Source organism: Microbacterium sp., from assembly GCF_011620665.1.
Taxonomy (GTDB): Bacteria; Actinomycetota; Actinomycetes; order Actinomycetales; family Microbacteriaceae; genus Microbacterium.
The window spans coordinates 57,672-113,626 of sequence record NZ_WOYQ01000069.1; the positions used below are offsets into that span (position 1 = coordinate 57,672).

Sequence of the window (55,955 nt, forward strand, 5' to 3'; positions counted from 1 at the left end):
GATCTCGTGATCATGGACGTGAAAATGCCTGTGCTCGACGGCATCAGCGCCGCCGAGAAGCTCTCGAAGAACCACGTCGCCCCGGTGGTCCTGCTGACCGCATTCAGCCAGAAGGAGCTCGTCGAGCGGGCGAGCGATGCCGGTGCCCTGGCCTACGTCGTCAAGCCCTTCACGCCGAATGACCTCCTGCCGGCCATCGAGATCGCGCTGGCCCGCTACGAGCAGATCATCACGCTCGAGGCCGAGGTGGCCGACATGGTCGAGCGCTTCGAGACGCGCAAGCTCGTTGACCGGGCCAAGGGACTGCTCAACGAGAAGATGGGTCTCACTGAACCCGAAGCGTTTCGGTGGATCCAGAAGGCGTCGATGGACCGCCGCCTGACGATGCAGGATGTCGCGAAGGCGATCATCGAGCAGCTCTCCGCGAAGAAAGCCTGACTCGACTCAAGTCAGGCCGTGGACGGATCCTTGATCATGTTCGTGATGCGGATCGTAGAGCAGCGGCGGCCCTGATCGTCCGAGACGACGATCTCGTGGACCGTGATGCTGCGCCCCAGGTGCACCGGAATGCAGACACCGGTGACGACGCCGCTCTTGGCCGATCGCGTGTGCGTGGCGTTGATGTCCACGCCGACGGCGAGGCGTCCGGGACCCGCGTGCAGGTTCGCCGCCATGGATCCGAGTGTTTCACCGAGCACGACGTATGCACCCCCGTGCATGAGCCCGACGTACTGTGTGTTGCCCTCCACGGGCATGGTGGCCACGGACCGCTCTACGGTGAACTCGGTGAACTCGATCCCCATCTTGTCGGCGAGGGCGCTCTTCCCGCGTTGCGCTACCCTCGGCGCACCGTTGTTCGCGGTCTCGGAGGAAGTGGACTCAGCGGTCATCGGTCGTCCTCGGGCTTTCTGTGGAGGCAGTTTCGGTGTCGGCACCCGCGTCTAGAGTTGCAGGGTGACGGACCCCGGAAAGCCTACCCTCCTCGTCGTCGACGGACACTCGCTGGCGTACCGCGCCTTCTTCGCGCTTCCAGTCGACAACTTCACGACCAAAGAAGGCCAGCACACCAACGGGATCTACGGGTTCCTTTCGATGTTCGTCAACCTCCTCAAGGCCGAGAAGCCGACCCACCTCGCGGTCGCCTTCGATACCTCGCGGCATTCCTTCCGCACCGACGTCTACACCGAGTACAAGGCGAACCGGGTCACGTCTCCGCCCGAGTTCACGGGCCAGATCCCGCTCCTCCAGGAGTGCCTGCAGGCGATGAACGTCACGGTTCTCACCAAAGAGGGTGTTGAAGCCGACGACATCCTCGCGACCCTCGCGGCCCAGGGCGCCGAGCAGGGCTTCGACGTATTGGTGTGCTCGGGCGACCGTGACACGATCCAGCTCGTCACAGATGACGTCACCCTTCTCTATCCGAGCGTACAGGGGGTTTCTCAGCTCAAGCGTTACACGCCCGACACAGTCATCGAGAAGTACGGTCTGCCACCGGCCAACTATCCCGACATCGCCGCGCTGGTCGGCGAGACGAGCGACAATCTGCCCGGAGTTCCCAAAGTGGGGGAGAAGACCGCCGTCAAGTGGCTGACGCAGTGGGGCACGCTCGACGCGCTGATCGCGAATGCCGACAAGGTCCCCGGCGTCGTAGGGAACAATCTCCGCGACCATCTCGAGGACGTCCGTCGCAACCGATCGCTGAACGCGCTGCTGCGCGATGTCGAGTTGCCCGCCGGGCCGGCTGACCTCGCGATGCAGCCCATCGACACCCAGGCCGTGCGCGATGTGTTCGCTCGGCTCGAGTTCAAGACACTGCTTCCGCGAGTTCTCGACGCGATCGGGACCGGACCAGACGCAGCTGCTCCCTCAGGGCCGCCCACCGTCGATGCGCCGAGCCCGGTCGAGCTCGAGGGGCCCGCGCTGGGTGTATGGGTCGCCGGCCATCCGGGCGAGATCGCGCTCACCGTGACCATCATCGGCGGACTGCCGGCGCGCATCGGCCTTGCCAGTGCAGACGCCGCCGCCGAAGTGGCCTGGTCGGAACCCATCGCGTCCGATTTGGCGGAGTGGCTCGCCGGCCCGGCGCCGAAAGTGCTGGCCGATGCGAAACCGCAGGTCAAGGCGCTCCGGCGCGGCGGGGTACGCCTCGGTGGATTGGTGTTCGATCCGGTGCTCGCCGGCTGGCTCCTGCGCCCGAGCTTCCCCGACAAGGGTCTGGCCGACCTCGTCGACCGATATCTGGACGAGAAGCTCCCCGAAGCCGATCCCACTCAGCTGGTCCCCGAGACCGAGGGAGCGACAGCGGGGCAGCTGTCCTGGTACACCCTGCGCGTTGCCGCCGCGATGCGGGCCGAGCTGCCGGCGACCCTCGCGACCGTGCTCACCGACATCGAACTGCCCACCCTCGACACCCTCGCCGACATGGAGCTGGCCGGAGTCGCCGTCTCGCACGTGAAGCTGTCGACGTTCTCCGTCGAACTCGGTGCACGATCGGAGCTGATCGCCCAGCAGGCCTTCGCCGAGATCGGGCGGGAGGTCAACCTCGGCTCGCCCAAGCAGCTCCAGGAGGTGCTCTTCGAGCAACTCGAACTGCCCAAGACACGCAAGACGAAGACCGGCTATTCCACGGATGCCGCGGTCCTCGCCGACCTGCAGGAATCGCACCCGCATCCGTTCCTGAACCTGCTGCTCGAGCATCGCGAGGCGACCAAGCTTCGACAGATCATCGAGTCGCTCGACGCGGCAATAGGCAGCGACGCGCGAGTGCACACCACCTACGTGCAGACCGGCAGCCAGACCGGTCGACTGTCGAGCACCGATCCGAATCTGCAGAACATCCCCATCCGCAATGAGGAGTCTCACCGCATCCGTGCCGCCTTCGAGGTCGGCGCCGGCTTCGAAACCCTGCTGACGGCGGACTACTCGCAGATCGAGATGCGCATCATGGCACACCTGTCGGCCGACCCCGGGCTCGTCGAAGCATTCCGGTCGGGTGAGGACCTTCACCGCTTCGTCGGTGCTCGTGTCTTCGGTGTCGATCCGGCCGATGTGACGCCGGCGATGCGCACGAAGGTCAAGGCCATGTCCTACGGGCTGGTCTACGGCCTGAGCGCATTCGGCCTGTCGAAGCAACTCCGCATCGACCAATCCGAGGCCAAGCTGCTCATGACGGAGTACTTCGCCCGTTTCGGCGCGGTGCGTGACTATCTGCGTTCGTCTGTCGAGCAAGCCCGCATCGACGGCTACACCGAGACGATCTTCGGTCGCCGCCGTCCGTTCCCCGATCTCGCCAGTCCCAACCGGGTTCTCCGCGAGAACGCCGAACGCGCGGCACTGAACGCGCCGATCCAGGGCAGCGCGGCCGACATCATGAAGATCGCGCTCTTCCGCATCCACGACGAGATGCGAGCGGAAGGCCTGGCCTCCCGCGTGCTCCTGCAGATCCATGATGAGCTCCTGGTGGAGGTGGCACCGGGGGAGTGGGACGAGGTCGAGCGCATCGTCCGCGATCGCATGGGCGACGCCGCCGAGCTGTCGGTTCCGCTGGATGTCCAGATCGGTCGGGGCCCGAACTGGGACGTCGCGGGGCACTGACCCCGCGGCGGCGCAGCCGCGTCGGCATCCGCCTGCATCGCACCCGACCGCGACCAGGTGTCACTCCCGCGCGCTCCCATTGCGCGCCGTGTCCCACCTTCGGCGCACCGTGTCCCACTTTCGGTCGCTTCCGTCCCGTGGAACCGGCCGAAAGTGGGACACGGCCGGCGCAAGACCAGACGGTGACACCGCGCTTGCCCCGTGGCCGCGTCCGCACCGTCGTAGGCTCGTGGGCATGACACACGCACAGCGAACGCCGACACCGATCGATGCCATAGCCGAGGCCTGGGTCGACACCGTGGCCGAGTTCTCACCGGGGTTGGCGACCTACATCGGGCGCTTCGAGCACAACGACCGGCTCGACGATCTGTCGCCGGCCGGCGTCGAGCGGCGGCTCGACGCCGCGCGGGGGACGCTTGCGGACTTGCGGACCGCCGATCCGGTCGACCACGTCGACGTGGTGACGAAAGCGGATCTGTCGTCCGAGCTCGAGTTGGACATTGCGCTGCACGACGCGGGTTCGCACTTGCGAGACGTGAACGTGATCGCTTCACCCCCGCAGGATCTGCGCAGTGTCTTCGATCTCATGCCGACGGAGACGCTGGATGACTGGTCGATCATCGCGACCCGCTTGAAAGCCGTTCCGGGCGCGCTGCACGGGTACATCGCGACACTCCGTGAAGGCATTGCGTCGGGGGTCGTGCCGGCGCGCCGACAGGTGACCGAGGTCGCCATCCAGATCGCGCGCTACACCGCCGACAACGGCTTCTTCGCGTCGTTCGTCAGAGAAGCGTCGCCCGCGGACGGCCACCTGCCGGCCTCCCTCGCGCGTGAACTGTCCGACAATGCCAACGCCGCGCGTGTCGCCTATGACCAGCTCGCCACGTTCTTCAGCTCGGAACTCGCTCCGATGGCGTCGGAGAAGGATGCCGTCGGCCGCGACCTGTATGCGCTGCACTCCCGACGCTTCCTGGGCGCAACCATCGATCTGGACGAGACCTATGAGTGGGGCATCGAGGAGCTGGGACGCATGGTCGCCGAGCAGGAATCCGTCGCCCACGAGATCCGGGCCGGCGCGAGCGTCGAAGAGGCCGTGGCCTTCCTCGAAGCAGATGACGGCCGCAAGCTTCACGGGACCCACGCTCTCCGGGAGTGGATGCAGGCCACGAGTGATCGCGCAGTCGAAGAACTCGGCAAGACGCACTTCGACATCCCCGAGCCGATTCGCACTCTCGAGTGCATGATCGCGCCGACCAACGAGGGTGGCATCTACTACACCGGTCCGACCGACGACTTCTCGCGACCCGGACGCATGTGGTGGTCCGTTCCCGAGGGAGTCGACTCCTTCGACACGTGGCGCGAACTCACGACCGTCTATCATGAGGGCGTTCCCGGCCACCACCTGCAGATCGCGCAGGCCGTCTACAACCGTGCGGAGCTCAACTCGTGGCGGCGGCTGCTCGCCGGATCGAGCGGCCACGCGGAAGGGTGGGCGCTGTACGCCGAGCGCCTCATGGAACAGCTGGGATATCTCGATGACCCCGCTGACCGCCTTGGGATGCTCGATGGCCAGCGCATGCGCGCCGCCCGTGTCGTGCTCGACATCGGCGTGCATCTTCAGAAACCGCGCCTCGACGGCAGGGGCACGTGGGACGCGGACTATGCCCTGGCATTCATGCGTCGGAACGTCAATATGTCGGACGAGTTCATCCAATTCGAGGTCAATCGCTACCTCGGTTGGCCGGGCCAGGCGCCGTCCTACAAGGTCGGTCAGCGCATCTGGGAGCACATCCGCGACGAGGCCGCGGAGCGAGCGGGCGCCGACTTCGACATCAAGGATTTCCACAGGGCGGCGCTCGCAGTCGGGGGAGTCGGACTCGACACGCTGCGCATGGCTCTCGGACAATCCTGACCCGAACGGAATACCATCACGACACCCCAGTTAGATTCATTTGAATAGAAAGAGCGATCGATGACTTCTTCATTGCAGCTGGGACTGGACACGTTCGGCGACATCACGATCGACGAGGACGGTCACCGGGTCAGCGATGCCCGCGCCATCCGCGATACGGTCGAGCAAGCGGTTCTCGCCGACCACGTCGGGCTGCACTTCTTCGGTGTGGGGGAGCACCATCGTCCCGAGTTCGCGATTTCGAGCCCCGAGATCGTGCTCGCTGCCGCCGCGGCGCGCACGGAGCAGATTCGCCTCGGCACCGCAGTGACCGTACTCTCCAGCGACGATCCCGTTCGCGTCTACGAGCGTTTCGCCACTCTGGACGCTGTGTCTGCGGGGCGCGCGGAGGTCATCCTCGGGCGCGGGTCTTTCACCGAGTCATTCCCCCTTTTCGGCTACGACCTCTCCGACTACGAGGTGCTGTTCGAGGAGAAGCTCGATCTCTTCTCACAGCTGCTGCTCGAAAAGCCCGTGACGTGGCAGGGCACCACCCGACCCGGGCTGCGAAGCGCCGACGTGTACCCGAAGACCGAGAACGGCATCACCGCGTGGGTCGGGGTCGGCGGATCCCCGGAGTCGGTCGTCCGCACCGCTCGCTACGGCTACGGCATGCTGCTCGCCATCATCGGCGGCGCTCCGGCGCGTTTTCGTGCGTATGTCGATCTGTTCCACCGGTCGGTTGAGGAGTTCGGCCGTGCGCGGCTGCCGGTGGGCACACATTCTCCCGGTCACATCGCCGAGACCGACGAACAGGCCTGGGAAGAGTTGTACCCCGCGCTGGAGGCGAACCGCAACACAATCGGCGCCGAACGCGGATGGCCGCCGTACAGCAGGCTGCAGTTTCAGAACGACGTGGGCCCGCAAGGGGCCGTTTATGCGGGCTCGCCCGAGACCGTGGCCCGAAAGATCGCCGCGACCGTGTCGGCGTTGGGCGCCGACCGCTTCGACCTCAAGTACTCCAACGGAACACTCTCGCATTCCAGGATGATGCGCTCGATCGAGCTCTACGGCACACGCGTCGCGCCGCTGGTGGCTGACATGCTCGGAGGGAGCTGACCGACGCGTCGGGTCGTGCCTTACGCTGAAGCAGTGGATGCTGTGCGGTTCGTGGCCATCGGCGATTCCTTCACCGAGGGTGTCGGCGATGAGCGGGAGGACGGCACCGTGCGCGGGTGGGCAGACCTCGTCGCTCAAGGGTGGGCGGCGTCCCGCGGGAACCCCATTCAGTATGCGAACCTGGCGATCCGCGGCAAGCTCCTCCGGCCGATCATCGAGCAGCAGCTCGAGCCGGCGCTCGCGCTCAAGCCGACACACCTGTCGTTCAACGGTGGCGGAAACGACATGCTTCGGCTGCGCGCCTCGATCGAGGACCTTGCCGACGGCTTCACGCACGTGCTGCGCCGGTGCGACGAGGAGGGCGTTCGCCTGGTCCAGCTGTCTGGTGCCAATCCGTCGGGTCAGCTGCCGATGGGTCGCCTCATTCAACGGCGCGGCGACCTGATGTCAGCCGCGGTGAGTGAACGGATCGGGGACCGCACCGACGTCATACGCGCCCTGAACTGGCCGGATGACGTTCTGAGCGGCGCATCGTTCTGGTCAGAGGATCGGCTGCACATGAACAGCCGCGGACACCACCGCGTTGCCGCACGCGTACTCGACGCGCTGGGTGAACAAGCTCCGGACCCGTGGTGGTCACTGCCCGAGCTTCCGCACGCGCGTGAGCTCAGTCGCGGGGAGTACTTCCGAGAGCACCTCGGTCCATGGTTCCGTCGTCGCCTGACGGCTACCTCCACGGGGGACCTCCGCGAGCCGAAATCCGGCGGCCAGTGGGTGGACGTGCCCGCTTCCTGACGCTCCGCATGTTGACATAATGTGCATTATCGGCGGGAACGGGATTCGTCAAAGAAGCGCCACCAGCACGCCGCCCACTGCGCCCACGAGGACGACCGCCCAGGGCGGCAGCCGCCACGCCGTGAGGAGCACGAAGCACGCCGCCGCAAGAGAGAACTCCGCCGCACCCGTGACGGCCGTCGTGAAAACCGGCGCGTACAGCGCCGCTGCCAGAATGCCGACGACGGCGGCGTTCGCGCCGCGCATCGCCGCCTGCGCCCACGCCCGGCGACGGAATCCATTCCAGAAGGGCAGGATGCCGATAAGGAGAAGAAATCCTGGCAGGAAGACGGCGACCAACGCGATCACGGCGCCCCAGACGCCGCCCGGCCCGACGTCGGCGATCGCGCCGAGGTAGCCGGCGACGCTGAACAGGGGTCCCGGTATCGCCTGTGCCGCTCCGTACCCCGCGAGAAACTCGGCGCCCGTCACCCAGCCCGGGTCGACGAGGCCCGCCTGCAGCAGCGGAAGAACCACGTGGCCACCTCCGAACACGAGCGCGCCGGCGCGAGCGAAGACATCGAAGAGTGCGACGGCACCGTTCCCGGTTGCCGCCGCCAGGATCGGGCCGGCGACGAGCACGAGGGTCAGCAACGCCAGACTGGCCACGCCAACCCAACGCGCCACCGGGAAGCGGAGCATGTCGGGTTCCGGCACCACTTCCGAGCGGCACAGCAGCACACCGCCGATCACGCCGATCAGGATCGCCAGGATCTGCCCCGCAGATCCCGCCACCAGCGCTGCGGACACGAGTGCGACTACGGCGATCCCCGCACGACGGGCGTCGGGGGTCAGCGTGCGCGCCATTCCCCAGACCGCTTGAGCGACGATGGCAACCGCGACGATCTTCAGGCCCGACAGCATTCCCTCGCCGACCGGACCGGAAAGCAAAGCCCCACCGTACGCAAACGCGACCATGAGCACCGCCGACGGCAGCGTGAACGCCACGAAGGCGGCGACGGCGCCCCACGCACCGGCCCGCAGCAATCCCACGCCGAAGCCCACCTGACTCGACGCCGGTCCGGGCAAGAACTGCGACAACGCCACGAGGTCCGCGTAGTCACGGTCGTCCATCCACCCGCGACGTTCCACGAACTCGGTCCGGAAGTAGCCCAGATGCGCGACCGGTCCGCCGAACGAGGTCAGTCCGAGCCTCAGGAAGACACGGAAGACCTCCCCTACGCTGCTGCGCCCAGACGTTGTCGTCATCTGGCTCATTTCGGCCCTCTCCCGTTCGGATGCCGGCCACCCTATCCAGGCTGGATTACCGGCATCCGAACCGCCCGCTCTCGCTCCCTCCCCCGGCAACCACTCAATTCCACTCGAAAGACGAGTCCGAGCGATACTCTGAGGTGTCATCGTTGACAGGATTCTCTCAGAAAGGAACTCTCATGACTTCCGAACCCACCCTCGAGAAAGCCGCAACCAACGGCATCCGCACGGCGCTCGGCCTCGGCGGCGCGCTTTCAGTCGTCCTCGGCATCCTGATCCTGGTCTGGCCGGGAAAGACCGCCATGGTCGTTGCGGCGATCATCGCGATCTACGCGATCGTCGCGGGCCTCGTCTATGCCGCGCTCGGCGTCTTCTCTGCGACCAAGGGCGGGTGGTCGCGCATCGGCCACATCATCCTCGGCCTCCTCTTCGTCGCCGCGGGTATCATCGCGTTCACGAACCTGGGTGCCACGAAAGCCTGGCTCGCTGCGTTCATCGGCATCCTTGTCGGCATCATGTGGATCATTGAGGGCGTCGTCTCGCTCTCAACCCTGGGAGTCGCGCCCTCGAAGGGGTGGACGATCTTCTTTGCGCTCATTTCGCTCATCGCGGGTGTCAGCCTGCTCTTCTCACCCATCTGGGGCGCTGCCGTGCTGTGGTGGCTGCTCGGCATCTCGGCACTCGTCCTCGGAGTCATCCAGATCTTCCGGGCGTTCTCGTTCGGGAAGTAGTCCGCTCCCACGCAGAACGCCGCGGAGCTCGGCCCCGGGGGGGGTTCTGCGTGGGTTCACTCCGCGCCGAAGAAGCTGACGTCGCCGACCAGCCGAGTATGGTCCGTCGCGATCGGCTCGACGATGGCAAGGGCGACTTCGGCCGCGAACTCTGACACGTTGTAGAGCTTTCCGGCGGAATCACGGCGGGAAGCGATCGCGCCGGGATTTGCGCGCTCAAGAAGCGTCGCTGTGATCGTCCCCTCGATCATGTCTCCCGATACCACGACGAAATCGATTCCGCGTTCGGCGAGCTCGGGAATGCGGGCGCGAAGGGCGTCCTCCCCCGCGCGCTTCGACAGCGCCACGAGCTCATATTCGGGCATCGTGGGCGTCGTGCGGATGAAATGCGCCTGGTGGCTCGTGACGAAGACGACGCGCGAACCATCGTGCAGAAGCGGCAAGGCCGCGGACAGAACGCTCAGCTGCGCGTCGCGGTTCAGCGCGAGTGCGTAATCCTCCCCCATGCCGGACTCCATTCCGCCAGAAGCGTTCAAGACGAGGATGTCGAGCGTGCCGAAGGTCTCCGCGATCGCCTCCATCATCGCCGTGACCGAGCCCTCGTCTGTGAGGTCGGCGCCGACAACGAGGATCTCGACGCCCAGTGCGCCGAGTTCGGTCGCGAGCTTCTGGGCGCGTGGCGCCTTGTTCCGGTAGTTGATGACGACATTCGCACCGGCCTGGGCCAGATACCGCGCGGTGTCCGCTCCGATTCCGCGCGACGACCCGGTGACGAGGGCAGTCCGGCCGCTGAGTGTGCCGGCGGGGATGGGCTGAGACATGAAAAACTCCTGCGATGACGATGACGATGACGATGACGGATGCCGGCGTTCTCGCCAGATCCCTTCGACACTACCAACCGACCGCGAAGCCGTGCGGGCCATGCCCACGGCATCCCGGGGATGAAGTGTTATGGTTCGAGCAGGACCGATGAAGGGAGCGGACGTGCTGCCCGACCTCTCGCAATTCCTATGGATCGCCTGGCTTGTGCTGGCTCTGCTCTTCGTCATCGTCGAGTTGCTGACCCTCGAGTTCACGTTTCTCATGCTCGCCGCCGGCACTGCGATCGGCGGGCTCGGCGTGAATCTGCTCGGCGGACCCTGGTGGCTCCAGGTGCTGGCGGCGGCCATCGTGTCGGCGTTGCTGCTGTTCACCATCCGCCCCCTGCTGTTGCGGGTGCTGCATCGCTCGAGCACGCTGCAGCCCACCAACGTCGACGCGCTCTATGGAATGGGTGCCCGCGTCGTCGCGCCGTTCGTCGACGGGCGCGGCTCGGTGCGGCTCGACAACGGCGAGCAGTGGACCGCTCAGCTGGCCGGTGCCGAAGGTGACATCCCGATCGGCACCCGTGCCTTCGTCACCGCAGTGCGCGGCGCCACCGTCGAGGTCACGCCGGAAGCCGCGGGCAACCCCACCGAAAGGAGCGTCGGCGAATGATCGATGCCGCAGCCTTTGCCGGGCAGATTTTCATCATCGTGCTGCTCGTCGTCATCGCGATCTTCGTGATCGTGGTCATCTTCCGGTCGATTCGGATCATCCCGCAGGCCTACACCGGGGTCGTCGAGCGGCTGGGTCGATATCAGCGCACCCTCTCCCCCGGGTTGAACCTGCTGGTACCGTTCATCGACCGGCTCCGCCCGCTGGTCGACATGCGCGAGACGGTCGTCTCTTTCCCGCCGCAGCCGGTGATCACCGAGGACAACCTCGTCGTGTCGATCGACACCGTGGTGTACTTCCAGGTGACGGATGCCCGCGCGGCCACCTATGAGATCGCCAACTACCTGGGCGCCGTGGAGCAGCTGACCACCACGACCCTTCGCAACGTCGTCGGTGGCCTCAACCTCGAAGAAGCCCTCACGAGTCGCGACGAGATCAACGGCCAGCTCCGGCTGGTGCTGGACGAAGCAACAGGAAAATGGGGCATCCGGGTCTCGCGCGTCGAGCTGAAGGCGATCGATCCGCCGCACTCGATTCAGGATTCGATGGAGAAGCAGATGCGTGCCGAGCGTGATCGTCGCGCAGTGATCCTCACCGCCGAGGGCTCGAAGCAGTCGCAGATCCTCGAGGCCGAGGGGCGCCGCCAAGCCGACATTCTCCGCGCCGAGGGCGAGAAGCAGGCCGCCGTGCTGCGCGCACAGGGCGAGTCCGAAGCGATCAAGATGGTCTTCGATGCCATCCACGTGGGCCAGCCCGATGAGAAGCTGCTCGCCTACCAGTATCTGCAGACGCTGCCGAAAATCGCGGAGAGCTCATCGAGCAAGCTCTGGATCATCCCGAGCGAGCTGACCGAAGCCCTTCACGGCATCGCTGACGCCTTCGGGGGCCGCGTCCCCGGGTCCACTCCGCCTCCGCGCAGCGCCGGCAGTGACGAGGGGAGCGAAGCCGCAGAGGAGGCGGCAGCGGCCGCGCGGGAAGCCACCAGCGCAGCGGAGCAGATCTCGACGGTCCAGCACACGATTCCGGGCGGGCCTCGATCATCCCCGTGACGCATCCCTGGTTCGCGGCGTCCGCAGCCCCTCGCGTGCTCGCTCATCGCGGCTTCGTTCCCCTGGATGCGGAGGATGTCGTCGAGAACTCGATTGCCGCAGTCGCCGCCGCCCATGCCGCCGGGGCGAGCTACGTCGAGTCAGACTGTCACATCACGGCGGACGGAGTCGTGGTGCTGTTCCACGACGATGACCTCCGTCGCGTGGCGAATGACCCCCGCCCTGTCGCCGCCGTGACTCACGACGAGTTGCAGCGGATCATGGCGCATCGCGGGGGGCTCCTCACTGCCGCCGACGCGATGACAGCATTCCCGACCCTGCGGTTCAACCTCGACGTCAAAGCGGCCTCCGCCGCCGAATCGGTCGGTCGGATCGTCGCGCCTCACGCCGATCGCGTACTGCTGACCAGCTTCTCTGATGAACGCCGTCGCGCGGCTCTCGCCAGCGCGCGAGCGCGGGGTGGCGAACCGGCAACCTCGCCTGGGCGGTCGGGTGTGATGCGGGCGCTAGCGGCCTCGGCGACGGGGTCGACCTCACTCGTCCGTCGTGCGCTGAAAAACATCGATGCGCTTCAGCTGCCCGAGCGGCAGGGGCCGCTCCGGATCGTCTCGCAGCGCCTGCTGGATGCCGCTCACGCGGTCGGGGTGGAGATTCACGTGTGGACCGTCAACGATGCCGCGGACATGGACCGGCTGCTCGACCAGGGCGTCGACGGCCTCGTGACGGACCGAGCGGACCTGGCCCTCCGCGCAGTCGCAAGACGCGCATGAGCGACCATGCCCTTCGCCCCGCCGTGGCCTGAGCATCCCCTGTGAAAGCGCGACGATCGAGCCCCGTTCGGATGATGCGTACAGGTGAATTCGTTATACCTGACAACGACGAGAGGACCACACGATGGCAGATCGCAGCCTGCGCGGCATTCGACTCGGCGCTTCCAGCCTACAGAGCGAGGAAGGCGTCGTGTTTCATGAGCGCGCCAATCACACATATGTCTGCACGCAGTGCGGACGCGAGACCGTGATGACCTTCGCGGCTGACGCCGAACTTCCGGAGGCATGGGAATGCCGCACCTGTGGCGCCGAGGCCGTCCTCCGCGTCGGTGACGGCGTGGTCGAGATCGATCATTCCGGCGACAAGGTTGCTCGCACCCACTGGGACATGCTGCTCGAACGTCGCACGGTTCACGAGCTGGAAGAACTTCTTGAAGAGCGCCTCGCGCTGCTGCGTGAGCGGCGCGGTGCGGACACGTCTCGGCTGAGCGCCTGATCTCACGCCGCTGAGTCGACGCCGGCTCCCTGCCCTCCGGGCTCGGGAGCCGGCGTCTTCGGCGTCCGCACACCACGTCGGACGAGCACACCGAGCGCCGCGAGAGCGGTGACACTCCCCCAGCCCAGGATGCTCTGGACCGCCTCCCCCGCCACGACAGCGGGCGTGAGACCGGTCCGCAGCGGCACGTCGGTGACCATCGCGCCCGGCGCATCGGCCGGCAGCGCGTCCAGCGTGGACCCATCTGCATCGATGACCTGACTCGTGCCGACGGTCGAGAGGTTGACGACCGCTCGACCCGTCTCGATGGCGCGCATCCGGGCGAACGCAAGCTGCTGCAGATTCTCGTCGGTCCCGCGGAAGTCGGCGTTGTTCGTCTGGAACATGAACACTTCCGCCCCGGCCTGAGCGCCCTCTCGGATCACGTCGTCATAAATGACGTCGAAACAGATTGCGAGTCCGATCCCGACACCGTCGACATCGAAGAAGGGAGCGGCCGTGCCCGGAGTGAACTCGCGCTGAATCAGCCCGATCAGGTCGGGGGCGAGCAACATGAAGAAGTCTCGGTTCGGCACGTACTCCCCAAACGGCACGGGATGCCGCTTGTCATAGGTGCGGACGGGGTTTTCCTCGTCATCCCCGCTCCATAGCAATGAGGAATTGAAGTACTGGTCCCCCCGCGCGGTGACCGCGCCGATCAGTAGCGGCGCCTCGATCCGCTCGGAGAGGTCGTCGAGTGCGTTCGCCACGGACGCATTCGTCGTCGGGTCGGCGTCGACGCTGCCCTCGGGCCAGAGGAGCACGTCGACGCCCGCGTCCACAATCGGCTCTGTGGCCTCCACTTGGGCGCGGAAGACGTCGTACGCCTCCCGCTCGTCGAAATACCCTGCGGGACCGTTCCCCTGCACCGCGCCGACGCGAAGCGAACCCGCATCCGTTGTCGGAAACTGCGGCACCGCGAACAGCAGAACGAGGAGCCCGACAGTGGGCGCAAGCGCCCACACCCGTCGAAGCTGACCGAGACGCACCCATTCGATACCGGCGGCGCAGGCCGCGACGATGAGAAAGGAAAGCCCGCTCATTCCCGTCCACGACGTGACCTCTGCCAGCGGAGAACTCGCCTGAGTCACCGCCACGCGCGCCCACGGGAATCCGCCGTACGGGAACGTGCCGAGAAGCTCCTCGCGTGCCACCCACAGCGACGCGACAAGCGCGGGAAGTGCGACGAGCCGTCCCCACGTTTTCGGGGCGAAGCGCGGCATCCATCGATATGCGAGAGCGATCGGCACAGCCGCAGCGGCCGTCAACGCCGCTTCGAGCGCGGACAGCGCGATCCATGGAATCGGGCCCAGGTAGCGCGCCGTGAACCCCAGGTTGACGAAGAAGAGGCCAGCGCCGAAGAGAAAACCGACGAGCACGGCGCCCCACACCCGTCGACCGATCAGGCTCACGAGGGCGAGCGGCACCGCGACGAAGACCACGGGCCACCAGGACAGGGCGGGGAATGCCAGAGTGAGAATCAGCCCGCCGGCGAGGGCGGCGAGCGATGCGGCCCACAGTGGCAGCACGGGTCGCGAGCGTTCGGGCACCCCCCGAGCATAACCGCGGCGACGGAGACGTTCCGTCTCGTCGCGCGAGCGTTCCGTCCACCCACTCACACCGACGCGTAGGCAACGATTCCGCGACGGATGGCATCGAGCGCCTTGCGCGCGATCGTCGCGACCGGCGGGTTCGCGACGATCGAGAGCTGATCGAGCAGGTCGATCGTCTGTTTCGTCCAGCGGACGAAGTCTCCCGCGGCCAGATCCGCCTGATCGAGAACGCGATCGAGCGTGCCGCCCCGCGCCCACGCATACATCGCGGCGGCCAGTCCGGTCGCGACGGGAGCAGAACCGGGAAGACGGTTTCCCTGCTCGAGATCGTCGAGGCGGGCCCAGAGCTCCTCCGTCGCGTTCAGGGCTGCCCGGAACGGTCCCCGTGGCAGCCCATGTTCCCCGGTACCGCTCTCATCGCGACGCGGCTCGTAGACGAGGCAGCAGGCGAGCGCGGCCATGCCCGCGGGGTCGAGCTCGGTCCAGATTCCCGTGCGCAGCGACTCGGCCACGAGCAGGTCGCGTTCGCCGTAGATGCGCTTCATCGTCGCGCCGGCAGGCGTCAGGCTGGTGGCGCCGCCCGAGTCGACCGCAACGTAATCCAGCGCCGAAAGCACATCAACGACCTGATCGAAGATGCGGGCGACGGTGCCTGTGCGCGCGTCGATCTGCTGGCGCAGCTTGTCAGTCTGCCTGCGCAGTTTCCAGTACCGCTCGGCCCACCGAGCGTGGGTCTCACGATCCGGGCAGCTGTTGCACGGATGCCGTTGCAGTCGGCGCCGGAGCGTCTCGAGCTGCTCCTGCCGTTGCCTGCGGAGGTGCGCCGGCGCCGAACGATCGCCCTTGCGCTCCAGATCGGACAGTTCACGCCGCATCCGCGCGAAGTCGGCGTAGTCACCCCGATCGCACGTCATCGCCTTCTCGTACCCGGCGAGGGAGTCCTCGGCATCCTTCACTTGGCGCGCCAGACCCACGACGGCGCGGTCGGCCTGGAACTGCGCAAAGGAGGACTCCAGGATCTCACGTGCCCGCGGGCGACCGAACCGGTCGATGAGATTCACCGCCATGTTGTACGTCGGCCGAAAGCTCGAGTTCAGCGGGTATGTGCGCCGAGACGCCAGCGCCGCGACCGCCTGTGGATCGAGGGCTTCCGTCCACTGGATGACCGCGTGTCCCTCCACGTCGATGCCGCGCCGCCCGGCACGCCCCGTCAGCTGCGTGTACTCGCCTGAAGTGATGGCCACACGCGCCTCGCCGTTGAACTTCTCGAGCTTCTCGAGCACGACGGTCCGCGCGGGCATGTTGATGCCGAGCGCGAGGGTCTCGGTCGCGAACACGGCTTTCACGAGCTTGCGCCGGAAGAGCTCCTCGACGACCTCCTTGAACGCCGGCAAGAGTCCCGCGTGATGCGCGGCGATGCCCCGCTCCAGGTTCTCTCGCCATTCCCAGTAGCCGAGGACGACGAGATCTTCGTCCTCCAGCGTACGCGTGCGCTCATCGACGATCTGGCGGATCTCGTCCCGCTCCTCGCGGCTGGTCAATCGCACACCCGCGCGACGGACCTGCTGGACGGCGGCATCGCAGCCGACGCGGCTGAAGACGAAGAAGATCGCCGGCAGAAGATTGGCGCGCGCGAGGAGCTCGACAACTTCGGGGCGATCCAACCGCTCGAGTCTGTGGATGGTGGCCGAACGCACCGGGCGCTGCCCGCCGCGATGCGTCCTCTTCCGCGGCGAGGTGTTCCCGCCGTGCGGGCGCGCCTCGATTGCGCGCCGGTCGGTGTCGACGTTGGCCCCGGTGGGCGATCGCAGGCGCATGAGCTCCTGGTTCACCAGGGCGGTGGCGACCCCCGCCCGGTCGTCGAAGAGCGGCAGCAGATCGCCGCGCACGAGCACGTGCTGTTCGAGCGGGACGGGCCGTGTCTCGGACACGATGACCTCGGTCTCGCCGCGCACCGTGTCGAGCCAGTCGCCGAACTCCTCCGCGTTGGATACGGTCGCAGACAAGGACACCAGTCGCACCGGAGGCGGCAGGTGGATGATGACTTCCTCCCACACGGCCCCGCGAAAACGGTCGGCGAGGTAGTGGACTTCGTCCATCACCACGAAGCGCAGACCGTGTAGCGCCGGCGAAGCGGCGTAGAGCATGTTTCGCAGCACCTCGGTCGTCATCACGACCACACGCGCGTTGCCGTTGATGTTGGTGTCGCCGGTGAGCAGACCCACCTCAGACTCTCCGTATACGGCCTGAAGCTCGCGGAACTTCTGATTGGACAGTGCCTTCATCGGTGTCGTATAGAAGGCTTTGTCGCCAGGCTGGAGCATCGCCAGATGAATGGCGAACTCACCGACGATGGTCTTGCCGGCGCCGGTGGGCGCGGCCACGAGAACACTGCGGTCGTCTTCGAGCGCGTGACAACCCGCGACCTGAAACGGGTCGAGCTCGAACCGCTGAGCCTCCGCGAACGCGGCCGTGAGCGGATGCGTGCGAGTCGCCTCGGCCCGCGCGAAGCTCACGGCAGGGTCGCTCACACGCCGCCGCCGAGTGCTGCGGCCGTACGTTTCGCCCTGCGCCGGTCGAAGAGCATCGACAGGCCAGCGGCCGCGAAGAAGAGGACGATCAAGATACCCGCGAGGATCAGCATGCTGACGATGTCGGCAGCGGGGGTGGCGAGGCCCGCGAAGACGACGGTCGCGAGTATCGCGACCCTCCATCCTTTGAGGATCGCCATACCGCTCATCACGCCGGCGAGGTTGAGCGCCACCAGGAACACCGGCAGGACGAACGAGATACCCACGACGATCAAGAGCTTGAAGACGAAATCGTAGTAGTACTTCGCCTCATACAGGTTCGCTGCGCCGTCTGCCGAGAACGTGGCCATGATCTCGACGATGTGTGGCATGACCCACCAGCCGACGAAGCAGCCGGCGAAGAACAGCGGCACCGCCGCCGCGACGAATCCGATCGTGTAGCGGATCTCCTTGCGCGTGAGTCCGGGCATCAGGAAGGCCCAGATCTGCCACAGCCACACGGGCGCAGACAGGATGATGCCCACGACGAAGGCGATGCGCAGACGCATGTCGAACGGACCGGTGATCGTCGAGTACATCAATCGGACGATCGCATCGGGATCTTCGCCGCGCTGTTCGGCGACGATGCGGATCGGCTCGGTCATCGCCCAGATGATCCAGTCGGTGAGCAGGAAGGCGACGACCATCGCCACGACGAGCGCGATAGCGCCGATCACGAACCTGCGACGCAACTCCACGAGGTGCGCACCGAGCGTCATCCGCTTGTCTCTAGGGGGGCCGCTGTTCGGTCCCTCCTTCGCCGTGAGTGGCTGCTCGGCCGTGGCCACGAGCCGCTAGGGCTTGGCTGCTTCGGGCGCCGAAGCGCCGGTTCCCACCGGCGGAACGGCCGGAGAAGGCACCTCGGTGGCGACCGACGACGTCACACCGGCGACGGCAGGATCTGCGGGCACGTCGTCGTCTTTCATGGCCTTGATCTCACCCTTGAAGATCCGGGCCGACTGTCCCATGCTCTTGGCGAGCGCCGGGAGCTTGGCCGCCCCGAACAGCAGCAGGATGACGATCAGCACGACCCACAGGTGCGGACCGGCGAACAGATTGCCCATTGCATCCTCATTTCACGGTGTCAGGTAGAGAGCGCAAGAACACTCTACCTCGCGCGCCCGCGCATGGGTTCAGCGATACTGGGCGAGCCCCGCTTCGGCCCAGCCCGCGGCCGACTGCCGCGCCGCCCGCGGCGCGATGATCTCGAGCTCACCCCCCAGCCGGGTCGCGACTCGCTTGAGACTGCGCGCGTCGCCGACCCGCACCCGCGCGGTCTCGAAGTCCGAGTCGACCCGGACCGTGTCGACCGCGACGTAGTCCGCGAGCAGCGGCGCCGCCGATGTGCGATATCGGATGTCGGCGACCACATCCGAATCACCCGGCTCGAAGAGGTCGGGCACTGCTTCTTCGGCGTGCGTGACGGCGATCTGCGTGAGGCGTACATCGCTGACCCGGTCGAGGTGGAAGGTCCGCATCGCCGATCTGAGGTGGCACCAGCCCTGCAGGTACCACTGGCCGCTCGCGATGTGCACTTTCACGGGGTCGACCGTGCGCGTCGTGGCGGGAGAATCGGGAGCCTTGTAGGTGAATGAGAGCGCAACCCGCGCACGGAGTGCCGCCGCAACCGCCTCTCGCACGTCGTCGACGCCGTCCGGCGCCACGATGAGTTCGGCCGGCGCACTGGACGCGCCGCGTGCGAGCTTGGAGAGGAGTCCCCGGACGATGCCGCTGTCACCGACGCCGGGAAGGGACGCGGCCAGCTGGAGACCGGCCAGGAGTGCCGCCGCCTCTCGCGCGGTCAGGCGAGGCGAGCGCTCCAGACCCACGGCGTTGGTGATGACGATGAGGTCCCGTTCGTCCAGGAGATCCCAGTCGATGTCGAAAAGGTCGTTCGCCATCTGCCAGAATCCGCTCTCGCCGGGCAGACCGATGACGGTGAGCTTCTCCACCATCCCCCGCATCTCATCCGGAGTGACGTCGAACGCGTCAGCCGCCTCGGCGAGTGAGACCTCGCCCTTCCCGATCAAATACGGTACGAGCTGCAGAATCAGCGCTGCGCGGTCCGTGGCCAGCAGTGGTCGTGTGCTCACGCGGTGCGCTCCTGGTCGGAGTGGATCGCGAGGGCGCGCTCAAGGCGGGCGATGACTTCGTCGCGCAGCACATCGGGCTCGACGACGCGGACCTCGGGACCGTACGAGGCCAGTTCGTCGGCGAAGACGTGCACGTCAACGTAGGGCACGCGGATGCCCTGATCGGCCTGCTGTGCGCGGCGGCTCAAGCGCAGCGCAGCCTCGGTACCCGGCTCGACCTCCAGCAGCGCGAGTTGACGGGCAGCAAGATCAGTCAGGCCGAGTAGCGCCCGCTCGCCCGCGCCATCGCGGAGGGCGAGGTCGAATGTTGCGCGCGTCACGCGCACATCGGACACGATCCGAGCCAACAAGAACGTCCGCGGCTGATCGTGCGCGAGGTCTATGCCGTACACGTGCCACCTCGCCTCGTACTCCAGCAGCGCGAGGGGCTGGATGAGGCGGAGGGTAGCGGCATCCTCCCCCGCCTTCAGGTACGAGAACTCGACGACGCGGCCTTGCTCGATCGCCCGTTGCAGCGGGACGAACGAGGGCGCCCGGAGGTTGATGTGCGGCGAGTAGCCGATGATGGGCGCGTCGACGTCGATTCCGAGCGCCCGGATCTTGCGCAGTCCGCTGCGTGCGTCGGCCGACATCGAGCTCTCGCTCCAGACACCCCCGGCGAGGTTCAGCACCGCTATCTCCGCAGAGCTGAAGCTGATGTCAGCGGGCAGCTCGTACTCGGCCGTGGGAATCCGATAACGCGCGTCACGGAGGTCGTCCGGATCGGTGTAGTCGCCGATCGTCTCGATCGGGATGCCGAGGCCGCGGAGGTTCTCCTTATCGCGCTCGAACATCTTCTCGAGGGCATCCTTGGATGCCCCCGTTTCGCTCTGCTCGCGATACCCGGCGACCGAGGCCAGGATCGTGCCTTTCGTCAGCCCCTGTTCTGTCGCCATGAGCGCGACCACCAGGTTGACAAGCCGCTCCTCAGGGGCGATACGCGTCGATTCCTGGGCCACGCGACCATCCTAGGCGGCGGGGTGAGGGGCGCACTCTGCGACGCGGCGATCAGGAGGCCGTCGGCGGGTCCACTCCGAGGATGTCGATCACGAAGACGAGTGTCGAGCCGGCCGGGATCGCGCCCGCAGGCTGGTCACCGTAACCGAGCTCCGGGGGAATCACCACGAGAATCTGCGACCCGACGGTCTGCTCATCAAGCGCCCGAGCGAATCCGTCGATGACGCCGCCCAGGGTGACTGCGGACGACGCGCCCCGCTCCCACGTCGAGTCGAAGACCGCGCGGTCGGCCCACGTGACGCCGGTGTAGTGGATGCGAATGGAGTCATCGGCGGTGACCACCTCTCCTTCGCCCTTCTTGAGCACCTCTACGACGAGATCCGACGGCGGCGGAGCGTCAGGGACGATGATTCCCGGCGTGCCGTTCGGTGCCAGCACCACGGACGGCATGCCGCTGCGGTCGTTGTACGCCGGCACGCCGTTCGCTGCGGCGAGATACACCTTCTGGAGATCCATCACGACGACCGCGGATGAACCCTCGGCAAGACGGAGGTTCGACGCCGCGGCCTCCGAAAGATCTGATGCCGGGATCGCGCCGACGATGCGCGAACCCTCCGTGGCGCACATCATCATCTTGCCGAAACCGGCGTAGTCCGTCACCCACTGCGACAGCGGCAGGACCTGCGTGCCCGACGTCAGGATGGTCTCTCCCGTCGCGCCGTTCGCGATGGCCACGGTGAAGACGACATCCTGCGATTCGGAGGTGACGGCCGTCCCCTCGCCGACCGTTTCGTCGGTGAAGACGGTGTGGTCGACATAGACCGGAGAGCTCACCTGCACGGCGGGCGCGCCGGCGGCGCCGGACACATCGAGAAGATCGAGGACCGAGGAATCGTTGCTAGGCCGTTCACATGACGCCGCAGGGGCCGCGGCGGAGCAGCCGACGAGAGCCAGCGCGGTCAGGCCGACGATGGCGAGGGCAGCAGGGATCCGGAGCACCGGATCAGTCTACGACGTCGTCGGGATCGACACCGGTCGCCGCCAGACGGGCACCGTCGGCCGCGCGCTGGGCTTCGCGCACCCGCTTACGGAGATTCTTGTCCGTGATCTGGCGGTCGCCGACGGCCCCAGGGGTCCATGCGTCGACGTCGATGTCGGAATAGGTCGGCTTCTTCAGCGCGCGTTTGCGGACGTCTGGCGCAACGACGCCCGGAGCGAGACGCCGTGCCGTCAGGAGGAAACCGGTGTGCCCGATCATGCGGTGATCGGGGCGGACGGCAAGACCCTCGACGTGCCAGCCGCGGATCATCGTTTCTGTGGCTTCGGGCTCCGTGAACAAGCCTGTCGCCCGCAAGTACTCGGCGACGCGGCTGAGCTGCGTCGCCGTGGCGATGTAGCAGAGCACGACCCCACCGGGCGTCAGTGCCTCAGCGACGACATCGATGCACTCCCACGGTGCCAGCATGTCGAGCACGACCCGGTCCACCGATGCCGGCTCCACCTCGCGCGGCAGCGCCTCGGCCAGGTCTCCCACCGCCACCCGCCACGTCTCCGGCTCGTGTCCCAGAAAAGTCTCGACATTCGCCCGCGCCACTTCGGCGAACTCCGCGCGGCGCTCGAAGGAGATCAGCTGCCCGGAGGCCCCGATTGCACGCAGGAGCCAGAGAGACAGTGCGCCCGACCCGACCCCGGCCTCAACGACGGTGGCCCCCGGAAAGATGTCGGCCGACGCGAGGATCTGTGCGGCATCCTTCGGGTAGACGATCGCCGCTCCGCGCGGCATCGACATCACGAAGTCGCGCAGCAACGGGCGCAGTGCGAGGTACTCGTGTCCCCCGCTGTTCGTATGCACCGAACCGTCGGGCTGGCCGAAGAGCGCATCGTGCTTCAGCACTCCGTGATGAGTGTGCAGTGCGCCGCCCTCACGGAGCGTGATGGTGTGCAGGCGGCCTTTCGGGCCGGTCAGCTGAACCCGGTCCCCCCATCGGAACGGACCACTGGGTCGCAGATCGGTGTTCATGCGCGGCCTCCGTCGCGGTGGGTGTTCGCGTGAGCGTGGAACTCCGCGAGGTCCTGGGGCGTGCGTCCCGCGAGGGTTGCCCAAAGGGTTGCCCCGGTGCCGACGAGCGACACCAAGAGCGGAACGCCGATCGTCGGGATGCCGGCCGCCACCGCCGCAGCCACGCCCGTCGGCGAGTCTTCGATCGCGACGGCGTCAGCCGGAGCGACTCCGAGCGCCGCGCACGCCTGGAGGTATGGATCGGGATGAGGCTTGGGACGCGTGGCCTCATCACCCGACACGATGACGTCGAAGGAGTCCGGATCCAGTCCCGACACCACCAATTCCGCCATCCGGCGCAGCGACATCGTGACCAGGGCAGTGGGGACGCCGGCCGCACGCAGTTCGCCGAGGAGCTTCGCCGCACCGGGCCGCAGGGGATTGCCTCGCTCCACCAGCTGGTTCATAACCTGCTCGGTCAGGTGGTCGACGATGCCGGTCACGCTCAGGCGCACGCCGGCATCCTGGAGGATGGCGGCCGAGGCTTCCAGGCCACTGCCCACGAGAGTCAACGCCTGCTCGTGGGTCCAAATACCGCCGAAGCGCTCGACCAGCGCTGTCTCGGCGTTCATCCAGTAGGCCTCGGTATCCACCAGGGTGCCGTCCATATCCCACAAAACGGCGGCAGGGAGCGAAGAGGTCATCGGTCCATGCTATCGACGGCGGCTCCGAGCCCCCTGCGTGCAGACCCGCGCGGAGACGCTCGCGTATCGTGAAGGGATCGGTTCGCGCGGCGTGAGGAGCACGGTGGACAATCTGGGACAGCGGGTCCTCGTGATCGCCTTCGACGGGTGGAATGACGCCGGCGAAGCGGCCTCGTCGGCGGTGGCTCGCCTGCGCGAAGGGTCCGAGTACACAGCCGTGCTCTCTGTCGATCCGGAGCTGTACTTCGACTATCAGTACACCCGGCCGCAGATCGCTCTCGAGGCCGACGGCTCACGCACCCTGTCCTGGCCCGAGGCGACGCTGTGGCGACCGAACATCGAATCCGACGGCACCCGGCTGTGGATCCTCTCCGGTGCCGAGCCCGCGCGCGCGTGGCAGGCCTTCGCAGCGGAGCTCATCGACGCCGCCCTCGCGGAAGACATCACCGGGATCGTGGCGCTCGGATCGATGCTGTCGGAGGTGCCGCACACTCGCCCGATCTCGATCTTCTCCGGCAGCGAGAACGAGCAGCTGCGGACCTCGCTCGGCCTCGAGCGCCCGATGTACGAGGGACCCGTCGGCATCTTGAGTGTTCTGACGCTGGCGGCCGAGCAGGCCGGCATCCCGTCTGCGGCACTGTGGGCATCGGTCCCGCACTATGTCGCCGGCCACAGCCCGTCTCCCAAGGCGACGCTGGCTCTGCTGGACCGCCTTTCCGAACTCACCGGCGCAGAGTTCCCGCGCGATGATCTGCCGGCCGCGGCGCTGGCCTGGGAAATCTCGATCGACGCGGCCGCCGCCGACGACGAGGAGATGACGGACTACATCCGGCAGCTCGAGCAGACCCGTGACACGTGGGACTCGCCCGAGGCCTCGGGCGACGCCATCGCGCAAGAGTTCGAGCGCTACCTTCGGCGCGACGGCGAGGGGCCGGGCAAGCCCGGTCGCGACCTGCCGCCCCGTCAGTAGGCCTGCAGCACGCCAGTGCCCAGCAGGGCGAAGAGCGCAAGGCCGAGCACGAGGCGGTAGATCACGAACGGCAGAAAGCTGCCGCGCTTCAGGTACTGCATCAGGAACGCGATCACTGCGAGCCCGACACCGAAGGCGACAGCGGTCGCTGCAGCCGTTTCCACGAGCGTGAAGACCTGCTGCCCCGGGTCGCTGAGAGCCTGCAGCAATTCGTACAGTCCGCTGCCGAAGACCGCGGGGACGGCAAGGAGGAAGGCGACCTCGGCGGCGGCCGGACGCGTGTACCCCAGCGCCAAGCCCATCGTGGTCGTGGCACCCGAGCGCGAGACACCGGGGATCAGTGCGAGCGCCTGAGCCAACCCGAGGGAAATGCCGTGGGGATAGGTGAGGTCTTCCTCGTTCCGCGTGCGGCGGCCGAGGGCATCGGCGGCGCCGAGCAGCAGACCGAACACGATGAGCACGATCGCGACAAGCCAGAGGTTGCGGAAGGAATCGCGGATGACGTCCTGGAAGAGGAAGCCGAGGACCCCGATCGGAATCGTCCCGAGGATCACGATCCAGCCCATGCGTGCGTCCGGATCATTGCGCGGGGCTGAGCCGCTGAGCGAGCGCGCCCACTGCGCGATGATCCGCATTATCCGCTTCCAGAAGTACACGAGGACCGCCAGCTCGGTGCCGATCTGGGTGATTGCCGTGAATGTCGCCCCCGGGTCCTGCGCGGACGGCAGAAACTCTCCCGCGATGCGCAGGTGAGCACTCGACGAGACCGGCAGAAACTCGGTCAGGCCCTGCAGGAGCCCCAGGATGATCGCCTCGATCAGGTGCATGACGGCCTTTCGCGGGTGTGCTCGTTCGAATCAGTCAGTATGTGCGGAGCAGATCGGTGAGCACGCGCTGACCGAAAACGAGTGCATCGATCGGGACGCGCTCATCCACACCGTGGAACATACCGGTGAAATCGAACTCGGTGGGAAGGCGCAGCGGCGCGAAGCCGTATCCGGTGATGCCGAGCGCAGCGAGAGCCTTGTTGTCGGTGCCGCCGCCCATCAGGTAAGGCAGCACCGGAATCCCCGGATCGTGCCGCTCCAGCGCGGCGAGCATCGCAGCGACGAGTGCACCCGAGAAAGGCGTTTCCAGACCGATGTCGCGGTGAATGACATCCAGTTCGATGTCATCCCCCACGATGCGCTGTATCTCAGCGACGATCGCCTCCTCCTTCCCCGGCAGGGTGCGCACGTCGATGGCGGCGACCGCAGCATCCGGAATGACATTGTGCTTGTAACCGGCGGTCAGTCCGGTCGGGTTCGTCGTGGTGCGCAGCGTTGATCGCAGAAAGCCGGATGCCGGTCCGGTCCGGTCGGCGACGCTGTCGGGGTCTGCCGGGTCCGCGCCGCTCAGGGCGGCCAGGCCGTCGATCGTCTGACGCGTCGTTCCCATCAGCTCGACGGGCCACGCCGTCCGCCCGAGAGCGGCGACGGCCTCGGCGAGGCGTGTCACGGCGTTGTCCGGGTGATATCGGCTGCCATGGCCGGCCGAGCCCCGGGCACGGAGGCGAAGCCAGACGAGCGCCTTCTCCCCCACCTGAAGCAGGTACGCACGCCGCTCGCCGACCGCGATCGAGAAGCCGCCGACCTCGCTGATGGCCTCTGTCGCGCCGGCGAACCACTCCGGCCGGTTGCTGACGACCAGCTGCGAACCCTCGACGCCGCCGTTCTCCTCGTCCGCGAAGAACACGACGATGATGTCGCGGGCGGGACGTTCTCCTGCCCTCAGAAGCTCTGACACCGAGGCGAGAATCATGGCATCCATGTTCTTCATGTCGACAGCGCCACGGCCCCAGAGCATGCCGTCGCGGATCTCGCCTGCGAAGGGATCGACACTCCAGTCGCTCTTCACCGCCGGGACCACATCAAGGTGCCCGTGGAGCACGAGCGCGGGCTTGCCGGGGTCCTGCCCCACCACCCGCGCCATGAGGTTCGTGCGCCGCGGAATGGGCTCGTAGTACTCGGGCACGAGTCCCAAGGCCCCGAGGTAGGCGCCGACGTACTCTGCGGCCTCGCGCTCGCCGTTCGCGCGGCCCTCTCCGAAGTTCGTCGTGTCGAAGCGGATCAGGTCCCGGGCGAGCCGTGCGACCTCGGGCAAATCCTCTGACATGCCCCCACGCTAACGGAGAGACCGTGAATCGATCCTCGAAGCACGAAAAAGGGCCCCTTTCGGGACCCTCTTCCATCTGTGCGCGAGGGGGGACTTGAACTGACCTCGACCCCCTCGCGCGCAGGGTCACGAATCGGCGTTCAGGCCCGCAAATACAGGGCAGTCGGCGGGTAGCCCTGTGGACAACTACACGGCGCTACGTGTACCTGCATGACTCTTAGCACCTGAGTTAGCACTTTCGGCACCCCGAAGTGGCGACGTTGAGAGGGGATCAAACGTAGGCTGAAAGCATGGTCGTGATCGCGGTCGTTTTCCCATTCGTACTGCTGCTCGCGGCAGTGGTGATTCAGTTGGCTGCTAACGGCGTGCTCCGTCGGAACAGGGTCGCTGGGATTCGCGTTCGGTCAACCCGGAGTACCGATGTCGGGTGGGTCGCCGGTCACAAGGCTGCCGCCCCGGAATTCGTCAAGTCAAGTGAGACAGCTGGTTTCTAGACTGTTTCTGCGATCGGGGTGGTGGCGGGCGTCTGTTTCGTTGGTTCGTTGATCCAGACCTCGGTGCTGATTTGTGGTGGCCGGGGCCGTCGCGCGAAGCGCTCGGGATGCTGGATCCAGGCGCTGTTCAGCGTCTGCTGCCGATGTTCGTCGATGTCAGCGTAGGTACCTTGGTGCACGGAAGCGGGCGTGTGCCAGCCGATCCCGGAGTGGTGGTGGACGTGGTTGTAGTCGGTGAAGAACCCGTCGCAGAACGCTTGCGCTTCGGTGCGGGAGTCGAAGTGGTGGGGGAAGTCCGGCACTTTTTCTAGCACTTCGACGGAAAATGACCTCCGACCCGAGATATAAAATCCCTGGTCAGAGGCCATTTTCACTCTGTGCGCGAGGGGGGACTTGAACCCCCACGCCCTATACGGGCACTAGCACCTCAAGCTAGCGCGTCTACCTATTCCGCCACCCGCGCAGATGCTTCCGGTTTCGCAACCGAAGATCGACATTACCATGTCCGGAGGCTCGCCCAGAAATTGCGGCTAGGCCGCCACACCGAACACCAGGCCCAGCGCATACGTCACAGCCGCGGCACCGAACCCGATCGCGAGCTGGCGGATCCCGCGGAGAAGCGGAGGTGCACCGGAGAGAAGGCCGACCATGGCGCCGGTCGCCAAAAGTGCCGCGCCGACCATCAGCAGCGCCAGGAGCACGGCCGGAGCGCCGCTCAAACCGAACACCCACGGCAGCACCGGGATGATGGCCCCGGAAGCGAAGAAGAGGAAGCTCGACCCCGCTGCTCCCAGCGCACTGCCGACGGTCTCGTGATCGCCGACGCGCTCGGGCTCTCGGGCATACGGAGTCGATCGGTCCGCGGCCTGCGCCGTGGCGATGACCTGCTGCGCCGCGGCGATCGAGTCCGCTGCGCTCATCCCGCGCGTGCGATAGACCAATGCCAGCTCGTTCACATCCAGGTCCAGATCGGGCAGCACCTCGTCGGCGTAGTTGCTCGGCTCGGTGGCATCGAGCAGCTCACGTTGTGATCGGACTGAGACGAACTCCCCCGCGCCCATCGACAATGCCCCCGCGAGAAGCCCCGCGATACCGCTGAAAAGGACGAACTGCGGTGCGACCCCTGTTGCCCCGATACCGAGGACCAGCGCGAGGTTGGAGACGAGCCCGTCGTTCGCCCCGAACACCGCAGCCCGGAACGTGCCCGAAAGACGGCGGCGGCCGCGGGCGGCGAGGCCCCGGACCACCTCGCGGTGGATCCGCTCATCCGCCACCATCCGGGCGGTCGCGAACGGCTCACTCTGATAGGGAGAGCGGCCCTCTTCGTTCTGCGCAAGCGCGAGCACGAAGATCGAACCGAATCCGCGGGCGAGCAGGCCCAGCATCCGCGAGCCCGTGCTGGCGCGCGGCAGGCGCACGGGCTCTCCGCCGAGGAGTTCCAGCCAATGCTCCTCGTGCCGACGCTCGGCCTGGGCCAGCGCCAACAGGATCTCTCGTTCCTCCCCCGCCCGGCGCTCCGCGAGTGCGCGGTACACGCGACCCTCGGCGCGTTCATCGACGAGATATCGCATCCAGCGACGACGGTCGCGTGCACTCGGCTGGGCGGGGCCGGGAGAACTCACGCTTCCACGCTAATCGGCGGGTGTTTCGCCCAGGTTCCGGATACGGGTTTTGCCAGCATTTCGGCGCTCCGAAGGCGCGAGCGTCATGAATGCACGCGCCGGCGGAGAATCTCGATCCTCGCCTGCAGCTGTGCGACCGTGGCGCGGGCCACTTCCGGCCCCCCACAGAGCCGTCGGAGCTCGGCATGCACCGCGCCGTGCGGCTCGCCACTCTGCCGCGCGTACAAGCCGACCAGGCTGTTGAGAAGCTGTCGCTGCTCCTTCAGCGTACGGTGGAGCGCGGGCGGCAGACCCGGATCGACGGCTCCCGGGGAAACTTCAGTCGCCATGGCTCCTTCACTCGCCTCCCGCGCGCGGCGGTGACGGGACTGGCGACTCTGACGCTGCATCAGCAACTCATGCACGTGCTCGGGCTCGAGCAGGCCGGGAAGTCCCAGAAACTCTTCTTCCTCGGGCGTGCCGGGAACAGCGAGCTGGCCGAACTCCCGCCCGTCATAGAGGACGCGGTCGAAGTGAGCGACGGATCCGAGGGCCTGGTACACGAACTCCTGATCGAGCTCCTCCGAAGCCTTCTCCTCCCGCTCCGCATCGGCGAGGAGCGCGTCGTCCAGCAGACCGTCGTCGTCATTCTCGCGATCCAGCGCATGGTCTCGTTCGCGCTCCATTTCACCCGCGAGCGCCAGCAGCTGCGGCACATTCGGCAAGAAGATCGACGCCGTCTCGCCGCGCCGCCGAGCTCGGACGAAGCGGCCGACAGCCTGCGCGAAGAACAGCGGCGTCGACGCGCTCGTGGCGTACACGCCGACGGCCAGCCGCGGGACGTCGACGCCTTCGGACACCATCCGGACGGCCACCATCCATCGCGCCGTCGACCCGGCGAACGTCTCGATCCGCCCGGAGGCAGCCGTGTCGTCCGACAGGACGACGGCCGGCTGCTCTCCGGTGATCTCGTGGAGGATTGCGGCATAGGCGCGGGCTGCGGTCTGTTCCGTCGCGATCACGAGTCCCCCGGCATCCGGGACGTCTGTGCGCACTTCCGAGAGCCGCCGGTCGGCACTCCGCAGCACCGCGGGAATCCAATCCCCCTCGGGGTCGAGCGCCGTTCGCCACGCCTGCGCCGTCACGTCCTTCGTGTTGTCCTGGCCGAGGTGCGCCTCGAGCTCGTCACCCGCTTTCGTGCGCCAGCGCATCTTTCCGGCATAGACCAGGAACAGCACCGGGCGGACGACGCCGTCCGCCAGAGCGCGCCCGTACCCATACGTGTAGTCCGTGCGGGAAAGCCGAATGCCCTTCTCGTTCGGGTGATACTCCACGAACGGAATGGGCGCAGTGTCGCTGCGGAACGGTGTGCCCGATAGAAGGAGACGCCGCGTCGCTCGCCCATACGCCTCGCGCAGAGCATCGCCCCAACTGAGCGCGTCGCCGCCATGATGAGCTTCATCAAGGACCACGAGAGTGCGCGCCTCGATCGCCATCCTCTGATGCACGGATGCCTTCACGGCCACCTGCGCGTACGTGACCGCGACGCCGTGATAGTGCCGTGCCGGCGTACGCTGCCGGTTGCTGAACCGCGGATCAAGACGAATTCCCACCCGGGCCGCAGCATCGGCCCACTGCGTCTTGAGGTGCTCAGTCGGTGACACCACGACGATCCTGTCGATCACACCGCGGCGTAGCAGTTCACTGGCCAGCCGCAGCGCGAAGGTCGTCTTGCCCGCACCCGGTGTCGCGGCGGCGAGGAAGTCCCGCGGGCCTTTACCGACGCCGTCCGGCCCATCCTGCGCGAAGTACGCCTCGAGGGCTTCGGCCTGCCAGGCGCGGAGATTCTGCGCTGTTCCCCACGGAGCACGCTGGGGAAATGCGGGCGACAGCCGCCCGGCGGCAAGACTGCCGAAATGCCCCTGCTGGTCCTCATCCACGAGGGACCAGCCTATCCGCGGGACCGACACGCCCGCCTCGAGCGGAGCGCTGCGACGCCCGGCCGCACTCGTTCAGCGTGTGCGGCGCGGCGGGCGCAGCGCCCAGAGCGCGATCGCAGCCGCGGAGGCCACGTTGAGCGAGTCCACTCCACCGGCCATCGGAATCGTCACGACGCTGTCCGCGCCGGACAGCGCGCGGCGCGACAACCCGTCGCCTTCGGAACCCATCATCAGCGCGACGCGCTCCGGCCTGTCCGCGGCGAAGACATCAACGTCCACAGCATCGTCGGTCAGCGCCATCGCCGCCACATGCATACCTGCATCAGTCAGGATGCTTCGGGCCTCATGCCACACCGGCATCCGCGTCCAGGGCACCTGGAAAACCGTGCCCATGCTCACGCGCACGCTTCGGCGATACAGTGGATCGGCGCAGCGTGGACTGATGAGCACAGCGTCGGCTCCCAGACCGGCTGCAGCCCGGAACGCCGCCCCGACATTCGTGTGATCGACGATGTCCTCGAGGATCAGCACGAGGCGCGCATCCGCGAGGAGATCCGCCATGGCCCGCTGCGCCGGCCGGTGCATGGCGGCCAGCGCGCCGCGGTGCACGGGGTAGCCGGTGAGCTGCTCCGCCACCTCGTCGTCTACGACCAGGATCGGCGCATCGCCGACGAGTCCGCTCACCTCATCGAGCCACTTCTCCTGCACGAGTACCGACCGCGGGCGGTGCCCCGCAGCCATGGCACGGGCGATGACCTTGGCAGATTCGGCGATATAGAGTCCGCCCGCGGGCTCGAGCGCGCGCCGGAGCGCGACGTCGGTCAGATCGCGGTAGTCCGCCAACCGGTCGTCGGCAGCGTGGGCGATCCTGAATACGGGCATGGCTCCATAGTGTCACCGCATCCGAAACATCCCGGAAAACCGTGACGCGTAGGCTCGGCCCCGGAGGGGATGCGATGTCGACCATGCTCGAGATGGATCCGCAGGCTACCGCCGCAGTCGGCCGCGCGATCGACGCGCTCGCCGGCCGGCGCATCGCGATCCTGACCGGCGCCGGCGTGTCCACCGATTCCGGGATTCCCGACTACCGCGGAAAGGGCGCGCCCACGCGCACCCCCATGACGGCGCAGCAGTTCCTGACGAGCGAATCCGCGCGCCGCCGCTATTGGGTGGGAAGTCATCTCGGCTGGCGTGCGTTCGCCGCCTCCTCGCCGAACGACGGCCATACGGCGCTCGCCGATCTGGAGCATCGTGGCATCGCGAGCGGTGTGATCACGCAGAACGTCGACGGCCTGCATCTGCGCGCCGGCAGTCGCCGCGTCGTCGAATTGCACGGAACGATGCGCCGAGTGCTCTGCACGCAGTGCGGGCAGGTGTTCGATCGGCGCGACCTCGCCGTTCGTGTCGAGGCCGAAAACCCCTGGATCACCGTTCCGGAGGACGTCCAGCTGGGCCCCGACGGCGACGTGCTCCCGTCATCGAGCGACGCATTCATCGTGCCGGCCTGCTCTGTGTGCGCGGGCATGCTGAAGCCTGACGTCGTCTTTTTCGGCGAGTACATCCCGAACGAGAAGTTCCACGAGGCAGAGCAGCTCGTGCGCTCGAGCGAGGCACTCGTGATCGCCGGGTCTTCTCTGGTCGTGAACTCCGGAGTCCGCCTCCTCGAGCGCGCGCGCCGGCGAAAGCTGCCGGTCGTCATCATCAACCGGGGCCAGACACGCGCGGATGTGCGCGCAACGGTCAAGGTGGATGCCGGCACGACCGAGGTGCTGCGCACCCTCGCCAGGGCGCTCCCCGCTCTGCTCTGAGAACTCGGGAAAGCCGGGCACCAGCAGCGTGCGGCGTAGGCTCGAACAGTGACAACGCTTCTGCTGGTGCGCCACGGTGAGACCGACTGGAACGCGGCCCACCGCATCCAGGGTTCCAGCGACATCCCGTTGAACGACACCGGACGCGCGCAGGCTCGCGAGACGGCCGCGATGCTCGCAGAACGATTCGCGGGGGTCCGGCCGTTCGTGGTCTCCAGCGATCTGTCACGCGCGAGAGAAACCGCCCAGATCATCGCCGCGGCACTCGGCGCGGGCGAGCCCCGCGCCTATCCGTTGCTGCGGGAACGAGCGTATGGCGTCGCCGAGGGTCTATCGGTCCGGGAGTACTTCGAACGGTTCGGCGCATGGGACCGCGAGAGCGTGCCGGACGCGGAGACCTCACCGGAGCTGCGCCGTCGCGCCGTCGGCGCCGTGCAGCGCATCGTGCGCGACGCGCGCCGGCTCCACGCTCCGCTCGATGTGCCGGTCATCGCCGTCTCGCACGGCGGGCTCATCGCCCAGCTCATCCGTCATGCGAGCGGCGGTACCCTGCCCCTCGCCGGCGAACGGCTCGCAAACGCATCGACGCACGAGTTCCTGGTCGAGCGGCATCACCTGAGCGTGCGCTCATACACCGCCGTTCCGATCACGTAATCGATCGAGGCGGGGCGGCACCCACATCGCACGTCGCTCAAGAATGTAATGCCTCCCTGAGCATGTTGCGCAACAGTCACCGCTTCGCACTGCTATCGTTGGGCACTATGGGACTTCTCGACCACGTAGACCTGGAACTCTTGGATGCTCTGGCCGACGACCACCGCGCGACCGTCGTCGCCCTCGCCGATCGTCTCGGTCTCTCACGCAACACCGTGCAGGCACGCATGGCGAAGCTCGAACGATCCGGCGTTTTCCTCTCGTTCGAACGCGCGATGTCACCCAAAGCACTCGGACTGCCGATCGAGGCGATGATCAGCATCACGGTGCACCAAGCCGATCTTCCTCGCATCACCGCCGAGCTGGGTGAACTCCCGGAAATCCTACAGGTCCACGGACTGAGCGGTCAGGTCGACCTGATGGCCCACATTGCGGCGCGCGACACGCAGCACCTGTTCGATGTGGATGCCCGCATCCTCTCGATCGATGGCATCGAGCGAACCGAGACCTCCCTCGTCATGGGCGAGGTCATCGGCTACCGTGTTCGCCCTTTGCTGGCGTCTGCTCGAGCGGACTCACCTCGAGCGGAATCACCTCGAGGGGAGTGAGCGCCGCGCTCGCACTGATCGCGTCCGCTTCGGCGGCATCCATACGCACGAGGACGACGCCCACCAGGATCAGCGCGCCGCCGACGAACTGGACGGGTGCGGGGGTCTCGCCGATCAGAAGCCACGCGAACGCGAGCGCGAACAGCACCTCGGAGAGACCGATGAAGGATGCCACGCGTGAACCGATTCTCGGCACCGCCATGACGCCCAGCGCGTAGCCGAGAGTGGTCCCGACCCCGCCCACCCAGAGGAGCGGCAGGAGCCCAGGAAGCTCGATCCCGCGAAATGCGACCGTGACCTGGGGTGCGGCGAACGGCATCACTCCGGTGACCGCGAGCAATCCCATGAACCCGGCGCCGACGAGCAGGCCCCCCGAGGCGAGAGCGAGCGGCGGCAGGTCACCCCCGGTGCGCTCGGACATGACGAAATAGACGCAGACGCAGACGGCGGCGCCCAGGGCGAAGAGTGTGCCGAGCGGGTCGAACCGGGCACCGGCGATGTCAACGACGAAGATGAGGCCCGCGACCGCGACGATCGAGCCTCCGATGACCAGGTGTGACGGTGCCCGGCGCGTACGCAGCCAGACGAAGCCGACCAGCATGACAGGCGCCAAGTACTGGATGAGAAGCGCGACGGCGACAGGCATCCGCTGCATGGCAGAGAAGAAGAGCAACTGGCACCCGGCGACGGGAATGAGGCCGAAGGCCACCAGCGACCAGGCGTGTCGGCGCAGGAACGAGCGTTCACGATGGATCGCACGAACGAGCATGGGCGAGAGGATGAGACCGGCCAGCCCCATGCGCACGATGAGCGCGGCTGAGAGCGACCACCCCGCCTCCAGCAGAGGCTTGACGAGCGGCCCACTCGACGAGAAGGCGAGCGCCGATACGATCGCCATGACGATGCCCGCGGTACGGTGAGCGGGCAGGCGGGTGGGCTGCACGCCCGGAAGCGGAGGAGGAGTCGTGTGGGTCACCGGTGGTCTGCGTTCTACGGAGACAGGATCCCGAAACCGGGAACCTGTCAGGGGTGTAAGGCATTTACACTAGTGACAGTACTGCCCGCGAGCGTCAGGAGTCAATATGGTTTTCATTCATGACACAGAGATGTCCCTGCGTGCTGCCGCTGCTCTCGTGAACACGCTTCCCGGCACGGACTCCGACCACATCGATCGCCTCGCCTCACAGGCCGATTTCACCACCTACCTCAAGGAGTACGCGTACACCGGCACACTCCACCGAGATGATGCCGAGCTCGAGGCCGTGCGCGGTAATCGACAACGGCTGCGCGAGCTGTGGCACGTCGCCCGCGATGGCGCTGTGCCACTGGTCAATGCCATGCTCCGCGACGGGCACGCGCTCCCCCAGCTCGTGATCCACGACGGCTTTGACTGGCATATCCACGCGACCGAGTCGGATGCACCGCTGTCGACGCGCATGCTGGTCGAGGCCGCGATGGCGTTCGTCGACGTCATCCGCTCGAACCAGTGGGACCGCGTGCGCACGTGCGACGCCGACGACTGCGAGGCGGTCTACATCGACTTCTCCAAGAACGGCTCGAAGCGCTACTGCGACACCGGCAACTGCGGCAACCGCATGAACGTCATGGCGTACCGTCGGCGGAAGGCCGAAGAAAGCGCGTGATGGCGGCGGCGGCCTGCTGCGGCTTCTCGTAGTGGATGAGGTGCCCGACCCCGGCGATCTCGACGAGCTCGGCTCGGGGGAACAGCGTCTGCAGATGCCGCTGCGCCCCGATCGGGGTGATGTCATCACGGTCGGCGGCGATCAACAGCGTCGGCTGCGCGATCTGCGGGGCGAAGACCCGGACGTCATTCGACACCGAGGCGAGAAACCCCTGGCGCAGCACGTCACGGTCGGCGAAGCGGGAGAAGTAGGTGTCGTGCTGGTCATGGATGAACGTCCGCAGTTCGGGGTCTTTCGTCTTGGCCATCGAGATGCTCATGACGCGCACGATGAGGCCATTGCGCAGCAGGGCGTCACCCAGCGGGCGCGGCAGATGTGCTCCCGCCCAGTAGTAGAAGACAGCCAGGCGGGTGAGGATCCCGCGCGGTCCCTCGAGCGCCGGAGCGCCGATCGGGTTGACGAGAATCACCCGCGGTGTGCGCAGCCCTCCCGCGACGGCTGCCGCGACCACGATCGATCCGAAGGAGTGCCCGAGGACCGGCGCGCCGGGCGCGACGACGTCGACGAAATCGGCGAGCCAATCCGCATAGGCCTGCAGGGTGTGCTCAACGCCAGGCAGCGGAGCGGTCTCGCCGAAGCCGGGAAGGTCGGGAGAGATGATTCGGATGCCACCCAAGTGGGCGACGACGGGCTCGAGGCCGTGATGATCGCCGCGGTAGCCGTGGACAGCGACGAGGGTGGTCTCCGCATCGGGCTCACCGTAGACCCAGTACGCCGTCCGGCCGCCTCGCACCGTCGCCTCGCGCCGCTCGACGCGGATCTCGGCCAGCCGGTCGGCGTACGGAGAGGGAACGGCCATCCGTCGAGTCTACGAGCGCGGCGTGGCCTCACACACCATGTCCCAGGCACCCTCTAGCGTCGGATCATGCAATCCTGGCAACCCGACCCGCTCGCGCTCTTCGACGAATGCCTGCAGTCCGCGGGCGAGGACCCGGCAGCCGCCTCGTCGCACTGGGCTGACACCGTCGGAGTGTTCGACCTCGAAACGACGGGCGTCGACGTGACCATCGACCGCGTCGTCACGGCGCACGTAGGTCTGCTCGGCCCGGACGGAATCACCCTGCGCGCCCAATCGTGGCTCGCCGACCCGGGTATCGAGATCCCGGAGGGTGCATCGGCGATCCATGGCATCAGCACCACCTACGCGAGTGAGCACGGGCGGCCCGCAGCGGAAGTGGTGGCCGAGGTGGTCACGGCTCTGCGGGTGCTGTTGGATGCCGGCATCCCCGTCGTCGCCTACAACGCGCCGTTCGACTTCTCGCTCCTGAAGTACGAGGCACTGCGACACGGCGTCGAGCCGATCGCGGCTCCGTCACCCGTGGTCGATCCGCTGGTGCTCGACAAGGCCCATGACCGCTATCGCAAGGGGAAGCGCACGCTCGAGGTCGTCGCCGCACACTACGCGGTCGAGTTCACAGGTGCCCACGACGCCGCCGCCGACGCAACCGCCGCCGGACGGATCGCCCAGGCGCTGGCGACTCGCTTCGCGCTTGCCGCCGATGTGCGCGAGCTCCATACGCAGCAGATCAGCTGGGCCCGCGACCAAGCCGAAAGCCTCACAGAGTACTTCATCCGCATCGGGCGACTCGAACCCACCGAGCGTCTTGACGGGGCCTGGCCGATCCGCTGACCCCGCGATCCTCCTGCACCGGGCGGCGGCATGTCCGGATGGCGCGAAAGCCCCGCCGAAGCGGGGCTTTCGAGGAATGAGCTCAGTTGCTCGAACCGCCGAAGTTCTTGAAGCGCTGGTTGAACTTCTCGACGCGGCCGGCAGAGTCCATGATGCGCTGCTTGCCCGTGTAGAACGGATGTGAGGCGGACGAGATCTCGACGTCGATGACGGGGTAGGTCACGCCATCCAGCTCGATCGTCTTGTCACTTGACACGGTTGAACGGGTCAGAAAGGTCTCGCCGGAGCCGAGGTCGCGGAACACGACCGGCTGGTAGTCGGGGTGAATGTCAGTCTTCATTGGGATCCTCACGAAGTGCCCTGGATTTTGCCAGCGGCGATGGGAGTCTGCAGTGCGCCGCACAGCGCGCACACCAAGGACCGATCTTACCATCCCGACGTCGCATCAGGAACCAGTTCGGGCCCGCGCAGCGTAGCGCCCCGCATCCGCGCTCAGCATGATCTCCGCGCCGAATGTCGCGGAGAGGTTCGGCGCGGTCAGTGTCTCGCCCAGCGGACCCTTCGCGACGACCTGTCCGTCGCGCAGCAGCAGGACGTGTGTGAAGCCGATCGGAATCTCTTCGACGTGGTGAGTCACCATGATCATCGCCGGCGTAGTGGGCTCCTGCGCGTAGCCACCGAGCAGACCCAGCAGCTCTTCGCGGGCGCCGAGGTCGAGGCTGGAGGTCGGCTCATCGAGGAGCAGCAGCTCGGGGTCGGTCATGACGGCCCGCGCAATCTGCACACGCTTGCGCTCCCCGTCCGAGAGGGTCCCGAACATGCGCTCAGCGAGGTGCTCGAGCTTCCACTCAGCCAAGACGCGCCGGGCGCGCTTCTCGTCGATTCTCTCGTACTCTTCCTTCCACCGACCGAGCACCGAGAACGCCGCAGTGAGAACGACGTCGATCACGGGCTCATCCGCCGGAATCCGCCGCTCGAGTGCCGACGATGCGAAGCCGATTCGCGGGCGCAGCTCGAACACATCACTGCGTCCCAGGACCTGGTCGAGAATCGTCACTGATCCCGATGTGGCATGCAAGAGCGTCGCGGCGAGCTGGAGCACGGTCGTCTTTCCAGCGCCATTGGGTCCGAGGATCACCCAGCGCTGATCATCGGCGACCGTCCAGTCCACGTGATCGACGATATTGCGAGAGTCGCGACGGACGACGACATCGGAGAATTCGAGGACCTGCGGCATGCACCTCAGCCTATCGGGCGACCGAATCAGTTCCCGGTCACCTCGCGGTAGAGTGCCGCAGTTGCCTCGGCGATCGCTGCCCAGCTGAACTCCGTGGTCGCCCGCTCACGTCCGGCCGCCCCATACGCGCGCGCACGCTCCGGGTCGGCGAGAACTTCGGCGAGGACAGCCGCCAGGTCCGCGACGAACTTGTCCGGGTCCGTCGGTGTCCCAGTGCCGTCCTGAACCTGCTCGATCGGCACGAGGCGTCCGGTGACGCCATCGACGACGACCTCGGGAATCCCGCCCGTGGCGGTGCCGACGACCGCAGCTCCGCACGCCATCGCCTCGAGGTTCACGATGCCGAGCGGCTCGTAAACCGACGGGCAGACGAACGTGGTGGCGGCGGTGAGCAGTGCACGCAGCTGATCACGCTGGAGGAAATCGTCGATCCATACAACGCCCGAACGCCGGCGCTGCAGGTCGCGCACGAGGTCAGTGACCTCCGCCAAGATCGCCGGCGTGTCGGGCGCACCGGCGCACAGGACGATCTGCACCTCAGCCGGCAGCAGGGCGGCCGCCCGCAGGAAGTACGGCAACCCCTTCTGCCGTGTGATGCGTCCGACGAAGACGACCGACGGCTTGCCCGGGTCGATTCCGTAGTGCTCGAGAAGCGGCGCATCCTCTCGTGGGCGCCAGGACTCGACATCGATGCCGTTGTAGATCACCCGCACCTTCGCGGGGTCCAGCGACGGGTAGCTGCGGAGGATGTCACGCCGCATTCCTTCGCTCACCGCCACGACCGCCGCGGCACCCTCGTAGGCGGTCTTCTCGATGTAGCTCGACACTGCATAACCGCCGCCGAGCTGCTCGGCTTTCCACGGGCGGAGCGGTTCGAGGGAGTGGGCCGTGACGATGTGCGGGATGCCGTGCAACAGTGACGCCAGGTGACCGGCGAAGTTGGCGTACCAGGTGTGTGAGTGCACGACGTCGGCGCCCGCGATGTCGCCGACGATCTCAAGGTCAACACCGAGAGTCTGGATGGCGCCGTTGGCTGTGGCCAGCTCCGCAGGCACCCCGTAGGAGGTCGTGTCGGCCGCGTCGCGCGCTGCCCCGAAGGCGCGCACCTGCACCTGGATGCTCGGTCGAAGTGCGGCGACGAGCTCGGTGACGTGAACTCCGGCCCCGCCGTAAATCTCCGGCGGATATTCCTTTGTGACGATGTCGACGCGCATGCCGTGAACGCTAGTACAGACGCCGATGTCGGGCATAGTGTGGTGCCATGCCCGTAACGCCGAAGGTATTCGGAATCATCCTCGCTGGCGGCGAGGGAAAGCGCCTCATGCCGCTGACGACGGATCGTGCCAAGCCGGCGGTTCCGTTCGCCGGACAGTACCGGCTGATCGACTTCGCGATCTCCAATCTGATCAACTCAGGTCTTCGCCAGATCGTCGTGCTCACGCAGTACAAATCACACAGCCTCGACCGTCACATCTCGCAGACGTGGCGGATGTCAGCCCTGCTGAACGCCTACGTCACGTCGGTGCCCGCTCAGCAGCGGCTCGGTAAGAGGTGGTTCTCCGGCTCAGCGGACGCCATCCTGCAGTCACTCAACCTGATCCACGACGAGAAGCCCGACATCGTGATGGTGATCGGCGCCGATCACGTCTATCGCATGGACTTCGAGCAGATGCTGGAAGCCCACATCACCTCCGGCGCGAAGGCGACGGTCGCCGGCATCCGTCAGCCGATAGGCCTGGCCAACCAATTCGGCGTGATCGATCTCGACCCGGTCGATAACCTCACGATCCGTGACTTTCTGGAGAAGCCGCAGAACCCCACCGGGCTCTCCGACGCTCCGCACGAGGTCCTGGCGTCGATGGGCAACTACATCTTCGACACCGATGCCCTCATCGCTGCCGTCGAGGCGGACGGCGAGCTTCCCGGCTCCCACCACGACATGGGTGGGGACATCATCCCCTATTTCGTTTCTCGCGGCGAAGCGGCCGTCTACGACTTCCAGCGCAATGACGTGCCGGGCTCCACGGAGCGCGACAGGGACTACTGGCGCGATGTGGGTACGATCGATTCGTTCTTCGACGCGCACATGGATCTCATCTCGACGCTGCCGGTCTTCAATCTCTACAACATGGACTGGCCGATTCATTCGCAGTCGGTCAACTCCCCCCCGGCGAAGTTCGTCCGTGACAGCGTCGGCCGCATGGGAAACGCCATCGATTCGATCGTCTCGCTTGGTTCGGTGCTTTCGGGAACTCACCTGGAACGCAGCGTCGTCGGCCCTTGGACACTGTCCGGCGGCGGATCGACGATCACCGATTCCGTCCTCTTCGAGCACGTGAACGTCGGTCCCGGCGCGCGGGTGCACCGCGCCATCCTCGACAAGAACGTCGTACTCGATCCGGGAGCCACCGTCGGGGTCGACCGCGAGCGAGACCTCTCGCGCGGCTTCACAGTCACCGATTCCGGGATCACGGTCGTCGGCAAGAACGTCCGCGTCACGGGCTGAGACCTCCACGGGTACGGTGGACGGGTGCCTGACGCCCGCTTCCTCGTCGTGTTCGATGCCGACTCCACTCTCATCCGCAATGAGGTCATCGAGCTCATCGCCGACGAGGCCGGCCGCCGGGCCGAAGTCGCCGCCGCAACCGAGGCGGCCATGCGCGGAGAGGTCGACTTCGCGACGAGCCTTCGCTCCCGCGTGGCGGCGCTGCGGGGCGTGCCGGTGTCGGCGTTCGCGCGGGTCGTGTCGCGCATCGAGCCGACGCCCGGTGTGAGGGGACTCATCGCAGAGATCCACGATCGTGGAGGAATCGCCGGGGTCGCCTCCGGCGGCTTCCACGAGATCCTCGATACGGTCGCAGCCGACCTCGGTATCGACGTATGGCGGGCGAACCGCCTGCTCGCCGCGAACAGCGTCCTTACGGGCGTCGTCGACGGAGAGATCGTGGATGCCGCGGGGAAGGCCGCCGCCCTGCGTGAGTGGGCGTCGACACACGGAGTACCCGCCGGACGAACGATCGCGATCGGCGACGGCGCCAACGACCTCATGATGCTGGATGCCGCCGGCCTCGGTCTGGCCTTCAACGCGAAGCCGGCCGTCCGCGCCCGAGCGGATCTCGTCATCGACGCGCTGGACCTCCGCGAAGTGATTCCTCTCCTCCCCTGATCGCTCCCCGGTCTCGAACTGCGGACACAGGCCGCACTTCGAGACCGGGGAGCACTGTCGGCGTCGGCGTCGACACGGCGACCGGAGCCGCGATGGCCGGCGCGTGCGGAGCGCGCCGGCATGCGGTCGACCCCGGCCACTGGCCGCAGTTCTCGCAGCCGCACCGACTCGCCGAGGCGATCGTGGCGGCTGTCCAGCAGTCCTGACTCAGTGCCCCATCCCGAGGCCGCCATCAACCGGGATGACGGCGCCGGATATGTAGGCTGCATCGTCGGATGCCAGCCATGTCACCACGCCGGCGACTTCGTCGGGCGTGGCGAACCGGCCGGCCGGAATGTTGCGCTTGTACTCGGCCTGCGTGTTCTCGGGAAGCGCGGCGGTCATGTCGGTCTCGATGAAGCCGGGCGCGACGACATTCGCGGTGATGCCGCGGCCGCCGAGCTCGCGAGTCAGCGAGCGCGCGAACCCGACGAGGGCCGCTTTCGAGGAGGAGTAGTTGATCTGCCCGGCCGAGCCGTACAGGCCGACGACGCTCGAAATCAGGATGACACGCCCCCATCTGGCCCTCAGCATCCCCTTAGACGCGCGCTTGACCACACGGAAAGTGCCGCCGAGGTTCGTAGCCACGACCGAGTCGAAATCGTCCTCGGTCATGCGCAACAAGAGGGTGTCCTTGGTAATGCCGGCATTCGCGACGACGATCTCGACGGGGCCGAGCGCAGCCTCCACTTGTGAGAACGCGGCATCCAGCGATGCGCTGTCGATCACGTCGGCGCGAACGGTCATGGTCCCCTGCGGGCCCTCCCCCGAACGCGCGGTGACCGCGGTGCGATAGCCGGCCGCGACGAAGCGCTCAGCGATCGCGCGGCCGATGCCGCGGTTTCCGCCGGTGACGAGGACGACTCGATCGCTGGACATGGTGCTCCCGTGGTTGGCCTTCGTGGACGCGGTCCAGCCTAGTCGGCACGCAACGCGTCCGCCCGGGTAGGCTGAAGGGGCCGATCAGAAGGAGAAGCCCGTGAGCGACCCCACTCCCCCACAGCCGCCCCCGGACGTCCCGTTGCCTCCTCCCGAACATCCGTCGTATCCGTCGGCGCCGACGTATCAGCCCCCCGCGTACCCGCCGCAGCAGCCGACGCAGCACCACCCCGGCGCGGTGCCGACGTTCGCCTCCGCGCCCTACGGACACGGCACCTACGTCACCACGCAGAAGACCAACGTGCTGGCGATCGTCTCGATGATCGTCTCGATCCTCGGCGCGATCTGGGTGCTCCCGGGGATCGGATCGCTCGCCGGCGCGATCATGGGGCACATCTCGCTGAATCAACTGAAGACATCCGGCGAGAAGGGCCGAGGAATGGCGCTGGCCGGCGTCATCGTCGGGTGGATCGGGCTCGGAATCATGGCGTTGTTCTTGGCGTTTGTCTTGGTCGTGATCTTCGCGGGGTTCGCGGACTTCACGGGAGGCAGCGGCTACGCCTGATCCCCCTCACCCCGGTGCGGGCGTACCCTGGGAGGACCGTGAAGACTCCTCCACCCCCGCAATCGACGACATCGCTCCCGCGTGCACCGCGCGACGAGGCGCAGACTCGCATGCGGAAGTACTTCATCATGATGAGCGTCCGTGTCGTTTGCTTCGTGCTGATGGTGGTCATCACACCCTACGGCTGGTACACCTGGGTGCTGGCGGTCGGAGCGATCTTCCTGCCCTACATCGCCGTGGTCATCGCCAACGTCGCGGTTTCGAGCACCGACAACCTTGCGGTCGCGCCCGAGCGCGTCCTCCCCGCGTCACCGACAGAAATGCCCGTCCCCACCGACACAGCCGGAATCATCCGTCTGCACGAGACCAAAGCGATCGCACCCGAGCACCGGAGAGACCCCACGGAGGCGACCCCGTGAGCGATCGTGTGTGCTCGCGCGCCGGTTGCCGTGCGGAGGCCGTGCGGCAGGTGGTGTGGCGGAACCCCCGCATCCACACCGCGGATCGGCGAAAGATCTGGGCCGCCTGCGCCGAGCATGTCGATTACCTGAGGGATTACCTCGCAGCTCGAGACTTTCCCGTCGAGGTCGTCGAATTCGGCGCCGAGAGCCGCGTATGAACGGCCGCACGGCACTTCGCTGGACCGGCTATCTCGCCTTCGCGGTAGCGTTCGCCGTCGCCTGCGCATTCCTGGCCAACTGGCAGTTCAGTCGTAACCAATGGCGGGAAGGGCAGCTGGAGCTCATCGCGGCCAACTACGACGCGGAACCGGTGCCCCTTGCCGAGGTGCTGCCGGTCGGAGGCTCCTTCCAGCCGGACGACGAATGGCATCCGATCACACTCGAGGGCCATTACCTCACCGAGCAGACGCTTCTCGCTCGCAACCGTGCCCACGGTGGGACGAGTGCGTTCGAAGTCCTGGTGCCGTTTCAAACCGACGACGGCCGCGTGTTCATCGTCGATCGCGGGTGGGTACCCCCCGCCGCAGACTCCCCGGACCCCGAGGCGGTCCCCTCCCCGCCGAGCGGTCAGGTGACCGTCACGGTGCGGCTCCGCCCGGGGGAAATGCTGCCGCCCTCGGGCCGGTCCGCTCCGGCTGGACAAGTGCCCACCATCAACCTGCCCCTGATCGGCGAGACGATCGGCGCCGATGACATCATCGACGGTGCATACGGGGTCCTGGTGAGCGAGGACCCCGCCGTGTCTCCGGTGCCGCAGGCGTTTGATTCTCCGTCGGAGGACCCCGGCCCGTACCTGTCCTACGCGATCCAGTGGATCCTGTTCGCCCTCATGGGCTTCGCGTTCATCTGGTACATCATCCGTACCGAGATCCAGCACAGCCGGGAGGATGCCGAAGAAGCAGCGGGCGGCGAGTCCGCGGCCTCCGTCCGGCGTCGGCGCGCACACGACCGGCGTGACCGCGACATGCAGGAGGAGGACTCTCTCGTCGACGAACTCATGCCCCGCTGAAAGGCCGCAGAATCACGCCAGCGTGACGAGATCAATGTAGTCGCGGCCCCAGATGTCCTCGACGCCATCCGGCAAGATGAGCACGCGCTCGGGATTGAGGGCTCGCACGGCTCCCTCGTCGTGCGAGACGAGCACGACAGCACCCTCATAGTGTGCCAGCGCTCCGAGGATCTCCTCGCGGCTGGCGGGGTCGAGGTTGTTGGTGGGCTCATCGAGGAGCAGCATGTTGGCGGAAGAAACCACGAGGGTCGCGAGCGACAGGCGGGTCTTCTCCCCACCGGACAGGACTCCGGCGGGCTTGAGCACGTCGTCGCCCGTGAACAGGAACGAACCGAGCACCTTGCGGGCTTCGGTTGCGGTGATGTCGGGCGCCGCCGACATCATGTTCTCCAGCACCGAGCGATGCACGTCGAGGTTTTCGTGCTCCTGTGCGTAGTAGCCGATCCTCAGCCCGTATCCCGGCTCGATGACGCCGGTGTCGGGCGTGTCCACGCCGGCGAGCATGCGCAGCAGGGTTGTCTTGCCAGCACCGTTCAGGCCGAGGATGACGACCTTCGAACCACGGTCGATCGCGAGGTCAACATCGGTGAAGATCTCCAGCGAGCCATAGGATTTCGACAGGTTCTTGGCCATCAGAGGGGTCTTGCCACACGGAGCGGGCTTGGGGAACCGCAGCTTCGCAACGCGATCCTCCTGGCGAACGTCCTCCAGACCGGAGAGCATCTTCTCTGCGCGTGCGACCATCTGATGTGCTGCGGCGGCCTTGCTGGCCTTGGCGCCGAATCGGGCCGCCTGCAGCTGAAGCGCTGTCGCCTTCTTCTCGATGTTGACCCGCTCCTTCTTGCGGCGCTCCTCATCGGCCACCCGCTGGCGCAGATAGTTCTTCCAATTCATGTTGTAGATGTCGATGACCTGGCGCATGGCGTCCAGATAGAAAACACGGTTGACGGTCTCTCCGACCAACTCCACGTCGTGGCTGATGACGATCAGACCGCCCTTGTAGTTCCCCAGGAACTCCCGCAGCCATACGACGCTGTCCGCGTCGAGGTGGTTGGTCGGCTCATCGAGGATCATCGTCTCCGCGTCTGAGAAGAGGATGCGAGCCAGTTCGATACGGCGGCGCTGACCACCCGACAGCGTCTTGAGCGGCTGTTCGAGGATGCGGTCCGGCAGGGATAGGTTGTGCGCGATCGAGGCGGCCTCAGCCTCAGCCGCGTAACCACCGAGCGCTTCGAAACGCTCGGTGAGATTGCCGTAGCGGCGCATCGCCTTCGCTGCGACCTTCTCGTCGGCGTCGCCCATCTGCAGCGAGGCTTCGTGCATCTGCAGTGCCAGCGTGCCGAGCCCACGCGCATCGAGGATGCGGGTGCGGGCCAGCATTTCGGGGTCACCCGTGCGCGGGTCCTGCGGCAGGTACCCGAGCTCACCCGACCGATCGACCCTTCCGTCGGCGGGCAGGAGGTCGCCGGCGAGCACCTTCGTCAGCGTCGTCTTGCCGGCGCCATTGCGACCGACCAAGCCGATCTTGTCGCCGTCCGACACGCGAAACGATACCTCCGACATGAGCGTGCGGGCACCCACGCGGATCTCGAGGTCATGTACGGCGAGCACAGCGGACGTCCGTTCTTCTGCGGTGATGGGTTGCGGCCGATGGGCCAGCCCTTCAGTCTACCCGGCCTCTCCGCGCCCCGTCGCCGCACCCCCGAAGATCACGATTCTCCCGCTCACCCGGCGCAGGCTCGGAACTTCGGTCCACGGCGACCAACAAGTCACGCGACGCACCCCTTAGGCTGATCGCGATGCCCCGGCCACCCGGCCGCCTGCCAAAGGAGAAGCATGTCCCTCTCTGCCGCGGTCCGCCGACCCGTCCTCATCGACCTCCTCGCCCGACCCTCCGATCGGACCCGCGCATTCGCTTTGGATGCCGCGCTGGTCGTCACCGGAGCGACCCTCGTCGCTCTGCTGGCCCAGGTCGAGGTTCCTCTGTGGCCCGTGCCGGTCACCGGCCAGACCCTCGGCGTCGTCATTGCGGGCGCCGCGCTCGGCGCCCGGCGAGGCGCGGCAGCGCTCGTGACCTACCTGCTGGCCGGCCTGGCGGGGCTCCCCGTCTTCGCAGGGTTCAGCGGCACGATCGCGGCCGTCATGAAGCCCAGCTTCGGATTCATCCTCGGCTTCATCGTGGCGGCGTTCGTCGCCGGATGGTTCGCCGAACGCGCGTGGGACCGCCGGCCGCTCCGTGCGTTCGTCGGGTTTGCGGCCGCCAGTGTCATCCCGTTCCTGTTCGGCATCCCCTACATGGCGTTCATCCTCAACACCGTCGGCGGAGGTTCGTTCGGGATCGGCGAGATCCTCTCGTTCGGCCTGTGGCCATTCATCGTCGGCGGCCTCATCAAGGCCGCGATCGCGGCGCTGGTGATCCCCACCGCGTGGGCGGGCGTGCGCGCCGCCGACCGAAGCAAGGACGCCTGACCCGCCAGACTCCCGCCCCGGCTCCGGCATCCTGACCTTCAGGAAGCCTGCAGCGAACTGGCGCACGACCGCTCTCCTAGGTAATGTAAGGCTATCCTTACCGCCTATCGAAGGAACCGTCGTGCCTCGACTTGCCTCCATCGCCGCTCTCTCGGTCGCCGCCGCGCTCCTGCTCTCCGGGTGTGCGGGCTCCGGCTCCATCGCTGCCTCATCATCCACGCCCGCAGCGACGCCGAGTGCCGACCTCGCTGATGGGGTCTTTCCTGTCACGATCAGGCACGCATTCGGCGAAACCACGATCATCGAGAAGCCCGATCGCATCGCGACGGTCTCCTGGGCAAATCACGAGGTGCCGCTGGCTCTGGGCACCGTGCCGGTTGGAATGAGCCGAGCCGGTTGGGGCGACGACGATGGCAATGGCGTCCTTCCCTGGGTCGAGGACAAGCTGGCCGAGTTGGGGGCAGATGCTCCGGTGCTCTTCGACGAGACCGACGGCATCCCTTTCGAAGATGTCGCTGACACCGAGCCCGACGTCATCCTGGCCTCCTATTCCGGCCTGACGCAGGAAGAGTACGACACGCTCTCCGCGATCGCGCCGGTCGTGGCGTATCCCGAGATCGCATGGAGCACCTCCTATCAAGACATGATCGCCATGAACTCCGCGGCGATCGGCCTCGCCGCCAGTGGCCGCGCACTGATCGCAGAACTCGACGCACAGGTGAAGGAAGCGATGACCGCGCAACCCGCCCTCGCCGGTGCTCGCGTTCTGTTCTCTTACCTGGATCCGGCCGATCTCAGCCGGATCGGCTTCTACACGACCGCGGACACCCGACCCGGGTTCCTTGACAGCCTCGGCCTGCCGGTCCCGGAGGTCGTGGCAGAGGAGTCCATGGCCAACCCGACCCTGTTCTACACGCAAGTGAGCGCCGAGCAGGCCGACCGCTTCGCTGACGTGGACGTCTTCGTCACCTACGGCGACCCGGATGGCACGATCATCGCCACTCTTCAGGGAGACCCGCTGCTCTCGCAGATCCCGGCGATCGCGGAGGGCCGTATCGCCGTCCTCGAGAACGACACACCCCTCGCTGCCTCGGCCAACCCTTCGCCCCTGTCGATCCCGTGGGGAATCGACAGGTACTTTGCCGTACTGGCCGGCGCTCGTAGTGCGCGCTGAACCCCATGACCGTCCTCGCGACGCACGCTGCACGAGACAGCGCCGTGCGGCACCCCGTGACGACGCGGATCATATGGTTCGCGGTCGTGCTCGGCCTGCTGGCCGTCCTGTGCGTCGCCTCGGTGTCATTCGGCGTGCGCGATGTCTCTCCAGCGGAGATCACCGCGGGTCTTCGCGGTGACACCTCGACGATCGCCTCAGCGGCGGTGGCGGCGCGGATTCCCCGCGCGGTGCTCGCGGTTCTCGTCGGCGCCGCCCTCGCCCTCGCCGGCGCGGCGATGCAGGCGATCACGCGGAACCCTCTGGCCGATCCTGGCATCCTGGGAGTATCGGGCGGCGCCTCTCTCGCCGTCGTCATCGGCATCGCCTACTTCTCTCTCACTGATCCCTACGTCACGATGGCGGTAGCAATCGTCGGGTCGGCCGCCGCAGCCGTCCTCGTCTACACGGTCGGCTCGCTCGGGGCCGAGGGCGCCACCCCGCTCACGCTTGCGCTTGCCGGGGCGGCGGTGACTGCCGCGCTCATGTCGCTCGTGAGCGCTGTCCTCCTTCCGCGCACCGACGTGATGGAGTCCTTCCGGTTCTGGCAGATCGGTGGGGTAGGGGGCGCGAACTGGGATCGCATCGGGGTGGTCACACCCGTGCTGCTGATCGGTGCGTTCATCGTTCTGGCCTCCGCGCGCGGCATGAACTCACTCACGCTCGGCGACGAGGTCGCGACCAGCCTCGGCGAGCGCGTGACCCGCACCCGGCTCATTGCCGCGGCCGGCGCCGTGATCCTCTGCGGTGCGGCGACCGCGGTCGCCGGCCCCATCGCCTTCGTCGGACTCGTGATCCCGCACATGTGCCGACTGCTTGTGGGTCCCGATCACCGCTGGCTCATTCCGTTCGCCGCCGTAGCCGGAGCCGCACTCCTTGTCGCATCCGACGTGATCGGCCGTCTGGTGTCCCGCCCCAGCGAGATCGAGGTCGGCATCATCACGGCGCTCGTCGGCGCTCCGGTATTCATCGCCATCGTGCGTCGCCAACGGGTGCGGGGACTGTGACCGCCGTCGCAGTACCGAGGGCGCCACTCGCCGACGTCGAAGCGGTCGCATCCGGCCGGCGTCGACGCGCGCGCGAGCAGATGCGGACCGTCAGCGTCCTCTCGGGTCTCACGATCGCGCTCTTCGGACTGAGCCTGACGATCGGCAGTACGTTCTACTCCCCCGCAGACGTCGTTCGCGTGATCCTCGGCGAGCAGGTTCCGGCGGCCTCGTTCACAGTCGGGACCCTCCGCCTTCCGCGCGCGGTGACGGCTCTGCTGACCGGCGTCGGATTCGGCATCGCCGGCGTCGTCTTTCAGACCCTGCTGCGCAATCCACTCGCCTCGCCCGACATCATCGGCATCTCCTCGGGCGCCAGCGCTGCAGCGGTGTTCGGCATCGTGGTCCTATCCCTGAGCGAGGGCGCCGTGTCCGCACTCGCCCTCACCGGGGCGCTGGCAACGGCTCTGGTGATCTATGTGCTGTCCCACCGCGGTGGCTTCGCCGGCACACGGCTCATCCTCACCGGTATCGGCATCGCGGCCATGCTGAACGCCATGGTCACCTTCGTGCTCTCGCGCGCCGCCGCGTGGGACCTCCAGGCCGCGATGCGGTGGATCAGCGGCAGTCTGAATGGGGCAAACTGGACGACCGTGGTAACGCTCGCCCTCGGCTGCGCGGTACTGGCGCCGCTCCTGATCTCACAGTCGCGCGCGCTGAGCATCCTGCACCTCGGCGATGACTCAGCCGCAGCTCTCGGACTCCGCGTCGACCGCACACGCATCATCCTCATCATCTGCGCCGTCGGATTGCTGGCCTTCGCCACTGCGGCAGCCGGGCCGATCGCATTCGTTGCGTTCATGGCGGGTCCCATCGCGGTGCGCCTCGTCGGCTCGGGATCTGCGCTGGTCCTTTCGGCCGGGCTCGTCGGTGCCGTCCTGGTCATGGCATCAGACCTGATCGGTCAGTTTGCCTTCGACACGCGCTACCCCGTCGGAGTCATCACCGGCGTGCTCGGAGGTCCCTACCTGATCTTCCTGCTCATCCGCACGAACCGCGCGGGAGGCGCAATATGACCGAATCCCATCACCTCGCAGCAGAGACCCTCTCCCTCGCCTACGGCGACCGTCTCGTGGTCGAGGGTCTTGACCTCCAGCTGCCTGCGGGCGCCGTCACCGCAATCGTCGGCGCCAACGGCTGCGGAAAGTCCACTCTGCTCCGTGCCCTCGCGCGGCTTCTGCCTGCCCGGTCCGGAAGAGTTGTGCTCGACGACTCGGATATCCGGACTCGCCCGACCAAGGAGGTGGCGCGGATACTGGGGCTCCTCCCACAGAGCCCTGTCGCTCCCGAGGGGATCGCGGTGGCCGACCTCGTGGGACGCGGCCGGCATCCGCACCAGCGTGCCCTGGCACGGTGGAACGCAAAGGATGACGCAGCCGTCGCCGATGCACTCGCGGCCACCGGAACGGCGGACCTCGCCGACCGCGCGCTCGATGAGCTCTCCGGCGGGCAGCGCCAGCGGGTGTGGATCGCCATGGCACTCGCTCAAGAGACGGACATCCTGCTGCTCGATGAGCCGACGACCTTCCTGGACGTCGCCCATCAGGTCGAGATCCTCGACCTGATCCGCGACCTGAACGACGATAACGGTACGACGATCGTCATGGTGTTGCACGATATGAACATGGCGGCCCGCTACGCGGATCACCTGGTCGCGCTGTCCTCGGGTCGGATCGTCGCCGCGGGTGCCCCTTCGGACGTGATCACCAGTCAGATGATCCGCGAGGTTTTCGGCGTCGACTGTCAGGTGATCGAAGACCCCGTATCGGGCGCACCGCTCGTGCTCCCGCGGGGACGACACCGCATACGCCCCACGGCGACGGGAGCCGGAGCAACCGGCGGGCCACGATGAACGGAAGGAGGCCCACCAGTAGGTTCTTTCGCGCCCGCGTGACCGCCATCACGGAGCTGACTCCGAGCTTCCGCCGGTTCACCTTCAGCGGCCCGGACCTCGTCGACTTCGGTGACACCGGGCTGGACCAGCGCATCAAGGTCGTCTTCCCCTCTGGCGGAACGACCCTGGACGACATGCCTGTCGGCGAGGACTGGTGGACACGGTGGCGCGAATTGCCGGAAGGCTCCCGGCCGTCCATTCGCACATACACGACGCGGTACGTGCGCCCGGCGCTGCGCGAAGTCGACATCGACATGGTCGTGCACGACGTCCAGGGCCCCGCCTCCGCCTGGGTACAGGGTGCGACCCCCGATGACGAGGTGCTGATCTTCGCCCCGACCTCATCCCACGCCGGCGTGAGTCCCGGCATCGACTTCGTGCCTCCAGCGCGGACCGGACACATCCTGCTGGCCGGCGACGAGACGGCCGCGCCGGCGATCGCCGTCATCCTCGAGCAGCTGCCCCCGGCGGCGCGCGGCGTCGTCGTCCTCGAAGTGCCCGATCCGCGAGACCAGAGCTACCTCCCCCACCACGACGGGTTCGAGTACCGGGTTGCCGCCCGCGCCGGCGCGCCTCGCCACGGGCACCTGGTCGCTGCTGTCGAAGACGCTGCTGCACGACTGACGCCCACCCGTCGGGGCTCCCACGTCGAAGAGATCGATATCGATCGCGACGTCCTCTGGGAGGTGCCGCGGACGGCGAAGGGCGGCGCGGCACTGAAGAGCGCGCCGCTCTACGCCTGGCTGGCAGGTGAGGCGGGGGCCATCAGGACCCTGCGTCGTCACCTTGTGGCGGGGCGCGGAGTCGATCGCCGTGCGGTCGCATTCATGGGCTATTGGCGGGTCGGCAAGGCGGAGAGCTGAGCGTTCGTCTGCTCGAGCGATCGCAGAGCCCGCCACCCGTCACGCGTGCGTCAGTGCGCCCATCCGAGCGAAGGCTTCACGCAGCACGTCAGGAGAGCACCCGAAGTTGAGGCGCGCGTATCCTGCACCACCCGAGCCGAACTCGGGTCCGTGGTGCAGCGCGACACGCGCGCCGGTCAGCACTGTTCGCGCCGGGTCGGCACCCCAGCCATACGCCGACAGGTCGAGCCACGCGAGGAAACCCGCATCCGGCACCTGGAAGCGAGCCTTTGGCAAGTGTTCGGTCAGGAGCTCGGCGAGCAGGATGCGGTTCTCGTCGAGGCGCGCCAGCAACGCGTCGAGCCACGCATCGGACGCCTCATCGAAAGCGGCCACGGCGGCGATCGCACCGAACAGGCCCGTGCGCCACTCAACCTCGCGCGGAAGTGACCGCACGACGGCGGTCGTCGCGTCGCCACCGGTGAGGATCAGCGCACACTTCAGCCCGGCCAGATTGAACGCCTTCGATGCACTCGTCACGGCATAGCCGACCTCGGCAGCCATGGCGGACGCGGTCAGGAAAGGAGTGAACCCGGTGCTGGGCCGGGCCAGCGGCGCATGGATCTCATCGCTGATGACGACAGCACCGTGACGCGCTGCGATCTCGGCAAGCGCCGCCAAGCTCTCCTTCGAGTGAGCGGTACCGGTCGGGTTATGGGGATTGCAGAGCAGCATGGCGCGAGCGCCGCCCACCAGAGCCGACTCGATCCCGGCGAGATCGAGGAGCCAGCCGTCACCGGAGGTGAGCAGCGGCACCTCTTCGGCGATACCGCCCGCTTCCTCGATGCAGAAGAAGAACGGCGGGTACACCGGCGGTGTGACGACGACGCGATCACCGGGTGCGACGGTGACGCGGAGAAGCTCGACCACGCCCATCATCACATCGCCCGTCCAGCTCACGCGCGTCGGATCGAGCTCCCAGCCGAAGCGTCGGCGCGCGAAGCCGGCATACGCCTCACGCAACCCCGGATCCTGCGGCGTGTATCCCGTATCACCGATTTCGACGGCCTCTGCCAGCGCCGCTCGGATCGGCTCGGCCAGAGCGAAGTCGGTTTCCGCGACGAACAGAGGCAGCACGTCGTCGGGGAACGTCCGCCACTTCGTGCTCGAACGGCGGCGGAGGGTCTCCAAGGGCAGTGCTTCCAAGGGTGCGATGCTCACCCTGCGAGCCTATCGACGTGGGCGCGGTCAGATGGCGAAGCCGAGTGCGCGCATCATGTCGCGCCCGTCGTCGGTGATCCGCTCGGCGCCCCACGGCGGCATCCACACCCAGTTGATCCGGAACCGATCGACGACATTGTCCAGCGCCTGAGCGGTCTGCTCCTCCAGCACGTCCGTCAGCGGGCACCCCGCTGACGTGAGCGTCATGTGGATCACGAGCGCGTCATTCTCCTCGTCCCAGCTGAGGTCGTAGATCAGGCCGAGATCGACGACATTGATCCCGAGCTCGGGGTCCATCACGTCTTTGAGCGCTTCGGTGACGTCGTCGTACTTCTCGGGGCTGAGAGTCTCCGTCATGGCGTCGATCCTAGGCTTCGATCGGCGCTGCGGGGTCCAGGTACCGGTCGTAGCCCTCATTCTCCAGGCGTTCGGCCAGCTCGGGACCACCCTCCTCGACCACCCGGCCGGCCACCATGACGTGGACGAACTGGGGCGTGATGTAGCGAAGGATCCGGGTGTAGTGCGTGATGAGCAGCACACCCAGGTCGGTCGCATCCTTTGCACGATTGACGCCCTCGGACACGATCTTCAGCGCGTCGACGTCGAGGCCCGAGTCGGTCTCGTCGAGAATGGCGATCGCCGGCTTCAGCAGTTCGAGCTGAAGGATCTCGTGTCGCTTCTTCTCGCCGCCGGAGAAGCCTTCGTTGACGTTGCGTTGAGCGAACTTCGGGTCCATGCGGAGGTTCTTCATGGCAGCTTTGACGTCCTTGGTCCAGGAGCGGATGGCCGGCGCCTCGCCCTCGACAGCGGTCTTCGCAGTGCGGAGGAAGTTCGTGACCGTCACTCCGGGGATCTCCACCGGATACTGCATCGCCAGGAAGAGTCCGGCGCGGGCGCGTTCATCCACCGTCATCGCCAGCACGTCGACGCCGTCCAGCGTGATCGTGCCCTCGGTGACTGTGTACTTCGGATGCCCGGCGATCGTGTAGGCGAGGGTGGACTTGCCCGAGCCATTCGGGCCCATGATCGCATGGGTTTCACCGGTGCGCACAGTGAGGTTCACCCCATTGAGGATGGGGATCACACCGGCATCCGTCGTGACCGTCACATGCAGGTCACGAATTTCGAGAACAGCCATCGTTATACTCTTCCGTTCACTTCTTTGGTCACGTGCGGATCGATGAGGATGTCGTCCCCAACGATCGTCACGTTGTAGACAGGTACCGGCTCGTATGCCGGAAGATTCAACGGGCGCCCGGTGCGCAGCGAGAAGGCCGAGCCGTGCGCCCAGCATTCGAGCGTGTCGCCCTCGACGAACCCGTCGGCGAGCGAGATGTCGCCGTGCGTGCAGGTGTCTCCGATCGCGTGCACTTCGCCCTGTGCGTCGAGCACCACCGCCATCGGAATGCCGTCGATCTCGACCCGCACCGGCGCGTCCTGCTCGAGCTCACTGAGGTGCAGGACCTTCTGCGCGGTCATGCGAGGTCCCCGGCGGCGAGCTCCGCCTCCACAGCCTGCGCGAGCTCGGCCTGCAGATCGGCGAGCTCGATGCGCTGGACGATCTCACTCAGGAAGCCGAGCACGACGAGCCGCCGCGCCTCCCGTTCGGAGATCCCGCGGGCCTGCAGGTAGAACAACTGCTCGTCGTCGAAACGACCGGTGGCGCTCGCGTGACCGGCGCCGATGATGTCCCCGGTCTCGATCTCGAGGTTGGGGATCGAGTCGGCGCGCGCACCGTCCGTGAGCACCAGGTTGCGGTTCGCCTCGTACGAATCAGTACCCGCGGCGTCGGGGCCGATCAGCACATCGCCGATCCAGACGCTCCGCGCGCTCTCTCCCTGCAACGCGCCCTTGTAGAGCACGTCCCCCTTCGTGTGCGGACCCTTGTGGTGCAGGTACACCTGGCTCTCCAGGTGCTGGCCGGCATCCGCGAACGAGAGCCCGTAGAGGCGGGCGCGCGCGCCGGCGCCGGCAAGTTCCACCGAAGGATTCACCCGGACGAGCGCCCCGCCGAGACTGACCACGAAGTGCGTGAGGGTGGCGTCACGGTCCACGCGTGCCTGGTGCGCAGCCAGATGCACCGCATCGCCGTCCCAGCGCTGCACCGAGATCACCGTGAGGTTCGAGCCATCGCGGGCAAGGATCTCGACGTTCTGGGCGTGGCGGGCGTCGCCGTCGTGTCGAAGTACGATCGTCGCCCGCGAGTTCGCCTGCGCCTCGATGACGAGGTGCGCGTGCGCCACGCCACCGGTGCCGGTCAGATGGACGATGATCGGTTCGGCAAGCTCCACGCCCGCCGGTATGCGGACGAGAGGGGCTTCCTCCTCCTGGCTCCAGGCGATCGCGCTCGAGAGGTCCTCGGGGCGGAAGTGCTCGCCGCGCGGCGCCTCACCGACCTTCAAACGACGCTGCTCCACTTCGGCCGGCGCGGTCACCTCGACGGCCATGACACCGTGCGGCGCAGGCTCGTCGATGAACAGCGCCTGCACGAGAGACAAGGGCGTGTGCTTCCAATTGACCTCGCGCCCGGTCGGCACGTCGAAATCATCCGGTTCGAACGAACTCGGACGCTCCGAGCGTGTCTGCACGGGGACGAATGCAGCGACAGGGTCGATGTGGCCCTTCACCGGAGTGGGGGCCTCGGTTGCGGTCGTCATCAGCCGACGGATCCTTCCATACCCATCTCGATGAGCTTGTTCAGTTCGAGGGCGTATTCCATGGGCAGCTCACGCGCGATCGGCTCGATGAAGCCGCGCACGATCATCGCCATGGCCTCGGCTTCGGGCATTCCGCGGCTCATCAGGTAGAAGAGCTGCTCTTCGCTCACCTTCGAGACCGTGGCTTCATGGCCGAGCTGGACATCGTCGACGCGTATGTCGATCGACGGATAGGTGTCCGAGCGCGACTTGGTGTCCACGAGGAGTGCGTCGCACCGCACGGTGTTCGCTGAGTGATGCGCGTTCGCGTCCACACGCACCTCCCCACGGTAGCCGGCCCGGCCACCACCTCGAGCGATCGACTTCGACACGATCGAGGACTGCGTGTACGGCGCCATGTGGATCATCTTCGCGCCAGCATCCTGGTGCTGACCGGGACCGGCGAAGGCAACCGAAAGCGTCTCACCCTTGGCGTGCTCGCCCATCAGGTAGATGGAGGGGTACTTCATGGTCACCTTGGAGCCGATGTTGCCGTCGATCCACTCCATCGTCGCGCCCTCGTGCGCGAT

The 55,955-nt window shown here is 66.9% G+C and carries 59 protein-coding genes and 1 tRNA gene (1 of these 60 only partly in view); 28 read left to right on the forward strand and 32 right to left on the reverse strand.

Annotated features, from left to right (window positions below; all coding sequences use genetic code 11):
• Positions 1–438: the 3' portion of a response regulator gene (locus QZV81_RS08790; protein ID WP_292835894.1), read on the forward strand. It extends 183 nt beyond the left edge of the window; the window shows 438 of its 621 coding nt (coding positions 184–621); its start codon lies beyond the left edge, outside the window; the stop codon is at positions 436–438.
• Between the two features lie 11 nt (positions 439–449).
• Here QZV81_RS08790 and QZV81_RS08795 read toward each other — a convergent pair whose 3' ends face one another.
• Complete coding sequence (locus QZV81_RS08795; protein ID WP_292835898.1) at positions 450–890, reverse strand: hotdog fold thioesterase; 441 nt, start codon at positions 888–890, stop codon at positions 450–452.
• A gap of 64 nt (positions 891–954) precedes the next feature.
• On the opposite strand from QZV81_RS08795, the gene polA reads away from it, so the two are divergent.
• The 4 genes from polA (at position 955) to QZV81_RS08815 (ending at position 7,399) form a co-directional block, all read left to right on the forward strand.
• Positions 955–3,594, forward strand: a complete 2,640-nt coding sequence (gene polA / locus QZV81_RS08800; protein ID WP_292835901.1) for a DNA polymerase I — start codon at positions 955–957, stop codon at positions 3,592–3,594.
• Positions 3,595–3,829: 235 nt separating this feature from the next.
• Entirely contained in the window at positions 3,830–5,506 is a 1,677-nt protein-coding gene (locus QZV81_RS08805; protein ID WP_292835904.1) for a DUF885 domain-containing protein, read from the forward strand.
• Positions 5,507–5,566: 60 nt separating this feature from the next.
• The gene (locus tag QZV81_RS08810; RefSeq protein ID WP_292835906.1) at positions 5,567–6,604 is read left to right on the forward strand and encodes an LLM class flavin-dependent oxidoreductase; all 1,038 of its coding nucleotides are present in this window, start codon (positions 5,567–5,569) and stop codon (positions 6,602–6,604) included.
• 33 nt (positions 6,605–6,637) lie between these two features.
• On the forward strand, positions 6,638–7,399 hold the full coding sequence (locus QZV81_RS08815; protein ID WP_292835908.1) for an SGNH/GDSL hydrolase family protein: 762 nt from the start codon (positions 6,638–6,640) through the stop codon (positions 7,397–7,399).
• A gap of 48 nt (positions 7,400–7,447) precedes the next feature.
• Here the strand turns inward: QZV81_RS08815 and chrA are convergent, their stop codons facing one another.
• Positions 7,448–8,647, reverse strand: coding sequence for a chromate efflux transporter (gene chrA, locus QZV81_RS08820; RefSeq protein ID WP_292835911.1), 1,200 nt, complete (start codon positions 8,645–8,647; stop codon positions 7,448–7,450).
• Positions 8,648–8,829: 182 nt separating this feature from the next.
• Between chrA and QZV81_RS08825 the strand changes: the two genes are divergently transcribed.
• Positions 8,830–9,381, forward strand: a complete 552-nt coding sequence (locus QZV81_RS08825; protein WP_292835914.1) for a DUF308 domain-containing protein — start codon at positions 8,830–8,832, stop codon at positions 9,379–9,381.
• A 56-nt stretch (positions 9,382–9,437) separates the two neighbouring features.
• On the opposite strand, the gene QZV81_RS08830 is transcribed toward QZV81_RS08825, so the two are convergent.
• Positions 9,438–10,202, reverse strand: a complete 765-nt coding sequence (locus tag QZV81_RS08830) for an SDR family oxidoreductase (RefSeq protein WP_292835917.1) — start codon at positions 10,200–10,202, stop codon at positions 9,438–9,440.
• Between the two features lie 148 nt (positions 10,203–10,350).
• Here QZV81_RS08830 and QZV81_RS08835 point away from each other — a divergent pair, with 148 nt between their 5' ends.
• The 4 genes from QZV81_RS08835 (at position 10,351) to QZV81_RS08850 (ending at position 13,172) form a co-directional block, all read left to right on the forward strand.
• Positions 10,351–10,857: an NfeD family protein gene (locus QZV81_RS08835; protein ID WP_292835920.1), complete on the forward strand. Its 507-nt coding sequence runs from the start codon at positions 10,351–10,353 to the stop codon at positions 10,855–10,857.
• Complete coding sequence (locus QZV81_RS08840; RefSeq protein WP_292835923.1) at positions 10,854–11,906, forward strand: SPFH domain-containing protein; 1,053 nt, start codon at positions 10,854–10,856, stop codon at positions 11,904–11,906. The genes QZV81_RS08835 and QZV81_RS08840 overlap by 4 nt, the downstream gene beginning before the upstream one ends.
• On the forward strand, positions 11,903–12,676 hold the full coding sequence (locus tag QZV81_RS08845; protein WP_292835926.1) for a glycerophosphodiester phosphodiesterase family protein: 774 nt from the start codon (positions 11,903–11,905) through the stop codon (positions 12,674–12,676). Before QZV81_RS08840 ends, QZV81_RS08845 begins: the two co-directional genes overlap by 4 nt.
• A gap of 124 nt (positions 12,677–12,800) precedes the next feature.
• Positions 12,801–13,172, forward strand: a complete 372-nt coding sequence (locus tag QZV81_RS08850) for an RNA polymerase-binding protein RbpA (protein ID WP_292835929.1) — start codon at positions 12,801–12,803, stop codon at positions 13,170–13,172.
• 2 nt (positions 13,173–13,174) lie between these two features.
• Here the strand turns inward: QZV81_RS08850 and lnt are convergent, their stop codons facing one another.
• The 9 genes from lnt to QZV81_RS08895 form a co-directional block, all read right to left on the reverse strand.
• Positions 13,175–14,761, reverse strand: a complete 1,587-nt coding sequence (gene lnt, locus QZV81_RS08855) for an apolipoprotein N-acyltransferase (protein ID WP_292835932.1) — start codon at positions 14,759–14,761, stop codon at positions 13,175–13,177.
• Between the two features lie 65 nt (positions 14,762–14,826).
• On the reverse strand, positions 14,827–17,295 hold the full coding sequence (locus QZV81_RS08860; protein ID WP_292835936.1) for a DEAD/DEAH box helicase: 2,469 nt from the start codon (positions 17,293–17,295) through the stop codon (positions 14,827–14,829).
• A complete protein-coding gene (tatC, locus tag QZV81_RS08865) occupies positions 17,292–18,053 on the reverse strand; it encodes a twin-arginine translocase subunit TatC (protein WP_292835939.1) in 762 nt (253 codons plus the stop codon). Before tatC ends, QZV81_RS08860 begins: the two co-directional genes overlap by 4 nt.
• Before the next feature lie 75 nt (positions 18,054–18,128).
• Positions 18,129–18,398 carry a twin-arginine translocase TatA/TatE family subunit gene (locus tag QZV81_RS08870; RefSeq protein WP_292835942.1) on the reverse strand — a complete coding sequence of 90 codons (270 nt, stop codon included), beginning with the start codon at positions 18,396–18,398 and terminating at the stop codon, positions 18,129–18,131.
• A gap of 69 nt (positions 18,399–18,467) precedes the next feature.
• On the reverse strand, positions 18,468–19,427 hold the full coding sequence (locus QZV81_RS08875; protein ID WP_292835945.1) for a WYL domain-containing protein: 960 nt from the start codon (positions 19,425–19,427) through the stop codon (positions 18,468–18,470).
• Positions 19,424–20,425, reverse strand: coding sequence for a WYL domain-containing protein (locus QZV81_RS08880; protein ID WP_292835948.1), 1,002 nt, complete (start codon positions 20,423–20,425; stop codon positions 19,424–19,426). Before QZV81_RS08880 ends, QZV81_RS08875 begins: the two co-directional genes overlap by 4 nt.
• 49 nt (positions 20,426–20,474) lie before the next feature.
• A complete protein-coding gene (locus QZV81_RS08885; RefSeq protein WP_292835950.1) occupies positions 20,475–21,422 on the reverse strand; it encodes an FKBP-type peptidyl-prolyl cis-trans isomerase in 948 nt (315 codons plus the stop codon).
• Positions 21,423–21,426: 4 nt separating this feature from the next.
• On the reverse strand, positions 21,427–22,443 hold the full coding sequence (locus QZV81_RS08890; RefSeq protein ID WP_292835953.1) for a tRNA (adenine-N1)-methyltransferase: 1,017 nt from the start codon (positions 22,441–22,443) through the stop codon (positions 21,427–21,429).
• Positions 22,440–23,126 carry an HAD family hydrolase gene (locus QZV81_RS08895; protein WP_292835956.1) on the reverse strand — a complete coding sequence of 229 codons (687 nt, stop codon included), beginning with the start codon at positions 23,124–23,126 and terminating at the stop codon, positions 22,440–22,442. Before QZV81_RS08895 ends, QZV81_RS08890 begins: the two co-directional genes overlap by 4 nt.
• 103 nt (positions 23,127–23,229) lie before the next feature.
• Between QZV81_RS08895 and QZV81_RS08900 the strand changes: the two genes are divergently transcribed.
• Positions 23,230–24,096, forward strand: coding sequence for a PAC2 family protein (locus QZV81_RS08900; RefSeq protein WP_292835959.1), 867 nt, complete (start codon positions 23,230–23,232; stop codon positions 24,094–24,096).
• Here the strand turns inward: QZV81_RS08900 and QZV81_RS08905 are convergent.
• From QZV81_RS08905 to QZV81_RS08935, 7 genes are all read right to left on the reverse strand, one after another.
• A complete protein-coding gene (locus tag QZV81_RS08905) occupies positions 24,090–24,923 on the reverse strand; it encodes an undecaprenyl-diphosphate phosphatase (protein WP_292835962.1) in 834 nt (277 codons plus the stop codon). The genes QZV81_RS08900 and QZV81_RS08905 overlap by 7 nt on opposite strands.
• 34 nt (positions 24,924–24,957) lie before the next feature.
• Positions 24,958–26,250, reverse strand: a complete 1,293-nt coding sequence (locus QZV81_RS08910; RefSeq protein WP_292835965.1) for a M20/M25/M40 family metallo-hydrolase — start codon at positions 26,248–26,250, stop codon at positions 24,958–24,960.
• Between the two features lie 490 nt (positions 26,251–26,740).
• Positions 26,741–27,112 carry an integrase core domain-containing protein gene (locus tag QZV81_RS08915; RefSeq protein ID WP_292835968.1) on the reverse strand — a complete coding sequence of 124 codons (372 nt, stop codon included), beginning with the start codon at positions 27,110–27,112 and terminating at the stop codon, positions 26,741–26,743.
• A gap of 10 nt (positions 27,113–27,122) precedes the next feature.
• Positions 27,123–27,207: transfer RNA gene (locus QZV81_RS08920), tRNA-Leu, on the reverse strand.
• A gap of 67 nt (positions 27,208–27,274) precedes the next feature.
• Complete coding sequence (locus tag QZV81_RS08925) at positions 27,275–28,315, reverse strand: VIT1/CCC1 family protein (RefSeq protein WP_292836069.1); 1,041 nt, start codon at positions 28,313–28,315, stop codon at positions 27,275–27,277.
• A gap of 134 nt (positions 28,316–28,449) precedes the next feature.
• Positions 28,450–30,285 carry a DEAD/DEAH box helicase gene (locus tag QZV81_RS08930; protein WP_292835971.1) on the reverse strand — a complete coding sequence of 612 codons (1,836 nt, stop codon included), beginning with the start codon at positions 30,283–30,285 and terminating at the stop codon, positions 28,450–28,452.
• A 72-nt stretch (positions 30,286–30,357) separates the two neighbouring features.
• Positions 30,358–31,167, reverse strand: a complete 810-nt coding sequence (locus QZV81_RS08935; protein WP_292835974.1) for an RNA methyltransferase — start codon at positions 31,165–31,167, stop codon at positions 30,358–30,360.
• 74 nt (positions 31,168–31,241) lie between these two features.
• Here QZV81_RS08935 and QZV81_RS08940 point away from each other — a divergent pair, with 74 nt between their 5' ends.
• From QZV81_RS08940 to QZV81_RS08950, 3 genes are all read left to right on the forward strand, one after another.
• On the forward strand, positions 31,242–32,093 hold the full coding sequence (locus tag QZV81_RS08940; RefSeq protein ID WP_292835977.1) for a Sir2 family NAD-dependent protein deacetylase: 852 nt from the start codon (positions 31,242–31,244) through the stop codon (positions 32,091–32,093).
• 48 nt (positions 32,094–32,141) lie between these two features.
• Positions 32,142–32,747: a histidine phosphatase family protein gene (locus QZV81_RS08945; protein WP_292835980.1), complete on the forward strand. Its 606-nt coding sequence runs from the start codon at positions 32,142–32,144 to the stop codon at positions 32,745–32,747.
• A 107-nt stretch (positions 32,748–32,854) separates the two neighbouring features.
• Positions 32,855–33,355, forward strand: a complete 501-nt coding sequence (locus tag QZV81_RS08950; RefSeq protein WP_292835983.1) for an Lrp/AsnC family transcriptional regulator — start codon at positions 32,855–32,857, stop codon at positions 33,353–33,355.
• Here QZV81_RS08950 and QZV81_RS08955 read toward each other — a convergent pair.
• Complete coding sequence (locus QZV81_RS08955; protein ID WP_292835986.1) at positions 33,276–34,331, reverse strand: DMT family transporter; 1,056 nt, start codon at positions 34,329–34,331, stop codon at positions 33,276–33,278. The genes QZV81_RS08950 and QZV81_RS08955 overlap by 80 nt on opposite strands.
• Positions 34,332–34,437: 106 nt before the next feature.
• On the opposite strand from QZV81_RS08955, the gene QZV81_RS08960 reads away from it, so the two are divergent.
• Positions 34,438–34,998 carry a CGNR zinc finger domain-containing protein gene (locus QZV81_RS08960; RefSeq protein WP_292835989.1) on the forward strand — a complete coding sequence of 187 codons (561 nt, stop codon included), beginning with the start codon at positions 34,438–34,440 and terminating at the stop codon, positions 34,996–34,998.
• Here QZV81_RS08960 and QZV81_RS08965 read toward each other — a convergent pair.
• On the reverse strand, positions 34,958–35,857 hold the full coding sequence (locus QZV81_RS08965) for an alpha/beta hydrolase (RefSeq protein ID WP_292835992.1): 900 nt from the start codon (positions 35,855–35,857) through the stop codon (positions 34,958–34,960). The genes QZV81_RS08960 and QZV81_RS08965 overlap by 41 nt on opposite strands.
• Before the next feature lie 66 nt (positions 35,858–35,923).
• On the opposite strand from QZV81_RS08965, the gene QZV81_RS08970 reads away from it, so the two are divergent.
• The gene (locus QZV81_RS08970; protein ID WP_292835995.1) at positions 35,924–36,688 is read left to right on the forward strand and encodes an exonuclease domain-containing protein; all 765 of its coding nucleotides are present in this window, start codon (positions 35,924–35,926) and stop codon (positions 36,686–36,688) included.
• Positions 36,689–36,770: 82 nt separating this feature from the next.
• On the opposite strand, the gene QZV81_RS08975 is transcribed toward QZV81_RS08970, so the two are convergent.
• The 3 genes from QZV81_RS08975 to glgA all read right to left on the reverse strand — a co-directional run bounded on the left by QZV81_RS08975 (position 36,771) and on the right by glgA (position 39,139).
• Entirely contained in the window at positions 36,771–37,028 is a 258-nt protein-coding gene (locus QZV81_RS08975) for a type B 50S ribosomal protein L31 (RefSeq protein WP_292835998.1), read from the reverse strand.
• Positions 37,029–37,133: 105 nt separating this feature from the next.
• Complete coding sequence (locus QZV81_RS08980; protein ID WP_292836001.1) at positions 37,134–37,925, reverse strand: ABC transporter ATP-binding protein; 792 nt, start codon at positions 37,923–37,925, stop codon at positions 37,134–37,136.
• A gap of 26 nt (positions 37,926–37,951) precedes the next feature.
• Positions 37,952–39,139, reverse strand: coding sequence for a glycogen synthase (gene glgA / locus QZV81_RS08985; RefSeq protein ID WP_292836004.1), 1,188 nt, complete (start codon positions 39,137–39,139; stop codon positions 37,952–37,954).
• Positions 39,140–39,186: 47 nt separating this feature from the next.
• Between glgA and glgC the strand changes: the two genes are divergently transcribed.
• Complete coding sequence (gene glgC / locus QZV81_RS08990) at positions 39,187–40,431, forward strand: glucose-1-phosphate adenylyltransferase (protein ID WP_292836007.1); 1,245 nt, start codon at positions 39,187–39,189, stop codon at positions 40,429–40,431.
• 24 nt (positions 40,432–40,455) lie between these two features.
• The gene (serB, locus tag QZV81_RS08995) at positions 40,456–41,091 is read left to right on the forward strand and encodes a phosphoserine phosphatase SerB (protein ID WP_292836010.1); all 636 of its coding nucleotides are present in this window, start codon (positions 40,456–40,458) and stop codon (positions 41,089–41,091) included.
• A 207-nt stretch (positions 41,092–41,298) separates the two neighbouring features.
• Here serB and fabG read toward each other — a convergent pair whose 3' ends face one another.
• Complete coding sequence (gene fabG, locus QZV81_RS09000; protein WP_292836013.1) at positions 41,299–42,009, reverse strand: 3-oxoacyl-ACP reductase FabG; 711 nt, start codon at positions 42,007–42,009, stop codon at positions 41,299–41,301.
• A gap of 100 nt (positions 42,010–42,109) precedes the next feature.
• On the opposite strand from fabG, the gene QZV81_RS09005 reads away from it, so the two are divergent.
• The 4 genes from QZV81_RS09005 to QZV81_RS09020 are packed head-to-tail and all read left to right on the forward strand — an operon-like array spanning position 42,110 to position 44,044.
• Complete coding sequence (locus QZV81_RS09005) at positions 42,110–42,574, forward strand: DUF4190 domain-containing protein (RefSeq protein ID WP_292836016.1); 465 nt, start codon at positions 42,110–42,112, stop codon at positions 42,572–42,574.
• 38 nt (positions 42,575–42,612) lie between these two features.
• Positions 42,613–42,993: a DUF3099 domain-containing protein gene (locus QZV81_RS09010; RefSeq protein WP_292836019.1), complete on the forward strand. Its 381-nt coding sequence runs from the start codon at positions 42,613–42,615 to the stop codon at positions 42,991–42,993.
• Positions 42,990–43,193, forward strand: a complete 204-nt coding sequence (locus QZV81_RS09015; RefSeq protein WP_292836022.1) for a hypothetical protein — start codon at positions 42,990–42,992, stop codon at positions 43,191–43,193. Before QZV81_RS09010 ends, QZV81_RS09015 begins: the two co-directional genes overlap by 4 nt.
• On the forward strand, positions 43,190–44,044 hold the full coding sequence (locus QZV81_RS09020; RefSeq protein ID WP_292836025.1) for an SURF1 family protein: 855 nt from the start codon (positions 43,190–43,192) through the stop codon (positions 44,042–44,044). The genes QZV81_RS09015 and QZV81_RS09020 overlap by 4 nt, the downstream gene beginning before the upstream one ends.
• Positions 44,045–44,056: 12 nt before the next feature.
• On the opposite strand, the gene QZV81_RS09025 is transcribed toward QZV81_RS09020, so the two are convergent.
• A complete protein-coding gene (locus tag QZV81_RS09025) occupies positions 44,057–45,655 on the reverse strand; it encodes an ABC-F family ATP-binding cassette domain-containing protein (RefSeq protein ID WP_292836028.1) in 1,599 nt (532 codons plus the stop codon).
• Positions 45,656–45,880: 225 nt separating this feature from the next.
• Between QZV81_RS09025 and QZV81_RS09030 the strand changes: the two genes are divergently transcribed.
• The 6 genes from QZV81_RS09030 (at position 45,881) to QZV81_RS09055 (ending at position 51,529) form a co-directional block, all read left to right on the forward strand.
• Entirely contained in the window at positions 45,881–46,513 is a 633-nt protein-coding gene (locus tag QZV81_RS09030) for a biotin transporter BioY (RefSeq protein WP_292836031.1), read from the forward strand.
• Positions 46,514–46,634: 121 nt separating this feature from the next.
• The gene (locus QZV81_RS09035) at positions 46,635–47,687 is read left to right on the forward strand and encodes an ABC transporter substrate-binding protein (RefSeq protein WP_292836034.1); all 1,053 of its coding nucleotides are present in this window, start codon (positions 46,635–46,637) and stop codon (positions 47,685–47,687) included.
• A 5-nt stretch (positions 47,688–47,692) separates the two neighbouring features.
• Entirely contained in the window at positions 47,693–48,733 is a 1,041-nt protein-coding gene (locus QZV81_RS09040; RefSeq protein ID WP_292836037.1) for an iron chelate uptake ABC transporter family permease subunit, read from the forward strand.
• Positions 48,730–49,788 carry an iron chelate uptake ABC transporter family permease subunit gene (locus tag QZV81_RS09045; RefSeq protein WP_292836040.1) on the forward strand — a complete coding sequence of 353 codons (1,059 nt, stop codon included), beginning with the start codon at positions 48,730–48,732 and terminating at the stop codon, positions 49,786–49,788. Before QZV81_RS09040 ends, QZV81_RS09045 begins: the two co-directional genes overlap by 4 nt.
• The gene (locus QZV81_RS09050; RefSeq protein WP_292836045.1) at positions 49,785–50,624 is read left to right on the forward strand and encodes an ABC transporter ATP-binding protein; all 840 of its coding nucleotides are present in this window, start codon (positions 49,785–49,787) and stop codon (positions 50,622–50,624) included. Before QZV81_RS09045 ends, QZV81_RS09050 begins: the two co-directional genes overlap by 4 nt.
• 38 nt (positions 50,625–50,662) lie before the next feature.
• Positions 50,663–51,529 carry a siderophore-interacting protein gene (locus tag QZV81_RS09055; RefSeq protein WP_292836048.1) on the forward strand — a complete coding sequence of 289 codons (867 nt, stop codon included), beginning with the start codon at positions 50,663–50,665 and terminating at the stop codon, positions 51,527–51,529.
• 39 nt (positions 51,530–51,568) lie between these two features.
• Here QZV81_RS09055 and QZV81_RS09060 read toward each other — a convergent pair whose 3' ends face one another.
• From QZV81_RS09060 to QZV81_RS09085, 6 genes are all read right to left on the reverse strand, one after another.
• On the reverse strand, positions 51,569–52,729 hold the full coding sequence (locus QZV81_RS09060) for an aminotransferase class I/II-fold pyridoxal phosphate-dependent enzyme (RefSeq protein WP_292836051.1): 1,161 nt from the start codon (positions 52,727–52,729) through the stop codon (positions 51,569–51,571).
• 27 nt (positions 52,730–52,756) lie between these two features.
• Complete coding sequence (locus QZV81_RS09065; protein ID WP_292836054.1) at positions 52,757–53,086, reverse strand: metal-sulfur cluster assembly factor; 330 nt, start codon at positions 53,084–53,086, stop codon at positions 52,757–52,759.
• Between the two features lie 10 nt (positions 53,087–53,096).
• Complete coding sequence (gene sufC / locus QZV81_RS09070; RefSeq protein ID WP_292836057.1) at positions 53,097–53,867, reverse strand: Fe-S cluster assembly ATPase SufC; 771 nt, start codon at positions 53,865–53,867, stop codon at positions 53,097–53,099.
• A gap of 2 nt (positions 53,868–53,869) precedes the next feature.
• Entirely contained in the window at positions 53,870–54,208 is a 339-nt protein-coding gene (locus QZV81_RS09075; RefSeq protein ID WP_292836060.1) for a non-heme iron oxygenase ferredoxin subunit, read from the reverse strand.
• Positions 54,205–55,386, reverse strand: coding sequence for a Fe-S cluster assembly protein SufD (gene sufD, locus QZV81_RS09080; protein WP_292836063.1), 1,182 nt, complete (start codon positions 55,384–55,386; stop codon positions 54,205–54,207). The genes QZV81_RS09075 and sufD overlap by 4 nt, the downstream gene beginning before the upstream one ends.
• The coding region (locus tag QZV81_RS09085; protein ID WP_292836066.1) for a SufD family Fe-S cluster assembly protein at positions 55,386–55,955 on the reverse strand (570 nt) is incomplete at its 5' end. The genes QZV81_RS09085 and sufD, both read right to left, overlap by 1 nt.

What these genes read in the sequence shown, in the direction of transcription:
- QZV81_RS08795 (WP_292835898.1), bottom strand. Translation starts at nt 890, where the DNA reads ATGACCGCTGAGTCCACTTCCTCCGAGACCGCGAACAACGGTGCGCCG.
- QZV81_RS08805 (WP_292835904.1), top strand. Translation starts at nt 3,830, where the DNA reads ATGACACACGCACAGCGAACGCCGACACCGATCGATGCCATAGCCGAG.
- QZV81_RS08810 (WP_292835906.1), top strand. Translation starts at nt 5,567, where the DNA reads ATGACTTCTTCATTGCAGCTGGGACTGGACACGTTCGGCGACATCACG.
- chrA (WP_292835911.1), bottom strand. Translation starts at nt 8,647, where the DNA reads ATGACGACAACGTCTGGGCGCAGCAGCGTAGGGGAGGTCTTCCGTGTC.
- QZV81_RS08825 (WP_292835914.1), top strand. Translation starts at nt 8,830, where the DNA reads ATGACTTCCGAACCCACCCTCGAGAAAGCCGCAACCAACGGCATCCGC.
- QZV81_RS08830 (WP_292835917.1), bottom strand. Translation starts at nt 10,202, where the DNA reads ATGTCTCAGCCCATCCCCGCCGGCACACTCAGCGGCCGGACTGCCCTC.
- QZV81_RS08835 (WP_292835920.1), top strand. Translation starts at nt 10,351, where the DNA reads ATGAAGGGAGCGGACGTGCTGCCCGACCTCTCGCAATTCCTATGGATC.
- QZV81_RS08840 (WP_292835923.1), top strand. Translation starts at nt 10,854, where the DNA reads ATGATCGATGCCGCAGCCTTTGCCGGGCAGATTTTCATCATCGTGCTG.
- QZV81_RS08850 (WP_292835929.1), top strand. Translation starts at nt 12,801, where the DNA reads ATGGCAGATCGCAGCCTGCGCGGCATTCGACTCGGCGCTTCCAGCCTA.
- tatC (WP_292835939.1), bottom strand. Translation starts at nt 18,053, where the DNA reads ATGACGCTCGGTGCGCACCTCGTGGAGTTGCGTCGCAGGTTCGTGATC.
- QZV81_RS08870 (WP_292835942.1), bottom strand. Translation starts at nt 18,398, where the DNA reads ATGGGCAATCTGTTCGCCGGTCCGCACCTGTGGGTCGTGCTGATCGTC.
- QZV81_RS08890 (WP_292835953.1), bottom strand. Translation starts at nt 22,443, where the DNA reads ATGAACACCGATCTGCGACCCAGTGGTCCGTTCCGATGGGGGGACCGG.
- QZV81_RS08895 (WP_292835956.1), bottom strand. Translation starts at nt 23,126, where the DNA reads ATGACCTCTTCGCTCCCTGCCGCCGTTTTGTGGGATATGGACGGCACC.
- QZV81_RS08905 (WP_292835962.1), bottom strand. Translation starts at nt 24,923, where the DNA reads ATGCACCTGATCGAGGCGATCATCCTGGGGCTCCTGCAGGGCCTGACC.
- QZV81_RS08910 (WP_292835965.1), bottom strand. Translation starts at nt 26,250, where the DNA reads ATGTCAGAGGATTTGCCCGAGGTCGCACGGCTCGCCCGGGACCTGATC.
- QZV81_RS08915 (WP_292835968.1), bottom strand. Translation starts at nt 27,112, where the DNA reads ATGGCCTCTGACCAGGGATTTTATATCTCGGGTCGGAGGTCATTTTCC.
- QZV81_RS08925 (WP_292836069.1), bottom strand. Translation starts at nt 28,315, where the DNA reads ATGCGATATCTCGTCGATGAACGCGCCGAGGGTCGCGTGTACCGCGCA.
- QZV81_RS08935 (WP_292835974.1), bottom strand. Translation starts at nt 31,167, where the DNA reads ATGCCCGTATTCAGGATCGCCCACGCTGCCGACGACCGGTTGGCGGAC.
- QZV81_RS08940 (WP_292835977.1), top strand. Translation starts at nt 31,242, where the DNA reads ATGTCGACCATGCTCGAGATGGATCCGCAGGCTACCGCCGCAGTCGGC.
- QZV81_RS08950 (WP_292835983.1), top strand. Translation starts at nt 32,855, where the DNA reads ATGGGACTTCTCGACCACGTAGACCTGGAACTCTTGGATGCTCTGGCC.
- QZV81_RS08960 (WP_292835989.1), top strand. Translation starts at nt 34,438, where the DNA reads ATGGTTTTCATTCATGACACAGAGATGTCCCTGCGTGCTGCCGCTGCT.
- QZV81_RS08965 (WP_292835992.1), bottom strand. Translation starts at nt 35,857, where the DNA reads ATGGCCGTTCCCTCTCCGTACGCCGACCGGCTGGCCGAGATCCGCGTC.
- QZV81_RS08970 (WP_292835995.1), top strand. Translation starts at nt 35,924, where the DNA reads ATGCAATCCTGGCAACCCGACCCGCTCGCGCTCTTCGACGAATGCCTG.
- QZV81_RS08975 (WP_292835998.1), bottom strand. Translation starts at nt 37,028, where the DNA reads ATGAAGACTGACATTCACCCCGACTACCAGCCGGTCGTGTTCCGCGAC.
- QZV81_RS08980 (WP_292836001.1), bottom strand. Translation starts at nt 37,925, where the DNA reads ATGCCGCAGGTCCTCGAATTCTCCGATGTCGTCGTCCGTCGCGACTCT.
- glgA (WP_292836004.1), bottom strand. Translation starts at nt 39,139, where the DNA reads ATGCGCGTCGACATCGTCACAAAGGAATATCCGCCGGAGATTTACGGC.
- glgC (WP_292836007.1), top strand. Translation starts at nt 39,187, where the DNA reads ATGCCCGTAACGCCGAAGGTATTCGGAATCATCCTCGCTGGCGGCGAG.
- fabG (WP_292836013.1), bottom strand. Translation starts at nt 42,009, where the DNA reads ATGTCCAGCGATCGAGTCGTCCTCGTCACCGGCGGAAACCGCGGCATC.
- QZV81_RS09020 (WP_292836025.1), top strand. Translation starts at nt 43,190, where the DNA reads ATGAACGGCCGCACGGCACTTCGCTGGACCGGCTATCTCGCCTTCGCG.
- QZV81_RS09030 (WP_292836031.1), top strand. Translation starts at nt 45,881, where the DNA reads ATGTCCCTCTCTGCCGCGGTCCGCCGACCCGTCCTCATCGACCTCCTC.
- QZV81_RS09040 (WP_292836037.1), top strand. Translation starts at nt 47,693, where the DNA reads ATGACCGTCCTCGCGACGCACGCTGCACGAGACAGCGCCGTGCGGCAC.
- QZV81_RS09050 (WP_292836045.1), top strand. Translation starts at nt 49,785, where the DNA reads ATGACCGAATCCCATCACCTCGCAGCAGAGACCCTCTCCCTCGCCTAC.
- QZV81_RS09065 (WP_292836054.1), bottom strand. Translation starts at nt 53,086, where the DNA reads ATGACGGAGACTCTCAGCCCCGAGAAGTACGACGACGTCACCGAAGCG.
- sufC (WP_292836057.1), bottom strand. Translation starts at nt 53,867, where the DNA reads ATGGCTGTTCTCGAAATTCGTGACCTGCATGTGACGGTCACGACGGAT.
- QZV81_RS09075 (WP_292836060.1), bottom strand. Translation starts at nt 54,208, where the DNA reads ATGACCGCGCAGAAGGTCCTGCACCTCAGTGAGCTCGAGCAGGACGCG.
- sufD (WP_292836063.1), bottom strand. Translation starts at nt 55,386, where the DNA reads ATGACGACCGCAACCGAGGCCCCCACTCCGGTGAAGGGCCACATCGAC.